Annotated in this window: 59 protein-coding genes and 1 pseudogene (1 of these 60 cut by a window edge); 30 read left to right on the forward strand and 30 right to left on the reverse strand. The window is 62.8% G+C overall.

Annotated features, from left to right (window positions below):
• Window positions 1-1,061, reverse strand: the 5' portion of a protein-coding gene (locus QMA15_RS11810) for an adenylosuccinate synthase (protein WP_003944351.1). 229 nt of this gene lie to the left of the window's left edge; the window shows 1,061 of its 1,290 coding nt (coding positions 1-1,061); its start codon is at window positions 1,059-1,061; the stop codon falls past the left edge of the window.
• 283 nt (window positions 1,062-1,344) lie between these two features.
• On the opposite strand from QMA15_RS11810, the gene QMA15_RS11815 reads away from it, so the two are divergent.
• From QMA15_RS11815 to QMA15_RS11825, 3 genes are all read left to right on the forward strand, one after another.
• The gene (locus QMA15_RS11815; RefSeq protein ID WP_019749469.1) at window positions 1,345-2,019 is read left to right on the forward strand and encodes a hypothetical protein; all 675 of its coding nucleotides are present in this window, start codon (window positions 1,345-1,347) and stop codon (window positions 2,017-2,019) included.
• Window positions 2,016-2,786 (forward strand): site-2 protease family protein, encoded by a 771-nt coding sequence (locus tag QMA15_RS11820; protein ID WP_019749468.1) that lies wholly within the window; start codon window positions 2,016-2,018, stop codon window positions 2,784-2,786. The genes QMA15_RS11815 and QMA15_RS11820 overlap by 4 nt, the downstream gene beginning before the upstream one ends.
• Window positions 2,787-2,856: 70 nt before the next feature.
• A complete protein-coding gene (locus tag QMA15_RS11825; protein ID WP_021333947.1) occupies window positions 2,857-3,345 on the forward strand; it encodes a GNAT family N-acetyltransferase in 489 nt (162 codons plus the stop codon).
• A 97-nt stretch (window positions 3,346-3,442) separates the two neighbouring features.
• Here QMA15_RS11825 and QMA15_RS11830 read toward each other — a convergent pair whose 3' ends face one another.
• Window positions 3,443-4,681, reverse strand: a complete 1,239-nt coding sequence (locus tag QMA15_RS11830) for an HNH endonuclease signature motif containing protein (protein WP_290284591.1) — start codon at window positions 4,679-4,681, stop codon at window positions 3,443-3,445.
• A 92-nt stretch (window positions 4,682-4,773) separates the two neighbouring features.
• Window positions 4,774-5,271, reverse strand: a complete 498-nt coding sequence (locus tag QMA15_RS11835; RefSeq protein WP_031332331.1) for a helix-turn-helix domain-containing protein — start codon at window positions 5,269-5,271, stop codon at window positions 4,774-4,776.
• Between the two features lie 58 nt (window positions 5,272-5,329).
• Here QMA15_RS11835 and QMA15_RS11840 point away from each other — a divergent pair, with 58 nt between their 5' ends.
• A complete protein-coding gene (locus QMA15_RS11840; RefSeq protein WP_031332330.1) occupies window positions 5,330-6,745 on the forward strand; it encodes an MFS transporter in 1,416 nt (471 codons plus the stop codon).
• Window positions 6,742-7,910: pseudogene (locus QMA15_RS11845) on the forward strand (thiolase family protein). The gene QMA15_RS11840 and the pseudogene QMA15_RS11845 overlap by 4 nt, the downstream one beginning before the upstream one ends.
• A gap of 28 nt (window positions 7,911-7,938) precedes the next feature.
• Here QMA15_RS11845 and QMA15_RS11850 read toward each other — a convergent pair.
• Complete coding sequence (locus QMA15_RS11850; protein ID WP_003944335.1) at window positions 7,939-8,595, reverse strand: methyltransferase domain-containing protein; 657 nt, start codon at window positions 8,593-8,595, stop codon at window positions 7,939-7,941.
• 240 nt (window positions 8,596-8,835) lie between these two features.
• On the opposite strand from QMA15_RS11850, the gene QMA15_RS11855 reads away from it, so the two are divergent.
• Window positions 8,836-9,777: a DUF808 domain-containing protein gene (locus tag QMA15_RS11855; RefSeq protein WP_020968812.1), complete on the forward strand. Its 942-nt coding sequence runs from the start codon at window positions 8,836-8,838 to the stop codon at window positions 9,775-9,777.
• Here the strand turns inward: QMA15_RS11855 and QMA15_RS11860 are convergent, their stop codons facing one another.
• On the reverse strand, window positions 9,778-10,728 hold the full coding sequence (locus QMA15_RS11860; protein WP_021334683.1) for a WYL domain-containing protein: 951 nt from the start codon (window positions 10,726-10,728) through the stop codon (window positions 9,778-9,780).
• 64 nt (window positions 10,729-10,792) lie between these two features.
• Between QMA15_RS11860 and QMA15_RS11865 the strand changes: the two genes are divergently transcribed.
• Window positions 10,793-11,257, forward strand: coding sequence for a pyridoxamine 5'-phosphate oxidase family protein (locus QMA15_RS11865; protein ID WP_031332328.1), 465 nt, complete (start codon window positions 10,793-10,795; stop codon window positions 11,255-11,257).
• Here the strand turns inward: QMA15_RS11865 and QMA15_RS11870 are convergent.
• The 3 genes from QMA15_RS11870 to QMA15_RS11880 all read right to left on the reverse strand — a co-directional run bounded on the left by QMA15_RS11870 (window position 11,247) and on the right by QMA15_RS11880 (window position 13,816).
• A complete protein-coding gene (locus QMA15_RS11870; protein ID WP_019749454.1) occupies window positions 11,247-12,176 on the reverse strand; it encodes a cation diffusion facilitator family transporter in 930 nt (309 codons plus the stop codon). The genes QMA15_RS11865 and QMA15_RS11870 overlap by 11 nt on opposite strands.
• A 91-nt stretch (window positions 12,177-12,267) precedes the next feature.
• Window positions 12,268-13,413, reverse strand: a complete 1,146-nt coding sequence (locus QMA15_RS11875; RefSeq protein ID WP_019749453.1) for an FUSC family protein — start codon at window positions 13,411-13,413, stop codon at window positions 12,268-12,270.
• The gene (locus QMA15_RS11880; RefSeq protein ID WP_003944361.1) at window positions 13,400-13,816 is read right to left on the reverse strand and encodes a DUF3151 domain-containing protein; all 417 of its coding nucleotides are present in this window, start codon (window positions 13,814-13,816) and stop codon (window positions 13,400-13,402) included. Before QMA15_RS11880 ends, QMA15_RS11875 begins: the two co-directional genes overlap by 14 nt.
• A gap of 125 nt (window positions 13,817-13,941) precedes the next feature.
• Between QMA15_RS11880 and QMA15_RS11885 the strand changes: the two genes are divergently transcribed.
• On the forward strand, window positions 13,942-14,844 hold the full coding sequence (locus QMA15_RS11885; protein ID WP_197940712.1) for a nuclear transport factor 2 family protein: 903 nt from the start codon (window positions 13,942-13,944) through the stop codon (window positions 14,842-14,844).
• Window positions 14,845-14,923: 79 nt separating this feature from the next.
• On the opposite strand, the gene fbaA is transcribed toward QMA15_RS11885, so the two are convergent.
• Window positions 14,924-15,961, reverse strand: coding sequence for a class II fructose-bisphosphate aldolase (fbaA, locus tag QMA15_RS11890; RefSeq protein WP_021343256.1), 1,038 nt, complete (start codon window positions 15,959-15,961; stop codon window positions 14,924-14,926).
• A gap of 180 nt (window positions 15,962-16,141) precedes the next feature.
• Here fbaA and QMA15_RS11895 point away from each other — a divergent pair, with 180 nt between their 5' ends.
• A complete protein-coding gene (locus QMA15_RS11895) occupies window positions 16,142-16,879 on the forward strand; it encodes a VTT domain-containing protein (protein WP_029254751.1) in 738 nt (245 codons plus the stop codon).
• A 29-nt stretch (window positions 16,880-16,908) separates the two neighbouring features.
• The gene (locus tag QMA15_RS11900; protein WP_019749448.1) at window positions 16,909-17,571 is read left to right on the forward strand and encodes a DedA family protein; all 663 of its coding nucleotides are present in this window, start codon (window positions 16,909-16,911) and stop codon (window positions 17,569-17,571) included.
• Window positions 17,572-17,582: 11 nt separating this feature from the next.
• Here QMA15_RS11900 and QMA15_RS11905 read toward each other — a convergent pair whose 3' ends face one another.
• On the reverse strand, window positions 17,583-18,710 hold the full coding sequence (locus QMA15_RS11905) for a GTP-binding protein (protein WP_029254750.1): 1,128 nt from the start codon (window positions 18,708-18,710) through the stop codon (window positions 17,583-17,585).
• 44 nt (window positions 18,711-18,754) lie between these two features.
• Window positions 18,755-20,107: an LLM class flavin-dependent oxidoreductase gene (locus tag QMA15_RS11910; protein WP_007726771.1), complete on the reverse strand. Its 1,353-nt coding sequence runs from the start codon at window positions 20,105-20,107 to the stop codon at window positions 18,755-18,757.
• Between the two features lie 91 nt (window positions 20,108-20,198).
• Here QMA15_RS11910 and QMA15_RS11915 point away from each other — a divergent pair, with 91 nt between their 5' ends.
• Window positions 20,199-21,197 carry a GNAT family N-acetyltransferase gene (locus tag QMA15_RS11915; RefSeq protein WP_279163268.1) on the forward strand — a complete coding sequence of 333 codons (999 nt, stop codon included), beginning with the start codon at window positions 20,199-20,201 and terminating at the stop codon, window positions 21,195-21,197.
• On the opposite strand, the gene QMA15_RS11920 is transcribed toward QMA15_RS11915, so the two are convergent.
• From QMA15_RS11920 to QMA15_RS11940, 5 genes are all read right to left on the reverse strand, one after another.
• On the reverse strand, window positions 21,160-21,867 hold the full coding sequence (locus tag QMA15_RS11920) for an alpha/beta hydrolase (protein WP_020968806.1): 708 nt from the start codon (window positions 21,865-21,867) through the stop codon (window positions 21,160-21,162). The genes QMA15_RS11915 and QMA15_RS11920 overlap by 38 nt on opposite strands.
• 11 nt (window positions 21,868-21,878) lie before the next feature.
• The gene (locus tag QMA15_RS11925) at window positions 21,879-23,000 is read right to left on the reverse strand and encodes a glycoside hydrolase family 76 protein (RefSeq protein WP_019749443.1); all 1,122 of its coding nucleotides are present in this window, start codon (window positions 22,998-23,000) and stop codon (window positions 21,879-21,881) included.
• A gap of 57 nt (window positions 23,001-23,057) precedes the next feature.
• A complete protein-coding gene (locus QMA15_RS11930; protein ID WP_279163269.1) occupies window positions 23,058-23,750 on the reverse strand; it encodes a TrmH family RNA methyltransferase in 693 nt (230 codons plus the stop codon).
• The gene (locus QMA15_RS11935; RefSeq protein WP_279163270.1) at window positions 23,750-24,349 is read right to left on the reverse strand and encodes a DUF6636 domain-containing protein; all 600 of its coding nucleotides are present in this window, start codon (window positions 24,347-24,349) and stop codon (window positions 23,750-23,752) included. The genes QMA15_RS11930 and QMA15_RS11935 overlap by 1 nt, the downstream gene beginning before the upstream one ends.
• Window positions 24,350-24,416: 67 nt before the next feature.
• Entirely contained in the window at window positions 24,417-25,199 is a 783-nt protein-coding gene (locus QMA15_RS11940; protein WP_020906638.1) for an SDR family oxidoreductase, read from the reverse strand.
• A 34-nt stretch (window positions 25,200-25,233) separates the two neighbouring features.
• On the opposite strand from QMA15_RS11940, the gene QMA15_RS11945 reads away from it, so the two are divergent.
• Window positions 25,234-25,677, forward strand: a complete 444-nt coding sequence (locus tag QMA15_RS11945; protein ID WP_060939132.1) for a hypothetical protein — start codon at window positions 25,234-25,236, stop codon at window positions 25,675-25,677.
• A gap of 4 nt (window positions 25,678-25,681) precedes the next feature.
• On the opposite strand, the gene QMA15_RS11950 is transcribed toward QMA15_RS11945, so the two are convergent.
• Both QMA15_RS11950 and QMA15_RS11955 read right to left on the reverse strand, forming a co-directional pair.
• On the reverse strand, window positions 25,682-26,395 hold the full coding sequence (locus QMA15_RS11950) for a lysoplasmalogenase (protein WP_021343244.1): 714 nt from the start codon (window positions 26,393-26,395) through the stop codon (window positions 25,682-25,684).
• 49 nt (window positions 26,396-26,444) lie between these two features.
• Window positions 26,445-27,125 carry a lysophospholipid acyltransferase family protein gene (locus tag QMA15_RS11955; RefSeq protein WP_142006049.1) on the reverse strand — a complete coding sequence of 227 codons (681 nt, stop codon included), beginning with the start codon at window positions 27,123-27,125 and terminating at the stop codon, window positions 26,445-26,447.
• A gap of 63 nt (window positions 27,126-27,188) precedes the next feature.
• Between QMA15_RS11955 and QMA15_RS11960 the strand changes: the two genes are divergently transcribed.
• Genes QMA15_RS11960 through QMA15_RS11970 form a run of 3 tightly spaced genes read left to right on the forward strand, consistent with a single transcriptional unit; the run spans window position 27,189 to window position 29,509 of the window.
• Window positions 27,189-27,752, forward strand: a complete 564-nt coding sequence (locus tag QMA15_RS11960; protein WP_142006047.1) for a TetR/AcrR family transcriptional regulator — start codon at window positions 27,189-27,191, stop codon at window positions 27,750-27,752.
• A 33-nt stretch (window positions 27,753-27,785) separates the two neighbouring features.
• The gene (locus QMA15_RS11965) at window positions 27,786-28,229 is read left to right on the forward strand and encodes a MarR family transcriptional regulator (protein WP_020906635.1); all 444 of its coding nucleotides are present in this window, start codon (window positions 27,786-27,788) and stop codon (window positions 28,227-28,229) included.
• Between the two features lie 23 nt (window positions 28,230-28,252).
• Entirely contained in the window at window positions 28,253-29,509 is a 1,257-nt protein-coding gene (locus QMA15_RS11970) for an MFS transporter (protein ID WP_020906634.1), read from the forward strand.
• Window positions 29,510-29,559: 50 nt separating this feature from the next.
• Here QMA15_RS11970 and pyrE read toward each other — a convergent pair whose 3' ends face one another.
• From pyrE to clpB, 5 genes are all read right to left on the reverse strand, one after another.
• A complete protein-coding gene (gene pyrE / locus QMA15_RS11975) occupies window positions 29,560-30,093 on the reverse strand; it encodes an orotate phosphoribosyltransferase (protein ID WP_019749433.1) in 534 nt (177 codons plus the stop codon).
• Between the two features lie 74 nt (window positions 30,094-30,167).
• Window positions 30,168-30,968 (reverse strand): SDR family oxidoreductase, encoded by an 801-nt coding sequence (locus QMA15_RS11980; RefSeq protein WP_029254745.1) that lies wholly within the window; start codon window positions 30,966-30,968, stop codon window positions 30,168-30,170.
• Window positions 30,969-31,014: 46 nt separating this feature from the next.
• On the reverse strand, window positions 31,015-31,902 hold the full coding sequence (locus QMA15_RS11985) for a hypothetical protein (RefSeq protein ID WP_020968800.1): 888 nt from the start codon (window positions 31,900-31,902) through the stop codon (window positions 31,015-31,017).
• Window positions 31,903-31,988: 86 nt separating this feature from the next.
• Entirely contained in the window at window positions 31,989-32,960 is a 972-nt protein-coding gene (locus QMA15_RS11990; RefSeq protein WP_029254744.1) for a hypothetical protein, read from the reverse strand.
• Between the two features lie 158 nt (window positions 32,961-33,118).
• On the reverse strand, window positions 33,119-35,671 hold the full coding sequence (gene clpB, locus QMA15_RS11995; protein ID WP_020906630.1) for an ATP-dependent chaperone ClpB: 2,553 nt from the start codon (window positions 35,669-35,671) through the stop codon (window positions 33,119-33,121).
• Between the two features lie 182 nt (window positions 35,672-35,853).
• On the opposite strand from clpB, the gene QMA15_RS12000 reads away from it, so the two are divergent.
• Window positions 35,854-37,050, forward strand: a complete 1,197-nt coding sequence (locus QMA15_RS12000) for an FAD-binding oxidoreductase (protein WP_046379818.1) — start codon at window positions 35,854-35,856, stop codon at window positions 37,048-37,050.
• A gap of 16 nt (window positions 37,051-37,066) precedes the next feature.
• Window positions 37,067-37,813: an FAD-binding oxidoreductase gene (locus tag QMA15_RS12005; protein WP_003944435.1), complete on the forward strand. Its 747-nt coding sequence runs from the start codon at window positions 37,067-37,069 to the stop codon at window positions 37,811-37,813.
• A gap of 3 nt (window positions 37,814-37,816) precedes the next feature.
• Here the strand turns inward: QMA15_RS12005 and QMA15_RS12010 are convergent, their stop codons facing one another.
• Entirely contained in the window at window positions 37,817-38,977 is a 1,161-nt protein-coding gene (locus QMA15_RS12010) for a globin domain-containing protein (protein WP_290284606.1), read from the reverse strand.
• Window positions 38,978-39,212: 235 nt separating this feature from the next.
• On the opposite strand from QMA15_RS12010, the gene QMA15_RS12015 reads away from it, so the two are divergent.
• Window positions 39,213-40,400, forward strand: coding sequence for a nitric oxide synthase oxygenase (locus tag QMA15_RS12015; protein WP_020906627.1), 1,188 nt, complete (start codon window positions 39,213-39,215; stop codon window positions 40,398-40,400).
• A gap of 6 nt (window positions 40,401-40,406) precedes the next feature.
• Here the strand turns inward: QMA15_RS12015 and QMA15_RS12020 are convergent, their stop codons facing one another.
• Window positions 40,407-41,792, reverse strand: coding sequence for a citrate:proton symporter (locus tag QMA15_RS12020; protein WP_003944372.1), 1,386 nt, complete (start codon window positions 41,790-41,792; stop codon window positions 40,407-40,409).
• Between the two features lie 93 nt (window positions 41,793-41,885).
• Window positions 41,886-42,893, reverse strand: a complete 1,008-nt coding sequence (locus QMA15_RS12025) for a tripartite tricarboxylate transporter substrate-binding protein (protein WP_279163272.1) — start codon at window positions 42,891-42,893, stop codon at window positions 41,886-41,888.
• Window positions 42,894-43,072: 179 nt separating this feature from the next.
• Here QMA15_RS12025 and QMA15_RS12030 point away from each other — a divergent pair, with 179 nt between their 5' ends.
• Together QMA15_RS12030 and QMA15_RS12035 are read left to right on the forward strand one after the other, a co-directional pair.
• Window positions 43,073-44,725, forward strand: coding sequence for a sensor histidine kinase (locus QMA15_RS12030; protein ID WP_257237360.1), 1,653 nt, complete (start codon window positions 43,073-43,075; stop codon window positions 44,723-44,725).
• A complete protein-coding gene (locus QMA15_RS12035; protein WP_279163273.1) occupies window positions 44,722-45,405 on the forward strand; it encodes a response regulator in 684 nt (227 codons plus the stop codon). Before QMA15_RS12030 ends, QMA15_RS12035 begins: the two co-directional genes overlap by 4 nt.
• Window positions 45,406-45,429: 24 nt before the next feature.
• Here the strand turns inward: QMA15_RS12035 and QMA15_RS12040 are convergent, their stop codons facing one another.
• Window positions 45,430-47,004 (reverse strand): AMP-binding protein, encoded by a 1,575-nt coding sequence (locus QMA15_RS12040; protein ID WP_024487413.1) that lies wholly within the window; start codon window positions 47,002-47,004, stop codon window positions 45,430-45,432.
• 222 nt (window positions 47,005-47,226) lie between these two features.
• On the opposite strand from QMA15_RS12040, the gene QMA15_RS12045 reads away from it, so the two are divergent.
• The 5 genes from QMA15_RS12045 to QMA15_RS12065 all read left to right on the forward strand — a co-directional run bounded on the left by QMA15_RS12045 (window position 47,227) and on the right by QMA15_RS12065 (window position 52,272).
• On the forward strand, window positions 47,227-47,772 hold the full coding sequence (locus QMA15_RS12045) for a hypothetical protein (protein ID WP_020968793.1): 546 nt from the start codon (window positions 47,227-47,229) through the stop codon (window positions 47,770-47,772).
• Between the two features lie 126 nt (window positions 47,773-47,898).
• Window positions 47,899-49,095 carry a Rieske 2Fe-2S domain-containing protein gene (locus QMA15_RS12050; protein ID WP_020906621.1) on the forward strand — a complete coding sequence of 399 codons (1,197 nt, stop codon included), beginning with the start codon at window positions 47,899-47,901 and terminating at the stop codon, window positions 49,093-49,095.
• Window positions 49,096-49,146: 51 nt separating this feature from the next.
• Complete coding sequence (locus QMA15_RS12055) at window positions 49,147-50,328, forward strand: acyl-CoA dehydrogenase family protein (RefSeq protein ID WP_019749417.1); 1,182 nt, start codon at window positions 49,147-49,149, stop codon at window positions 50,326-50,328.
• Window positions 50,329-50,367: 39 nt separating this feature from the next.
• Window positions 50,368-51,279, forward strand: coding sequence for a biphenyl-2,3-diol 1,2-dioxygenase (gene bphC, locus QMA15_RS12060; protein WP_279163275.1), 912 nt, complete (start codon window positions 50,368-50,370; stop codon window positions 51,277-51,279).
• A 210-nt stretch (window positions 51,280-51,489) separates the two neighbouring features.
• Entirely contained in the window at window positions 51,490-52,272 is a 783-nt protein-coding gene (locus QMA15_RS12065; protein WP_020968790.1) for an IclR family transcriptional regulator, read from the forward strand.
• Between the two features lies 1 nt (window position 52,273).
• Here QMA15_RS12065 and QMA15_RS12070 read toward each other — a convergent pair whose 3' ends face one another.
• Window positions 52,274-52,975 carry a PadR family transcriptional regulator gene (locus QMA15_RS12070; RefSeq protein ID WP_019749414.1) on the reverse strand — a complete coding sequence of 234 codons (702 nt, stop codon included), beginning with the start codon at window positions 52,973-52,975 and terminating at the stop codon, window positions 52,274-52,276.
• A 239-nt stretch (window positions 52,976-53,214) separates the two neighbouring features.
• Between QMA15_RS12070 and QMA15_RS12075 the strand changes: the two genes are divergently transcribed.
• From QMA15_RS12075 to QMA15_RS12085, 3 genes are all read left to right on the forward strand, one after another.
• Window positions 53,215-53,715 (forward strand): flavin reductase family protein, encoded by a 501-nt coding sequence (locus QMA15_RS12075; RefSeq protein ID WP_020906617.1) that lies wholly within the window; start codon window positions 53,215-53,217, stop codon window positions 53,713-53,715.
• 115 nt (window positions 53,716-53,830) lie between these two features.
• On the forward strand, window positions 53,831-54,217 hold the full coding sequence (locus QMA15_RS12080) for a nuclear transport factor 2 family protein (RefSeq protein ID WP_020906616.1): 387 nt from the start codon (window positions 53,831-53,833) through the stop codon (window positions 54,215-54,217).
• Window positions 54,217-54,462 carry a hypothetical protein gene (locus tag QMA15_RS12085; RefSeq protein WP_020906615.1) on the forward strand — a complete coding sequence of 82 codons (246 nt, stop codon included), beginning with the start codon at window positions 54,217-54,219 and terminating at the stop codon, window positions 54,460-54,462. Before QMA15_RS12080 ends, QMA15_RS12085 begins: the two co-directional genes overlap by 1 nt.
• Here QMA15_RS12085 and QMA15_RS12090 read toward each other — a convergent pair.
• Both QMA15_RS12090 and QMA15_RS12095 read right to left on the reverse strand, forming a co-directional pair.
• Window positions 54,435-54,920: a flavodoxin family protein gene (locus tag QMA15_RS12090; protein WP_020906614.1), complete on the reverse strand. Its 486-nt coding sequence runs from the start codon at window positions 54,918-54,920 to the stop codon at window positions 54,435-54,437. The genes QMA15_RS12085 and QMA15_RS12090 overlap by 28 nt on opposite strands.
• Complete coding sequence (locus tag QMA15_RS12095; RefSeq protein WP_020968788.1) at window positions 54,917-55,117, reverse strand: hypothetical protein; 201 nt, start codon at window positions 55,115-55,117, stop codon at window positions 54,917-54,919. The genes QMA15_RS12090 and QMA15_RS12095 overlap by 4 nt, the downstream gene beginning before the upstream one ends.
• 92 nt (window positions 55,118-55,209) lie before the next feature.
• Between QMA15_RS12095 and QMA15_RS12100 the strand changes: the two genes are divergently transcribed.
• Together QMA15_RS12100 and QMA15_RS12105 are read left to right on the forward strand one after the other, a co-directional pair.
• Window positions 55,210-55,644 carry a nucleotidyltransferase domain-containing protein gene (locus QMA15_RS12100; protein ID WP_046379814.1) on the forward strand — a complete coding sequence of 145 codons (435 nt, stop codon included), beginning with the start codon at window positions 55,210-55,212 and terminating at the stop codon, window positions 55,642-55,644.
• A complete protein-coding gene (locus tag QMA15_RS12105; protein ID WP_205907581.1) occupies window positions 55,641-56,252 on the forward strand; it encodes an AAA family ATPase in 612 nt (203 codons plus the stop codon). The genes QMA15_RS12100 and QMA15_RS12105 overlap by 4 nt, the downstream gene beginning before the upstream one ends.
• Window positions 56,253-56,277 lie beyond the last annotated feature (25 nt).

The following is a 56,277-nucleotide window of genomic DNA, read 5'->3' on the forward strand; positions in this document are numbered from 1 at the left end:
TGGCGGACACCGTCCACCTCGTACGCGACACAGATCGGCACGGTGTCGAGGCTGCTCAACACGTCCAGCTTGGTGAGGAAGTAGTCGGTGATGCCGTTGACGCGCGTCGCGTAACGCGCGATGACAGCGTCGAACCATCCCGTACGACGAGCGCGTCCTGTGGTGACACCGACCTCGCCGCCCTGCTTCGCCAGGTATGCGCCGTGATCGTCGAACAGCTCCGTCGGGAACGGACCGGAACCGACACGCGTCGTGTACGCCTTAAGGATTCCGAGCACCGTGGTGATCTTGGTGGGACCGATGCCCGAACCGACCGCCGCACCACCTGAGGTGGGGTTGGACGAGGTCACGTACGGGTACGTGCCGTGGTCGACGTCCAGCAGAGTGCCCTGCGAACCTTCGAGCAAGACGGTCTCGCCGCGCTCGAGGGCGAGGTTGAGCTCCAGGCGCGTGTCCGAGATGCGGTGCTTGAAACCCTCGGCCTGCGTCAGTACCTCTTCGACGACCTGCTGCGGGTCGAGTGCCTTGCGGTTGTAGATCTTGACCAGCACCTGGTTCTTGAATTCGAGTGCTGCTTCGACCTTCTGGGTCAGGATCTTCTCGTCCAGGACGTCCGCAGCACGGACACCGACACGGGCGATCTTGTCCTGGTAGCACGGGCCGATACCGCGGCCGGTCGTGCCGATCTTCTTCGCTCCCAGGAAGCGTTCGGTGACCTTGTCGATGGCCACGTGGTACGGCATGATCAGGTGCGCATCAGCAGAAAGCAGCAGGCGGGACGTGTCCACACCGCGCTCTTCCAAGCCTGCCAATTCAGTCAGCAACACACCCGGGTCGACGACGACACCGTTACCGATGACGTTGTTGACGGCGGGGGTGAGGATTCCGGACGGGATGAGGTGCAGTGCGAACTTGTCACCGTTCGGCAGAACCACGGTGTGTCCGGCGTTGTTACCGCCCTGGTATCGCACGACCCACTGAAGCTGCTCGCCCAGTAGATCTGTAGCTTTGCCCTTACCTTCGTCGCCCCACTGGGCGCCGATCAGGACGATTGCCGGCATGACGTTGTCTCCTACGGTCGACGTGCAGCAGTTGTCCCGCCGCATTGGTACTGCCTGGCTTCCGCGCACATGATGCAGCGCCGAACTGTTGCAGTGACCGAAGGAGCAGTCTAGCCCAGAGCACCAGACCAGACCTGACGGTCCAGAATTTGGCCGGTGACCATCACGATTGCGAGTCGACACAGAGACTCGCACTAAGATCGTCGGCAGTGATTCGGACGGCCATTTCGGGGAAGGGTGGCGAGGTCCCACTACCCGAGAAGAAGTCTTGATCGAGCTAGGAGTGGCTTTGACCCCTGTGGTGCTCAAATGTGGCGATTCGCCGGTTCCACTCCCCCTGGGTGAACTCACGTCGTTCACTGTCCCTGAACTTCCGGAGAAGCAGGACTTCGACGAGGCCCTGTCCCAACTGCAGGTCGTCACGGAGCCTCGCTTGATCGTCGTGGGTAACGACGGCGCGTTTGCCGCGGCATTGACACGGTTGATGCGACTGGAGCGACTCAACGTCGAACTCGCCTACGTCACCGAGAACAGGTCCGACGCAACCGACGCGTACAAACTCGCAACCGGTGCCCGGGCTGCGCGCACGGCGTTGAAAGGCACAGTCCACACCGTGCCGCTCATTCGCGACGACGCCGGAATCGCGCTGGTCGGTGCGGCAACTGTCACGGGTCCGGCCGATGCCGCCGAATTGATCGGCGAGGCGTACGTCGACGACAACAAGCTGTTCTCCGGCACAGTCCCCGGTATCCGGATTGTGCCGAGCCCCAAGCTCCCCGGGATCAAGGCATCGGTCGACCGCAAGAGCCGCTGGAGCGGGCGACGCTGGCTGGAAGGCCGAGCCATTCAGCTGGGCTCGCCGGCAGCGCGTCTGGTTCGCGACGGCGTGGCCAACCCACGCGATCTCAAGCGTTCGACCTTCTACCGGCACGACAAGACTTGGTTGTTGGTCAGGTGAGAACCGGAGCAGCACGGTCGGCGGTTCGTCCGAGCCCTGTCTTCCTGGGCGTAGTTGCGATCACCGTCATCGCCGGAGTTGTCGCCTGGAACTCGACGTGGGGTTCCATCGCGGGCCGTGCGGGTGTTTTTGTCCTCGTGGTCGCAGGCTGGGTGGTCACGCTGTGCTTGCACGAGTTCGCCCATGCATATCTGGCGTGGCGTCACGGAGACACCGACGTCGAGGCTCGTGGTTATCTGACGCTCAACCCGCTCAAGTACAGCCATCCGATGCTCTCGATCGGTCTGCCGGTGCTGTTCATCGCATTGGGCGGCATCGGGCTTCCCGGCGGCGCCGTGTACCTGCGCACCGGGATGTTCCCGCCCAAGGTGCAGGCGCGAATATCGCTCGCCGGTCCGTTCACGAACGCCGTCGCCGCGGTGATCCTCCTCGTCGTCATACGTACGTACGGCTCATCGGCCGAGCATCTGACGTTCTGGGCCGGCCTCAGTTTCCTGGCCTTCTTGCAGGTCATGGCAACAGTTTTGAACCTACTTCCAGTCCCCGGTCTGGACGGTTACAACGCGCTGGAGCCCTACCTCGCGCCCAACACACGACACCAGCTCGACCAGTTCAAGCCGTACGGACTGCTCTTGCTGGTTGCGCTCCTGTTTGTCCCGCAGATCAATGTCGTCTTCTTCGATGCGATCTACTGGATCTTCGAACTGAGCGGTGTGTCCGACTACTACGCCATGCTCGGTAACGCCCTCATGCGTTTTTGGACGTGATCGAGTGCACTGGAGGAGACTCGTGAGAGTCTGACATTTCAGACATTCATTCTTCTTCAGGAGAGCATCGATGATTGCGACGTCATTTCAGTCCGGCGGAGTGGAGTACACCCTCACGCGGGCCGAGATTCGACACGTGGAAGCACTGATCGACTTGCTCGCCGACGACCCGATCGGGAGCACCCGGGAGACGACCAACCCCGAGGCCCGAACGATCTACGAGGACGCATTCAAGCGAATCGACGAGGATCCGGCGCAACTCCTCGTCACCGTTCTGGTCGGTGACGCGGTAGTCGGCACCATGCAATTGACCTTCATTCCGGGTATGAGCCGAATGGGGGCGACACGACTGCAGATCGAAGCTGTTCGCGTCCACGAGGATTACCGGAGCAAGGGCATCGGCAGTTCGATGATCCGTTGGGCCTGCGAAGAAGGTGCCCGGCGCGGCGCGTTCCTGGCGCAGCTCACCTCGGATCAAACTCGCAAGGAAGCCCACGACTTCTACGAGCGACTCGGATTTGTCGCCTCCCACGTCGGGTTCAAGAAGTCGCTGAGCTGACACACAGCCACCCAGCCAACCACCCAGACTCCCAAACGCGGGCTCGAGCACCGGGGCATGGTTGTGCCCCGGTGCTCGCGTCTCGAGTTGTTTCACTTCAGGCTGCTGTCGGTGGACTGTTCCCGCCGATCGGCTGCTGATACGGATCGATCGACATCGGCGGATAAAACACCGACTTCCGATCCGGGCCGATCTCCACCCGCCACTCCGTATGATGCAGCGTCCGATGGTGGTGACCGCACAACAAGATCAGATTGTCGAGATCTGTTGGGCCACCATCATTCCAATGAACAATATGGTGAGCATCGCACCACCCCGACGGTGTCCCGCACCCCGGAAACGCGCACCCACCATCACGAACTGCCAACGCCCGCCGCTGCGGCACCGTCGCTGTTCTGGCTTCCTTGCCGCAGTCGAGCGGAACACCATTCTCGTCCAACAAGATCCGCGTCACGGTGCAGTCGCACGCCAACATCCGGGCAGTGTCGATACTGATCGGGCCCACCCAATCCGCCCACGCAAATCCCAGCTCCTCGGTGGACGGCAACAGGTCTTTCAGAACTTTAAGGTCCGTCATGTCTTTCGCGGACGCGGTGACCGTGATGTGTGGTTTCACGCCGCCCCCGATCGGACCTAACCCCGCTCGCTCGTACCGGCGCAACAGTTCGCAAAACCCGCCCGCCCGCCGTAATGCCGGAGTACGCGTGTCCTTCACGCCATCCTTCTCCGGCGTCGGCGCCGACAAACTCGACAACAACGTGATCAGACGCGCCCCGTTCACAGCATCCAAGTCACCCTTCACAGACACACGCCCGTACAAGCCTTTCGAGGCGTAGAACTCGTTACGCTCCGAATCCTCGCCGACCGGAACACCGTCCTCACGCTTGCCGTACTGCTTCTCGATCCGCCGGATCGCCGCCCGCACCGCATCACAATCCGCGATGTTCTTCGACGCCAACCCCAACAGAATCCCGCGAGCCTTCTCCACATCCGCCGGCGTCATGTTCTTCGGCGGATGCTGACAAAACGACGCCACCTGACGCGCTTTCAACGCATCCACATCACCACGATGAAACGCATCGCCCACAACAGGTTCGAGCATCAACAACCGCGCCAACCCGACCAGCAGACTGCACTCACCGATCTCCAAATTCGTCGAACCATGCAACCACTGCGCGATCGCCCGAAAACCCTTCCCACCGAGAACCTCCCGGGAAAACATCTCCACGATCAGCAACACCATCCGCGACTGCAACTCGTGCCGGACACGCACCAGATCCAGAACCTCACTCTGGAGGTCCTCACCATCCAGCTGCCATGCTTCCCGACTGTCCATGCTCAAAGTTTAATCGAACATACTTTCGATAACCAGGGACATAACGGACAACTTCAAGAAGACCTACACTCGAGAGCTGTTGAGATGCATTGCTATTCGCGCAACCGCCGACGCGATTCGTTGACAGAGACTCGCAACTCCCCCAAAGGCACTTCACGACCCGACTCACTGCGCACCTCGACGCGAACACGCTCGCCAGTGGCGTCCTCCGCCACCTCCAACGGTCCGCCTTTTCCGCCGTGCAGATACTTGTCTCCCCACTGCATCAGCGCAAGAACCGCCGGCAGCAGGTCACGGCCCTTCTCGGTGAGCACGTACTCGTGCCGCGTCCGCTTTCCAGGCTCCTTGTACGGCACACGCTCGAACAGTCCCGCCTCAGTGAGTTCTTTCAGCCTTGCCGACGCAACCGCCTCGGTGATGCCGACTCGCGACGCGAAGTCGTCGAAACGCGTTGTGCCGTAATAGGCCTCTCGCAGAATGAGCATCGCGGACCGGGTGCCGACCACTTCCATCGCCCGCCCGATCGAACAGTGCGTGGCCCGCCAGGCGTCGCGATCTTCGAGCACTCCGGTCAGTCGTACAGCGTCCATGCAATTCACCATACCCCCTGGCTTGCCATAACCATAGCCAGAGTCTAGATTGCTGACTATGGAACTTCATAGCCAGCCAGTGCGGACTGGGCCGCTCCTCGCAATTCTGTCGGGAGCGCCGTTTGTCGCCAGCCTCGATCTTTTTGTGGTCAACGTGGCCTTCGGCGACATCGCCAAGAGCTACCCGGGCCACTCACTAGGCGAGTTCAGTTGGATCCTCAACAGCTACGCGATCGTCTACGCCGCGCTTTTGATCCCCCTCGGACGCTGGGCGGACCGGATCGGGCACAAGCGCGCCTTCATCGCCGGCCTCGCACTGTTCACCGTCGCCAGCGCCGCCTGCGCTTTCAGTCCGTCATTGTGGGCACTGGTGGCATTCCGCATCGTTCAGGCAGTCGGCGCCGCAGCGCTCACCCCGGCCAGCCTCGGCCTCCTGATCAGTGCACTCCCGGCTGCGAAACGTCAATCCGGCGTACGCATCTGGGCGGCAGCCGGCGCGGCCGCTGCGGCATTCGGCCCCGTCGTAGGCGGCATTCTCGTCGAGGCGTCGTGGCGCTGGGTCTTCCTGATCAATGTGCCAGTCGGGATCGTATTGCTCTACTTCGCAATCCGACTCGTCCCGGATACAACACACAAGGACTCCGATGCCGGGATCGACTTCGTCGGCGCCGCCCTCCTCACCGTCGGAATCGGCTCTCTCGCGCTGGCACTCGTCCAGGGACCTGATTGGGGATGGACCGACAACCGCGTTCTGATCGCCTTCGCCGTCGCCGTCGCGACGCTACTTTCGTTCTGGTGGAGCAACTCTCGCCATCGCACTCCGTTGATTGCTCCCGACCTTCTGAAGATCCGCTCCTTTGCCTGGTCCAACGTCACCGCCATCCTGTTCAGCGCGGCATTTGCTGCCGGACTGCTCTCGAACATCCTCTGGCTGCAAGAAGTTTGGGGATACTCGGCATTGCGCACCGGCTTCGCCGTCTCGCCGGGTCCGCTTCTGGTTCCGCTGTTCGCGATCGCCGGTGGATCGCTTTCGCGCAAGTACTCGGCGGGACGCGTCGCCGCACTCGGCAGCCTTCTGTGGGCCGTCGGAACGGTATTGGTCCTCGTCTCGGTTGATTCGACGCCCAACTACGCGACCGGACTCCTGCCGGGCTGGATCATCGCCGGGATCGGTGTCGGCCTTGCCCTGCCGACCATTCTGTCGCAGGCCACGGCGGATCTTGCACCTGCCAGATCGGCCACCGGTAGCGCAATCGTCAGCATGAGCCGACAGATCGGAACCGTTCTCGGCGTGAGTGTTCTGATCGCGGTTCTCGGCTCCTCCGTCGACCCCGACACCTTCCGCCAGGCCTGGTGGGTGATCTTTGCCGTCGCGCTTGTGTCTGCCCTGGCATCGCTGGGAATGACGCCTTCGACCACACCCACCCCAGTTGTCCCTGCTGAATCCGCCATCCCTGAAAGGAATTTGTCATGAGAGACGCAGTTATCGTCGAAGCCGTTCGCACTCCGATCGGCAAGGGAAAGGCGAACGGCGCCCTGCACGGCATCAACGCCGTCGACCTCCTCGCCCACAGCCTCAAAGCGGTAGTCGAGCGCACCGGGATCGATGCCGCGCTGATCGACGACGTCATCGGCGGCGCGGTCAGTCAAGTCGGTGAACAGAGCCAAAATGTCACTCGCACCGCCCTTCTCGCCGCCGGCTACCCCGAGTCGGTACCGGGAACCACCGTCGACCGACAATGTGGAAGTAGCCAACAAGCAGTTCATTTTGCTGCTCAGGGCGTTATTGCCGGTGCGTACGACATCGTTGTCGCTGCCGGAGTCGAGTCGATGAGCCGAGTCCCGATGGGCTCGAGCAGCGTCGGGCGCGAGTCACTCGGTGTAGGTTTCGAAGAGCGTTACCCGGACGGACTGGTACCGCAGGGCATCAGCGCCGAATTGATCGCTGCCAAGTGGGGACTGAGCCGCACCCAACTCGACGAATTCTCGGCGTCGAGTCATCGGAAAGCCGCGCTGGCAACCGAGAGTGGTTACTTCACCAAGGAACTCGCCACGCTCCCGCAACTGTCGGTCGACGAGGCCGTCCGCCCCGGCACCACGGTCGGGACCCTTGCCGGCCTACGGACCGCCTTCGAATCCGACTACTACGCCCAGCGATTCCCACAGATCGACTGGTCCATCACCGCGGGCAACAGCAGCCCGCTTTCGGACGGCAGTTCGGCGGTGATGATCACGACCAGTGAGATCGCCGCGAAACTCGGCCTCACCCCGAAGGCACGACTGCACAGCTTCGCTGTCGCCGGCGACGATCCGCTGTACATGCTCACGGGGGTCATCCCGGCCACCGAGAAGGTCTTGGCCCGTGCGGGGTTGACGGTCTCGGACATCGATCTGTTCGAGGTCAACGAGGCGTTTGCCCCCGTCGTCCTCTCGTGGGCAGCGGACACCGGCGTCGACCTGTCCAAGGTGAACGTCCACGGCGGCGCCATCGCGCTCGGCCACCACTAGGTGGCAGCGGAACGCGGATCATGACCACCCTGGTCAACGCGATGGAGCAGCGCGGCGCGCGCTACGGACTCCAAACCATGTGTGAGGCAGGTGGGCTGGCCAACGCAACCATCCTGGAGCGCTTGGGCTGAGCGGTCACCGCTGGACGGCACTCGGACACTAGTGACCGAGTGCCGTCCATTCGGGATCCGGCTTGCGCGCAACGACCCGGAACACGATTCCACCCCGTCCACTGCGCTGCACCTCGTCGATCAGGAAGCCTGCGTTTTCGAGGTATCCGACCGGTTCGCGGGTGAGGTGATCGGCACCGAACCGTACAGAAAGCGGTTCGACGGCCTTCATCAGCGCCCGTACAACCGTGTTGGTGCTCGGCCCGTGCTCAGCGAGCACGAATCGACCACCAGGCACCAGCACTCGAAATGCTTCGCTGGCAACTCGGTCCGGATCGGGGATCGTGCAGAACGCGTAGGTGGAGACCAATGTGTCCACGCATTCGTCAGGAACATCGAGTGCTTGCACGTCTCCGAGTCGTAGGTCGACTTCGGTCTTCACTCCCTCGGAGACCTTGACCCTGGCCTGATCGAGCATCGCAGTCGAGATGTCCACGCCGATGACGTAGTCGACGTCGTCCCCGTAGAGCGGCAGGTTCAGCCCGGTGCCCACGGCAATTTCGACCACGCGCCCATGCGCCTGATCTACAGCCCATTTCCGGGCGTCACCGAGCACAAAGCGCTCGAAGCGCCCGATCTGTCGGTCGTAGTGCGCCGCCATTGCGTCGAAAGTCTTGGCGACCTGTGCAGTGTCTGGTTCACGCATAGTGCCCCGTTTCGATCGATCTTCTGTGCAGTCTTACACGCGAGCACCGGGTCGGGAAGACCTTTCGTGACGAAGAGCGACCGGCCGCGCGACGCAGTCCCTGACGGATGACCCCGGTATCGTTCCAGGTGACCTGACCTCACCAACGACCATCATGGATAGAGACCTCGTGCGATCAAGTAACTGCGTCACCGGATCGGTCCGGCCACCTTTTTCCACTGATTCCACTGGAGGTCTGTGATGGCCGGAGGACTCTTCGCCCTGCTCGACGACGTCGCAGCCCTGGCTCGTATGGCTGCCGCCTCGATCGACGACGTTGCCGCCGCAACCGGTAAGGCGACCGCCAAAGCTGCAGGCGTCGTCATCGACGACGCAGCCGTCACGCCGCAGTACGTCCGTGGGCTCGCGGCCGAACGCGAGTTGCCCATCATCAAGCGCATCGCCATCGGGTCGCTGCGCAACAAGCTGCTGATCATTCTTCCGATCGCTCTGCTGCTGAGTCAGTTCCTCCCCTGGCTGCTGACGCCACTGTTGATGGTCGGCGGCTGTTACCTCAGCTACGAAGCGGTTCACAAGATCTGGGGTGCAATTTTCGGCCACGGTGACCACCACGAGGCCGCTGACGAGCATCCTCGCGACGAAGAAGCAGTGGTTTCCGGCGCCGTCCGCACCGACCTGATCCTGTCGGCCGAGATCATGGTGATCGCACTCAACACCATCGCGGGCGAAGGTTTCTGGAGCCGGTTGGTGATCCTTGCCGTCGTGGCGGTCGTCATCACCGTGGTCGTCTACGGCGTCGTCGGACTGATCGTGAAGATGGACGACATCGGATTGAAGATCGCCGAGACGTCGTCTGGCTTCACCCACAAGGTCGGCCGAGGCCTCGTTCGCGGCATGCCTCACGTGATGTCAGTGCTCTCGGTGGTGGGTACCGCCGCGATGCTGTGGGTCGGTGGCCACATCCTGTTGGTCGGCATCGACGAACTGGGCTTCCACCCGCTCTACGACGCCGTTCATCACGGCGAAGAAGCAGTCAGTGACATCGCCGGAGTCGGCGGGGTACTGGCGTGGATCGTCAACACCCTTGCGTCGGCGGCACTGGGTCTGGTGGTCGGCGCCATCATCGTCGCAGCTCAACTGGGTATCACCCGCCTGCTCGCAAAGCGTTCTGCAACGGCCTAGTCACTGCGAGTTGTGGCGGAGCACCATCTGCTCCGCCACAACTCGCAGTCCTTCACGCAACGACCGTGGCTCGAGCGCTTCGACGTCCGCTCCCAAACCGATCAACTGCGAGAGCGCGACAGCTTCGCTCTCGAGTTTCAGCTCGGCACTCACCCATCCGTCGTTGTCCTCTGGCCCCACTTCGACGGCAGCGGCAAGCTCACCCACCACATCGGGGAGCCGGCGCCTGCCCTCTGGTGACAACCGCACGCGACACTCGAAGCGAAGCAGCGAACGGTCGAACTCGGCCATCGACGCCGCCCACCACGACGGCAGATCGAAATCCACCGGCCGAGTGAACGAATCATCTTCTACCACGGCATTTTTGATGCGGCCGACTCGAAACGACAGCGTTCGACCGTTCATCCCCGCCACCAGATACCAAACACCGGCTTTGATGACCAGACCCAGCGGATCGACCGTCCGCTCGCGATCACGATAGGCGAAGCGCAGTCGGCGCGAGTCCAGCACAGCGGATGTGACGATCGGAAGCGCAGAGATGTCGTCGACGCCGCCGAACCAACCCGGAACGTCTACCAGGATTCGGTCCTGCCACAGTCGTGCACTCTCGCGCAGGGGACCGGGCAGGGAGCGGAGCAGTTTGGCCCCCGCCGAACCGACGGCGTCGGATCGCCCGAGATCTGCAGCGATGGACGGCACGCCCAACAGCATGAGTGCGGACGTCTCGTCGTCGGTCATACCGGACAGCTTGGACTGCCAACCGTCGAGCAGACGGATGCCACCACCGGGGCCGCTCTCGGTCCAGATCGGCACGCCGGCAGCCGACAACGAGGCCACGTCGCGGTAGATCGTCCGCACCGAAACGCCGAACTCTTCGGCCAACTGATCGGCGATAACGCCGCGACTCCCCTGCAAACGCAGCATGAGTTGGAGCAACCGCGCGGATCTCATGGACCGAACATTACCGAGAATTACTGACAGAAGTTGTCAGGAATAGGGGTGCACAATGACCGTCATGATCACTTGGAAGCAGTTCTCCGAAGAAGTACCCGCTCTTGCCGACGCGGTCCAAGCACGATTCAAAGCCCACAAGCATCACGTCCTCGCAACGCTGCGCAAGGACGGTTCACCGCGGGTCAGCGGCACCGAAGTCGAAATCCTCGACGGGCGTCTGGTCCTCGGTTCGATGTTCGGCGCACTCAAGGCGAAGGATCTCATCCGTGACGGGCGCTACGCCCTACACAGCAATCCCGGTGAGCACACCATGGAGGGCGGCGATGCGAAGATCGCCGGAATCGCACGCGAGGTGACCGGCGACGAGTTCGAAGCCGTGCTCGCAAGCTACACCTACGAGGTTCCGAAACCCCTGCACCTCTTTGTGCTCGACATCGATGAGGTGGTGCACACGACGGTCGACGACGAGCACATGTACGTCGATCTCTGGAAGCCGGGCAAGGAGATCACCCGCTTCACCAAGTGACGTTCTTCTCGCAATGCTCGCCGTTGGCGCACGATTCCACCTGAACGGTGGCGTGGGAAAGACCGTGACTCTCGAGGACGGTGCGCGCGGATTCCAGAACGTTCGACGAATTCGCGTCACTGGTCAGGTGGACCGTCGCGACATCCATGCCGGTGGTGAGCGTCCAGACGTGTAGGTCGTGAACACCCATCACGCTCGGCAGCGCCGCCAGGTCGGCCTCGACCGCTTCGACGTCGACGTCGGCCGGCGACGCCTGCGTCAGAATGCGCAGCGATGCTGCGGCCAGTTTGATCGCACGCGGCACCACCCAGAGCGAGATGAGAACACCGACGACGACGTCCGCCCACGTCCAGTTGAACAGCAGGACAAGGCCACCGGCGATCAGAACACCCACGCTACCGACGGCGTCTGCAAGCACTTCGAGGTAGGCGCCCCGCACCGCGAGGCTGTCCTTGGAATCGCCGCGCAGCATCAGCATCACGACAATGTTCGCGGCCAGACCGGCGGCCGCAGTGATGATCAGGGCGCCGCCCGGGATCTCGGGTTCGTTACCGATGCGGCCGATTGCCTCGTAGAAGACCCAGGCGGCGACGGCCAGCAGCATCACGGCGTTGGCCATGGCGGTCAGCACTTCGGCGCGGTGCCAACCGAAGGTCCTGGCCGCGGTGGTGCTGCCCTTCTTCGCGAGCAGCAAAGCCGTCAATCCCATGGCCATGCCCACCACGTCGGTGAGCATGTGGCCGGCGTCGGCAAGCAGCGCCAGCGAGTTGATCAGAATGCCGACCGTGGCTTCGAGTACGAGAAATGCAACGAGGATCGCAAGCGCGATCGCCATTTTCTTGATGCGTTGCGGTGACGGCCCTACTCCGACCGAATCTGCTGCCGAGTGGCCGTGTGAATGGCCGTGCCCTGCTCCCATTTGTCCTGTTCCCTCCCAAGTCCTTCTCAGAGCATATGCATACATTCGCATACATACAATGAGTTGCTCAGTGAGCGGGAAAAGGCAGAGGTCAGTGATCCGGCTCGTACGCCGGGTGCGGCACAGTGGGCGGCAGAGTGGCGATCGACGAGATGCGCTTCATGCCTGCTACCTGCAATAGGTCGACGACCAGCGATCGAATCTGGGCAAACACCACCGTCGAGGACAGGCCTGCGTTCTCGACTATCGCCGGTTTCAGTTCCTTCGCCACCGAGCGCAGGACGCGCGCTGCCTCGGCCTGATCAGGCTGCTCCCCCGGCTCCGCCAGGATCATGTCCTTGAGAACTTCGACGGCTTTCGACAAGCGCTCGACCTGAGCCACCAGACGCGGATCGAGGATCTCGTCGTCCCTGACCAACGTCAACGAACGACGCGCGAGCACTCGAATGTTGCGCATCGCGTTGTCGATGGGATCGGCTGTCGCCATGAGCCTTTCGAGGCGCGGTCGACTGTTCCAGTACAGCGGGGAGATTCGGCTGATCTCGCGCCCGCCGAGGAGGTTGCTGCGCAATCCGTCGATGGCACCCTGAGTTGCGCGCGCCTTCTGCAGCGCCTTCACGATCGGGTCCGGGTCGTTCGCGACGAGGCCGTCTGCCACCAATTGCAGTACCTCTGACGCTGTTCCGAGGATCGATGCAGCGTCCTTGCGTGCGCGTCGTACCGGGTGCGTGGGGATGATCGCGACCACCGCGATGCCCACCAAACCACCGACAAGGGCGTCGATCATGCGATCGGGCCCGCCGCTGCCGCCCGGTGGGATCAGCGTCGCCACCAGCACGGCCGAGTTTCCGGCCTGCATGGAGAAGATCGGCCCGCTGTTCAGTAGCACCGCGACGGACATCGCCAGCACGACAACCAAACTGATCTGCCAGGGTCCGCTCCCGATGCCGGAGATGATCAGGTCACCGATTCCGATACCGACCGTGACACCCGCAACCAACTCGAACGAACGTCGTAGTCGGGCGCCCAACGACAGACCGAGCGAGACCACGGCGGCAATCGGCGCGAAGAACGGCGCATGGTGCCCGATCACCGTGGTGGCAACCCACCACGCCAATCCGGCCGCCAAGGCACATTGAATGATCGGTAGTGCCGACGTCTGAAGCCGACGCACCGATTTGCGAGCACGGTCCTTGATACCGGCCCGGCTCGGACGGAAACTGCTAACCGAGGCCAAGCGCTTCGGCGGCGTTGGGATCGCAGTCTTCGAGCAGATCTAGGCAACGCGCGTACTCGTCGGCCTCACCGATCGTCTTCGCGGCCTTGGCCAAGACAGCGACGCAACGGAGGAATCCGCGGTTCGGTTCATGGCTGTAGGGCACAGGACCGAAACCCTTCCAACCGTTACGACGCAGTTGGTCGAGTCCGCGGTGGTAGCCGGTACGCGCGTAGGCGTAGGCAGTGATGGTTTCGCCCTTGTCCAGGGCAGCCTCGGCGAGGTAGGCCCACGCGATGGAGGCAGTGGGATGGTCGGCCGCGACCTGGGCCGGGTCAGCGTGGTTGAGCAGTGCCGATTCCGCCTCGTCGTCGCCGGGAAGCAGAGTGGGCTTGGGTCCGAGCAGGTCACCGAATTGGGTCATGCGCTCATTGTGCCCGCTACGCCTTTCTGCCACAGGACCGCCTCGCCGACGGTCGGAGTTATGCCCGGTACATACCGGTCGTTACCCTGACATGGTCATTGCCGCATAAGACCGAAGGGTTACCCGTGCCGGACTCGAAAGACGACAACTCGAAAAAGAGCGCAGCCCCGAACGGTGCGCCCGAGAAGTCGGCCCCGACCGAACCTGCGACTGTGGCGATCCAGAAGGCAGACAAGAACTCGAAGGCGGACAAGAACTCGAATGCGGGCGGCGACGCCAAAGCCGCCAGCGCGCCAACCGTCGCGATCCCCAAGGCAACGCAGGCACCCACAGCAACACCACCCACAGCAACACCAGCAGCAGCACCGACACCCCAGCCCAAGCCGGAGCCCGCCACCGTCGCGATTCCGAAAGCCGCGCAGCCGACACCGCCACCCCGGCAAGCTCCAACCCCGCCGCCACCGCCACAGCGCTCCGCGCCTCAACCGCAGCAGCGCGCCGCACCTCAACGTGTGGGTGTCGCAGCGACCCCACCGCCGGCCCAGCCGATGCCGACTCGCATCGAGCCTGCCGCGCCGGAAAAAGCCAAGCGCAGCGGCAAGGGCTGGTACATCGCGGCAGCAGCGGCCGGCGTCGCCGTCCTCGCGGCAATCGGCATCGCAGTCTTCGTCTCGTCCAACAGCGGTAGCGGCGAAAGCTCACCTGAAGCCCAGGTTCAGACCGCCATCTCGACGTACGTCGATGCTCTTCAGACCGGCGATCTGGCGACTCTGCGAACGTCGACATGTGGCGCGCTGGGCGAGTACTACCGCACCATTCCGGACGCGGCGTTCGCTCAGGTCCACGACAATGCCGTCGCTCAGAAGACGATCCCGCAGGTCGGAGCCGTCGATGCGGTGCGCATCACCGACGACACCGCGATCGCTCAGGTCCAGGCAAGTTTGCCGAGCACCGGCGAACAGTCGTGGCGCACGTTCGACCTCGAGCGCCAGGACGGCACGTGGAAAGTCTGCGATCCCAGCAAGTAAGCACCTGAACAGAAAATGCGCGCCGACGAGAAATTCGTCGGCGCGCATTTTGTTCTGTGAAGCTGAGTTGTGAAGCCGATCAGCCTGCGGACACCGAGCGTCCGGCCGACTTCAGGTCGTTGCACGCCTCGACGACGCGAGCCGTCATGCCTGCTTCGGCCTTCTTGAGGTAGCTGCGCGGGTCGTATGCCTTCTTGTTTCCGACCTCGCCGTCGATCTTGAGGACGCCGTCGTAGTTGGAGAAGAAGTGTCCGGCGATCGGACGGGAGAACGCGTACTGGGTGTCGGTGTCGACGTTCATCTTGACGACGCCGAAGTTCAGCGAATCCTCGATCTCGGACTTCAGCGATCCCGATCCACCGTGGAAGACGAAATCGAAGGGCTGCGAGCCTGCGGCCAGGCCGAGCTTGGCAGCGGCGACCTTCTGGCCCTCTTCGAGAACCTCGGGCTTGAGCTTGACGTTGCCCGGCTTGTAGACGCCGTGGACGTTGCCGAAGGTGGCTGCGAGCAGGTACTTGCCCTGTTCGCCGATGCCCAGAGCATCGACCGTCTTCTCGAAGTCTTCACTCGAGGTGTAGAGCTTGTCGTTGATCTCGGCCTCGACGCCGTCTTCTTCGCCGCCGACGACACCGATCTCGACCTCGAGGATGATGCGTGCAGCCTTGGAGAGGGCGAGCAGTTCCTTGGCGATTGCCAGGTTCTCGTCGATCGGGATAGCCGAGCCGTCCCACATGTGCGACTGGAACAGCGGGTTACGACCGGCGTCGACGCGCTCCTGCGAGATCGCGAGCAGCGGACGCACGTAGGTGTCCAGCTTGTCCTTCGGGCAGTGGTCGGTGTGCAGCGCGATGGTGACGTCGTACTTTGCCGCGATCACGTGTGCGAACTCGGCGAGCGCAACAGCGCCGGTGACCATGTCCTTGACGCCCAAACCGGAACCGAACTCGGCGCCGCCCGTCGAGAACTGGATGATGCCGTCACTGCCGGCGTCCGCGAAGCCCTTGATGGCTGCGTTGATGGATTCGGAGCCGACACAGTTGATGGCGGGGAAGGCAAAGGAATGCTCCTTGGCCCGACCAAGCATCTCGGCATAGACCTCGGGAGTTGCGATAGGCACGGCGGGAGTCCTCCATATACGTGTCGTTCGGAGCGCTCGGCGATGTGAAAGCGCTTCGTGTGGTCCTAGCAGTATGGCAAGTCCGACTCGTCACGTCTCTTTGCGGTCTCGGCCGCCGCCACCGACGCGATGACCTGCGGTGGTGGGAAACACTCAGATTCGGCCGGTACTCTGGCCCCCGTGAATGTGCAGGCAGCAACTGAATCCGTGACGAACCTGGCCTTGCTGCCTGGCTTCCTCGATCCCGTGAACCTCTTGAATTCCTTCGGAACGTGGGTTCTGGTGGGACTGCTTCTGGTGGTCTTCATCGAATCAGGGCTGCTGTTTCCGCTCTTGCCCGGCGATTCTCTGCTCTTCACCGCAGGGCTGATCGCGGCTTCCAAGTCCACCGAGATCGAACCGTTCGCGCCGCTGTGGGTGCTCCTGGTGACGATTCCGATCGCCGCGATTCTGGGTGACCAAGTCGGGTTCTACATCGGCGCCAAGGGCGGAACTGCCCTGTTCAAGACGGACGACGCGCGGTTCTTCAAGAAGAAGTACATCGACGAGTCGCATGCCTTCTTCGAAAAGCACGGCCCGATCACCATTATCCTGGCGAGGTTCGTGCCGATCGTGCGTACTTTTGCACCGGTTGTCGCGGGCGCCTCGAAGATGAAGTACTCACTGTTCCTGACCTACAACATCGTCGGCGGCATCCTGTGGGGTGCCGGTGTGACTTTGCTCGGCTACCTCCTGGGGCAGATCGAATTCATCCGCGACAATGTCGACTACATCTTCATCTTGATCGTCCTGGTGTCGGTTCTGCCGATCGTCTTCGAAATCGGAAAGCGAATTCTGGCGTCGAGACGTGGTGAATCGGCGAATACTTCCACTACGGACAATTCGACGGTGACAGTCCCCGAAGACCCCACCCCCTGATTGCAGAACGAGGCGAAGAACTGACCACGATGACGCTCGCATCCGGCAGTTTCTCCCCACTCGAGACTGCCGGGCCCCTGTTGGTCTGGATTATCGTCGTCACGTTCGTCTTCATCGAGTGCGCGATCATCCTCGGGTTGTTTCTCCCTGGTGACTCGCTGCTGATCACAGCCGGAATCGTGCTTGCCGGTCACGAATCCGGTGCAGGCCACGTGTGGGCGCTGTCGGTGGGCGCGATGATCGCTGCCATTGCCGGCAACCAGGTCGGGTACGTCATCGGCCACCGGACGGGCAACCACATCAAAGCCCGTAAGGGCGGCAAGTACTTCACCGAGAAGAATCTGCACCGCGTCAACATCCTGTTGGAGAGACACGGGTTCTGGGCCGTCCTGATCGCCCGCTGGGTTCCGTGGGTTCGCACCCTGTGCCCGATGGTCGCAGGCGCAGCCAAGATGAACCACACGCGCTACACCATCGCGAGCACCATCGGCGCGATCATCTGGGCACCGGTACTCCTGCTGCTCGGTTTCTACGGTGGCTCGTTCCTCGATCGCGTTCCGTGGTTGCTGCCCGCCGTGCTGATCGTGATGATGGTCAGCTTGGTCATCGGCACCGCTTTGGGAATCTGGCAGTACCGCAAGGAAATGGCCCGACCGGCCGAAGACGTCGAGGTAGAAGAAGTCCTCGACTAGAAGCTGTCTGCTCAGTGCAGGTGGCTCTGGTCCCACGCCGGAAGCGGGTCGTCGTAGCGAATCCAGACCCGCGGTCCTTCGCGTAGTTCGTCATCGGTCAGCAGAGCCGGATCGAGGATTCGCGACGGCGTCGCCGGGTCGAGTTTCACTCCGATGAACACGATCTCCTGCCCTGGCACCTCCGCTGCCGACGCCCACAGTTGCGCCGGTTCGATGACGAGGTTGGGGCCTGCCTGCGACCAGATAGCGGCGAACTCGGGCCTACTGGCGATCCAGCAGAAGCCTTTGCTTCGCAAGAGTCCCGCGAACTGACCGAGCGCAGCCTCGAGTCGCGCCGGATGAAAGGGTCGCGAGGCTCGATACGTGACGCTGCGTATTCCGTACTCCTCGGTTTCCGGGGTGTGCCCGCCGGCCAGCTCCTCGTCCCAACCGGGTACTTGCGCAGCCAGTTCCGGGTTGTAGAGACCGGTTTCGAGGACGCGATCGAGGGTGACTTTTCCGTGGTCGGTCCGAATCAGCTGAGCAGTGGGGTTGAGCCTTCGAAGCGTCGCCTCGACGGTTCCCGCCGCCCGCGGACTCACCAAGTCGGTTTTGTTCAGCAAGATGACGTCGGCGAACTCCACCTGATCAACCAGGAGATCGGAGATGCTGCGTCCGTCCCCCTCCCCGGCTTCGAGGTTGCGCTCGTCCAGTCGCTCGCCTTTTGCCAGCTCGCCGAGGAAGGTCGACGCGTCCACCACGGTCACCATCGTGTCGAGCTTCGCGAGCGAGCCGAGGCTGAAGCCGTCCTCGAATTCCCAGTCGAAGGTGGCCGCCACCGGCATCGGTTCGGAGATGCCGGTGGATTCGATCACCAACTGATCGAATCGCCCCTCTCGGGCCAGCGCGCCGACGGCGTCGATCAGATCCTCACGCAGCGTGCAGCAGATGCATCCGTTGGTGAGCTCGACCAACTTCTCCTCCGTGCGATCGAGGTGGCCCTGGCCCGCGACGAGCGCCGCGTCGATGTTGATCTCGCTCATGTCGTTGACGATGACGGCGACCCGACGGCCGTCTCGATTGGCGAGGATGTGGTTGAGGAGTGTGGTCTTGCCTGCGCCCAGAAATCCGGACAGCACGGTTACCGGTAGCTGCTTCATTCCTTAATGGTAACCATTGTCATTATCGACAACGGGAGGCGGGCCTACTGCACTGCAGACGCACTACCCGAGAACTGGCTCTCGGGCCTCGGCAACCCGAAATGATCACGAAGCGTCGTACCCGTGTATTCGGTGCGGAACAGACCGCGATCCTGCAGGATCGGGACCACACGCTCGGTGAAGATTTCGAGTCCACCCGGGTAGTACGGCGGCATGACGTTGAATCCGTCAGCAGCACCGCTGGTGAACCATTCCTCGATCGTGTCAGCCACCTGCTCGGCGGTTCCGGCGAACACCCGGTGTCCGCGCGCACCCGCCAAACGATGAAGCAGGCCCCGAACCGTCGGACGCTCACGCTCGACTATGCCGGCGATCACCTGCAATCTGCTTTGCTTGTTGTCGGTGACATCACCTGCCGCCGCGAACAATTCGACAGGAACCGGTGCATCCAGTTCCAGATTCCGAACATCGGTCCCGGTGAGTGCACCGAGCTGCGCGAGCCCGTACTCCGGCGAGGTCAACTCGTTAAATTCTCGCTCGAGCGCCTTGGCTTGTTCCTCGGTGTCACCGATGAACGGGCTGATTCCGGGCAGAATCTTGACATGATCGGGGTTGCGCCCGAACTGAGCAGCCCTCGACTTGATGTCGGTGTAGAACGCCTGCGCATCGGAAAGTCTCTGGTGCGCTGTGAAAATCGCCTCCGCATACTGACCGGCAAACGCGCGACCGTCGTTGGACGCCCCGGCCTGCACCAGCACCGGGTATCCCTGCGGCGTTCGCGGTGCGTTGAACGGTCCCCGCACCCGAAGATGCCGGCCGACGTAGTTGATCTCGTGAATCTTGTTTCTGTCCGCGTAGATTCCGTTCTCCCGGTCCAGACTGATCGCGTCGTCCTCCCAGCTGTCCCACAACCGCACCACCGCGTCGACGAATTCCCTTGCACGCGAATACCGGTCGCCGTGGTCCGGATGCTTGGCCAGCCCGAAGTTGGCGGCAGCCAGATCCGTACCCGTGGTGACGATGTTCCACCCAGCACGTCCGTTCGAGATGTGGTCGAGCGAGGCGAACAGCCGAGCCAGGTTGTACGGCTCGTAGTACGTGGTCGACGCCGTCGCGATCAATCCGATCCGCTCGGTTGCCACTGCAATGGCCGTCAACAAGGTGATCGGCTCCAACGTTCCTGCGGGACCGTGCTCGACGTCGCTGCGCAACGCGGGACCGTCGGCGAAGAAGATTCCGTCGAACTTCGCCGCCTCAGCAGTGCGAGCGATCTCCTGGAAATACGTGACGTCGAACAGACGTTCCGGTGTTGTCCACGGATGACGCCACGCCGCTTCGTGATGACCGGCGGGGTGGATGAACGCGTTGAGGCTCAGTTGGCGCGGAGAATCAGACATGCCTGAATGCTGGCAACTGCCGCCGCAGTCCGACAGGGTTAGGGTTCGCGTGATTCCAACTCGGGGTTGGCAGCTCGGTATCGTCACATGGGTGAGCCGCGTAGTTGTAGCCGAGTTCGTACCGTCCGGATCGACAGCATCGGTTCTTCACCAGTGGTGTGAGGTCTTCGCCGAAGGCCAGCGTCACCTGTCCGGAACTGCGCCGACAGCGACGGCCCTGATGGAAATGATCGAGGCCGAGGACGGTTCAGTCGATGTGTGGCGTTGGATCGCACGCGACGGCGGAACGGACGAAGTCCTCGGCATCGCCCAGGCGCGACGCAACTCGGCGGAACCTGATCTCGCAGAGTTTCGGATGTACGTGACACCCCACGCGCAGCGACGAGGGGTAGGACGAGCGCTTGCCGAACTCGCCGAAGTCGACATCGCCGGGTTCGGCGTGCGAAGAATCAGAGTGACGGCGCTCGTCGGAAGCGCAGCCGAGCATTTCCTGGGATCGTTCGACGGCCACCGTGTGTTGCTTCGGTTGGCCAACCAGGTTCAGCACCTCAGCCCTCCCACCGCACACAGTGCCCGCCCCGGCTATCGAATCGTCAGTTGGCGCAACCGAACCCCGGACGAGCTGGTCCACTCCTTCTCGGAGGCATTGAACCGACTCCTCGACGCGCCGGGCGCCGAACTGCAGATACCCGAACGTAATTGGGGAGCCGACGAGGTCAGATCGTGGGAACAGAAGATGACGGGTGGCTCTCAAGTACTCCTGGTGTGCTGCGCGGTCGACGACAGCGTCGGCGAAGTAGCCGCAGCGACAGTGGTGACGGTGGACGAACATGACAGCACCCACGCATCGCAGCACGACACCGTGGTACTTCCCCAGCACCGCGGACACGGTCTCGCTCGGTGGGTCAAGGAGCAACAAGCGTCTGTGTTGGCAGCTGAATTTCCCTCGCTGCGAAGAATTTACACAACGGTGAACGCGGAAAATCACCCGATGCTGACCGTCAATCGGAGCCTGGGATACCAGACCGTTGCGGAGCGGATCCTGGTGGAGATCAGGAGAGTCGAGAGTGCGTTGCACAAGCCTCGGTGACGATCTTCCTCCACAGGAGCGGGTGAGACTGCCAGAAGTTGTGCGCGACACCGTCGACGACCTCGAAACTACCGTTAGGCACGAGCTCGGCCAGTTGCTGCAACGGCCACGACGGGCGAATATCGTCGGCCGCCGCGAGAAATGTCATGGGCACGGGTGAGTCGGCCAACTGCCGAAACAGCTGTGGTTCATGGATCCATTCGATGAACGATTCTTGAAGCGATTGCCAGACAACAGGTTCCCAAGGTATCTGCGGGTCCGGCTCGATTCCCGCTTCGTACTGCTTCGACCAGGTCCGGTCTTTGTGGAGGCCGTGCCCCGCGATGCCGACGACGCCGGACACCGATTCCGGACAGTCGAGTGCGTACCGCACCGCCAAGTCGGATCCCCACGAGTGCCCCAACACGACCCAGCTGTCGATCTCGAACGTGCGTCGGACGAGTTCGAGGTCCGCAACCGCCTGCGCCATCGTATGAGCGCCGCCACCGGACCGGCCGACTCCGCGTGGCTCAGGGCACCACGCGCGCATTCCTTCCGGAACCAGCTCGTCGTGAGCAAGATAGTGAACGCATCCCGGGCCGCCGGAGAGAACCAGAACGTCCGCCCCTGCCCCACCGACATCGATGTGAAGACGTACGCCGTCCGTGTCGACCACGTGCCGGGATTCCATGAGGGAAAAGCCTAACGCTTACGCGGGTATCCAGCCGCCGAGACGACAAATGCCGCCTCCATGAGCATCCACCCACCTACCTGCACCGAGAGGTCTCGCTCGGGCACGCTCGACGAGCGCACGGTTCCGGCGGCGAAGGTGGCAATGTCGCCGGACAGACTCGGCAACTGAGCATCCTTGGTCCAGTCGTGCCCGAACAGCGGCAGACCTTCGATCTGCAGTCTGTTGTTCCAGGCCGCTTCCGCGGAGGACAGAACGATCTGCGCTGCGAGTTCGCGCGCTCGCAGGTCCTCGTGAGTCTCCCAGGACAGGTTCACCACCACGAACGCCAGGTAGCGAGCCAGGATTGCGTTGAACAGCCCGCCGTCGCCTCCGCCACCGCCCGTGATGACTCCGTACTCGGTCATTCCGTCGTACACCGCGTCGACGAGTTTGTGGACTCGCTCGCGGTGGCGCGGCTCGCCCAATCGCGTCGACAACTCGGTTTCCAACCCCAGCGTGACGCCCTGACAGTACGAATAGATCGCGCGCTCGAGGGTGCCATCGCGGCGGATGCCGTCGAAGATCAGTCCGGAGTCCGGATCCCGCAGCGTCTCGTCGATCCAGTCGGCCGTTGCCTGCGCGCGCCAGAGTTTTCCGGTGCGCGCCAGCATGATTCCGGCGGGTCCGTTTGCCGGGGTGTTGTAGAAATCGGAACCTTTGCACCACGGAATACCGCCGCCGTCGGCCGGGGACCACGAATCGAAGAGTTGCGATTCGAGCGCCTGGACCGCGGTCCGGTGATCGACCGAGAACATACGTTGAGCACGTTCGAGCGAGAGGCCCAGCCACGCCATGTCGTCGTAATAGTTGTTGGTCCACGCCGAGACGTTGCGGACCCGCACACTGCGGGCGACCTTCGCCACCCGGCGACGACGCTTGGGCGTCGGGTCACGTTCGAGCGCGTCGATTGCAGTGTCGAGCAGGTGCGCTTGCCACCAGTAGTGCCACGGCTTGAACATCCGCTCGCGCCGAACAGCAGGCCAGGCAACCACGCCGAGTGCTGTCCGGGGCAGTCCCCACAGGCGCCGAAGGTGACGACTGACTATCGCGCCCTCAGCCGCATCGGCTCGCTCTGCCCACACTTCCTGCATAACTACCTATCCTGTCTGGTCGAGGCGCTACGCGCTAGCCGGAATTCGCGAGCGAGATCAGCGGGAATCGGCGAGATCGGCATGCTCACGTACCCACGCGTGCATGGCAATGCCGGCCGCGACACCGGCGTTGATGCTGCGAGTCGACCCGAATTGCGCGATCGAGACCGTCATGGACGCAACCTCTTTCGCATGTTCGGTCACTCCGGGCCCTTCTTGACCGAACAGCAGGATGCACTCTCGCGGCAGGCTTGCCGTTTCCAGCGGCACCGACCCCGGGGTGTTGTCGACGGCAACGATCGTGAGTGAATTCTCACGGGCGTACTCGACGAGCTCGCTGATATCGGCGTGGTGAACGATGTGTTGGTATCGATCGGTCACCATGGCGCCCCGCCGATTCCAGCGCCGACGCCCCACGATGTGGACCGCGGCCGCAGCAAACGCGTTTGCCGTGCGAACCACCGTGCCGATATTGGCGTCGTGCGCGAAGTTCTCAATGGCGACATGCATCGTGTGACGGCGCGAGTCGATGTCCTCGACTATCGCTTCCCGCGTCCAGTACCGGTACTCGTCCAAGACGTTTCGACGATCACCCTCGGCGAGGAGTACGGAGTCGTAGCGCTCGTCTGTCGGCGGTTCCGTGTCGTGCTCCTCGGCCCACGGCCCGACGCCGTTGGGGTTCTCGCCCCACTCGGTGGGTCCCGGTTCACCGGCCCCACCGGAAACGTCGTCGGCTGCGACTTCGGTCATCAGAACACCTCGTTGGAATCTGCAGCCACGGTGAAGCCGTGCGTGGTCTGATCGTTGACACACGAGACGTCTGTCGCGGTGGTCGTACAGGTGAAACCCAGTTTGCTCAGCGGTTGACCGGCCGCCAACACCGGATCGGCGTCGGGGCCGCCCGAGGTGTACACCTCTCCGCCCGAACACATGAAAGCACCGTCACCCTCGTCGGTTACGCGAATGCCGTTGCCCCAGTTGACCATGCAGCTCTCCGGCCGCGGCGGAACCGGGGTGGTCGTTCCCTCGCACCCGGCTTCGATTCTGGTGGGCAACTTGATGATGCCGCACTGGAAGTTCCCGTCGGGAGTGGTGAAGTAGTACGACTCGTTGCGCTCGAACTGCACGTCCGTGAGCGTCGTCGTCGGTGGCAGCGTCGTGGTCGGTGGTTCGGTGGTCGTGGGGACGACGGGCGCGACGGTGGTGGTTGTCGTCGGCACTGCGGTAGTGGTGGTCGAACTTGGCTGCGCCGCTACGGTCGGCGCTGAATCCGCCTCCCCGCCGCACCCTGCGAGCACGAGCGCCGACCCGACGCCCAACAAGACGAACCCCACCCGAACACGAACCACCCGACTACCTCCACACACGTCATCTTGGCCCAGCAACAGCCGACAGTGCACTCTATCGTGTGGTCGACTAAGTGCTGGTGACGCGCTTGTTCATCAGCCGTGAGAGCCACGCGGGCGAGAACCGCGACGCACTGAGAAAGAGCTTTGCCTGAGTTCCGACCGGGTAGTGAACCTTGTGTACGCGTCCGGCGCCGCGTGTGGCCGCCCACAGCTCCTTCGCGACGTCGGTGGCAGTCAGCTTGATACCCAACGATCTGGTGGCTCCGGTGTCCATTCCAGTGACCATCGCGGTCTGGACGAACAACGGCCAGAGCGCGAGAACACGGATGTCGTGCTGTGCCCATTCCAGATCGAGCGCCTCGGTCAGGCCGCGGATCGCGAACTTGGTTGCACCGTACGTCGCCAGTTCGGGCTGGCCGTAGATCGCCGAAGCGGAGCACAGATTGACCACCTGAGCGCCGACGGTATCGCGGAGGTACGGGAAAGCCGTGTGCGTGCCGTTGAGGGTGCCGGTGATGTTGATGTCGACCATTCGGCGATGCGCCGCAAGAGAAATATCCTCGAACCGTCCCGAGGAGAGCACGCCCGCATTGTTGATCAGGATGTCCAGACGCCCGGACTCCCCGGCAAAATCGGCCAGACACTGCGCCCATCCCACCGGATCGGTGACGTCCAGGACACCCGTCACGACGCTCCCACCGAAACCGTCGATCTCGGCCTTCAACGAGGCAAGGCCGGCGTCGTCGATGTCGAACGCGCCGACGCGGTATCCGTTGCGCGCGAACAACAGCGACGTCTCCCGCCCGATTCCAGCCGCAGCACCGGTGATGAAGACGTTCGGTTCGCTCATCCGGTCAGGCTATCCTGGATGTGGAGGAAATCTGATGAATCACCGTCGCGTCGTACATACCGTGTGTTTCATCGCGGTGGGATATCTGATCGTGCTCGCGGTGTGGCTCGGATGGCTGGTCGAGCACACCCCACCTGGCACTCTGCCCTATCAGATCGGCGGGCTACTCGCCGCTTTCGGCTCGGCACTCGGATTCGGAATGGCCTGGGCCAATCGACCGACCCGCGCCGAGCGCAAGCTCGAAAAGCACGGCCTCGAAGGGTGGGCACGAATCGACAAGGTCACACCCCTGCGTCGAACCGTCGACGGCGAGTTGGCCAAGCTCGCACTCCGCCTCACGGTTCCAGGTTCCGATTCGTACTCGGGCCGGATCGAGTACGAGATCCGACCCGAGTTCAAAGACAAGATCACTCCCGGATCCACGGTCACCGTCATGGTGGACCCGAAGAACCGAGACCGAATCATGCTGTGCCCGTGAAAAACTAGACGCTCTTCTTGCGTCCCAGCGCCAACATGCCCTCCACCAGCATCAGTTGCGCTCCCGCGTACGACGCCAGGATCACACCCTCGGCAGCGGCACGGCCGGCGGTCCCGCGGATGAACAGTCGACGCACCACGATCAGCCCGTCGGACGCGGTGAAGAGCACTCCGCCCAATCCGAGCCAGGAGCGTCGATCCTTGTTCGGGACGACAACGTCGAGCACGGCCTTGGACTGCGGTGCCAGAGCGGGGTCCGCCGACAACGTCGAGGTGGTTCCCAACATCAATCCGTATCCGGTGAGCGGCGTCGACACGCTCGGTGCCTTGGCACGGAGCAGACCGGACGCCGTCGACCAACCGCTGATGCGGGGTTTGAGGGCAGCACGGGTCGGCCGTGCCCCGCGGCGCAGGAGAAGAGCCGAGTAACTGGCCTGCATCACCGCGAACGACGACGCGCCCTTGATCAGACGAGCATCGTTGTCCGGGTCGATCATGAACACGTCGCCGACGGTCGCGGCGGCGAGGCCGGCCAGAAGCAGTGCGGTATCGGCAGTTTCCGTCTCCGAACGCTTGCGCAGCACTCGGGCGGCCAAGGCAGGTGCAATCAGCGGCTTGGCGATCTGCTGAACCCGCTCGTTACCGACCACTGCCCCAACCACCGTCGCTGCCGTCGCCGCCGCAAAAACTGCGTGCTCGATGCCCCACTTGCCCGCCATCACAATCCTCCTGTTGGTTACACGTCCAACAGCGACCGTACTGGGTCACTCAGGCAGCATCGCCGGATTTGGCGTCCGCGCCGTAGACATCGACGTATTCCTGCCCCGACTGGTCACAGAGCACTGCCATCAATTCATCCGTCGCCGCGCGCACGACGGCCTGGTAGCCACGAAGTTCGCGGTACCGAGAGAAGTCGATCGGCTCCCCTACCGTGATCCGGACCTTGCTGAAGCGCCACATCCGCGTACCCGGCGGGTTGACTGCGTCGCCGCCGTGCACGACGACGGGAATGACCGGCGCCCCGGTTTCCAAGGCGACACGAATCGCTCCGGTCTTTCCCTTGTACAGGCATCCGTCGGGCGATCGAGTTCCCTCGGGATAGATCCCCCAGACGCCGCCTTTGTCGAGAATTCCGATGGCCGTGTCCAATGCCGCACGGGAGGCATCGGCGCCGCTACGGTCGATCGGCACCTGACCCGCCCCACCGAAGAACCAGCGCTGCATCGCGCCCTTCACACCGGTCCCGGTGAAATATTCACTCTTCGCGACGAAGGTGATGCGTCGGCGCACCATGAGGACCAGGAAGAACGAGTCGACGACTGCCCGATGGTTTCCGGCGAGAATCACCGGCCCTTTCTTGGGGATGTGGTGCTGCCCCTCGATCGTCGGCCGCCCGAACAGCCAGAGGACCGGGCCGATCAGAACGTATTTGAACAGCCAATAGAGCACAGGGCATCACCTTTTCCGTCTAGTAGACAGTGTCTACGACGAGAATAGTAGACACTGTCTTCCATGACTGTCAGCAGCCTTCGCGAAACACTCGTCGCCACCGGCGTCGAGATTCTCGATGCCGACGGCGCCACAGAACTGACGCTACGGGAGATCGCGCGTCGGGCGGGCGTGTCGCACGGCGCCCCGCGGAGATACTTTCCGACCCACAACAGCCTGCTTGCCGCAATTGCCTCACACGGCCTGCGCGATCTCACCGAAAGACTCCAACCGGCACTTGTCGGCAAACAACCCGCTCGTAGCCGATTGATCTCGGCAGCAATCGAATACGTGTCATTCGCCCAGGAGCGGCCGGCGATGTTCGAGTTGATGTTTCGCCACGACCTCCTCGAAGCCACCGGCAGCAACCTCCGAGAGTCTTCACTCCCGCTCTTCGCCGCCCTGCAAGCCTTGACCGAAGAGGCCGACGCGTCCGATCCCACCACTTCTGCAGTGACCATCTGGACCGGAACCCACGGCATCGCAGTGCTGGCGGCAAATCGAAGCCTCGCGCTCGTTGCACCCGGCCTCGACATCGCGGCACTGATCACCACGAGTGTCACGGACCACCTTTTACGGACTCGTTGATTTACATAGTTACCCTATGCAATAATATTTTTCGTGACAGATGAAGAGCAGCAACTGCACGAACTACTCGTCGACCTCGTGAGCAACACGCACCGCTTCGCGAAGCTGGCAGGTTCTTTCGCGTCCGATCAGTACCCACGCGCCTGGCTGCGCGCGCTCTCGCTCCTCGAGGAATACGGCGAAATGCGGATCAGCGATTTCGCTCGACTCGACAGAAGCTCGCAGCCCTCTGCCACTGCCCTACTGCGCAAACTCGGCGAGAACGGTTACGTCGAACGCCGCGCCGACCCGGAGGACGCCCGCGCAGTGCGCGTGGCCATGACCGAGAAGGGTCGAAAGATCCTGAACGACGGCCGAAACGAGATCGCCGACGCTCTAGTCCCCCACTTCGTCGAACTCGGGCCCGAGCAGATCAAGAAACTGGCCGACGGATTGGCCGAATTGCGGTCCATCATCAAGACTTCCGACCCCAGCTGAAATACCCACCACTGAAAAAGGAGGTGGCCGTGAGCAACACGACCGCGACATCAACGCACCAGAACGAGGCTCCGCCGAGCCTCCTGAAACAACCGAAAGCGGTGTGGGCGGTAGCCTTTGCCAGCGTCATCGCCTTCATGGGCATCGGATTGGTCGATCCGATCCTCAAGCCGATCGGCGAACAACTCGACGCCACACCGTCGCAGGTTTCGCTCCTGTTCACCAGCTACATGCTCGTCACCGGCGTGGCCATGCTCATCACCGGTGTGGTGTCCAGCCGCATCGGCGCCAAGAAAACACTTCTTGTAGGCCTTGCCATCATCATCGTGTTCGCCTCTCTGGCAGGCGCTTCCAGCACCATCGGCCAGATCGTCGGATTCCGTGCCGGCTGGGGACTGGGCAATGCACTCTTCATCGCAACGGCACTGGCGGCCATCGTCGGCGCGGCCAGCGGCGGCGTCGCACGGGCAATCATCCTCTACGAGGCTGCACTGGGCATCGGTATCGCGGTCGGACCGCTGGTCGGCGGCGTTCTCGGTGACATCAGCTGGCGCGCACCGTTCTTCGGCGTCGCAGCCCTGATGGCGGTTGCTTTCATTCTCATCGTCGTGATGCTTCCGAGCGCACCCAAGCCCGAACACCACACGTCCATCGCTGCACCGTTCCAGGCGCTGCGACACCGCGGGCTACTCACCGTTGCCATCACCGCGCTGCTCTACAACTACGGATTCTTCACGCTGCTCGCGTACACACCGTTCCCCCTCGACATGGGGGCGTACCCGATCGGATTCATCTTCTTCGGATGGGGCCTGATGCTGGCGATCTCCTCGGTCTTCCTCGCCCCTCGCCTGCAACGACGCTTCGGCACACTACCGATGATGATGCTGGCGCTGACACTGTTCGCACTCGACCTCGGCATGATGGCGCTCTTCACCGAGAACAAGATCGTCTTGATCGTGGGTGTCGTCCTCGCCGGGTTGTTCCTCGGTGTGAACAACACACTCATCACCGAAACCGTCATGATCTCGGCGCCCGTGGAACGGTCGACCGCCTCGGCTGCTTACAGCTTCGTTCGATTCGTCGGCGGCGCCGCAGCTCCGTGGGTAGCCGGCAAGCTCGGCGAGTCCAACGTCCACATGCCGTTCTGGGTCGGCGCGGTGCTCACCCTCGCTGCCGTGTTCGTCCTGTCGAGCGGACGCAAGGTCCTCGCACACGTCGACGACCACGATCCCGCGCCGCACAGCGTCGACGAAGCACTCGCCGTCACCGTAGGCGACTGACCCTGTGAGTGGTTGAGGAGTGCAGGGACTCCTTAACCACTCACGGGGCATCAGCTCAGGTTCAGATCTTCCAGGCCCAGCAGCGATCGGTACTCGACGCCCTCGGCGCCGATAATCGCGTCCGCACCCGTCGCGCGATCGACGACGGTAGCGACTCCGACCACTGTTGCCCCTGCCTCGCGCAGAGCCTTCACTGCTGTCAACGGAGAATTGCCCGTCGTGGTCGTGTCCTCGACAACCAGGACACGCTTGCCCACGATGTCCGGGCCCTCTATCTGACGCTGCATCCCATGAGCCTTCGCAGCCTTGCGAACGACAAACGCGTCGATCGGGCGTCCGGGAGCGTGCATCACCGCCATCGCAACCGGATCGGCGCCCATCGTCAAACCTCCGACGGCGTCGAAATCCCAGTCCGCGACCAGTTCACGCAGCAGCGAGCCGATCAGCGGCGCCGCCTTGTGGTGAAGTGTCGCGCGGCGAAGGTCGACGTAGTAGTCGGCTTCCTTGCCCGAGGACAACGTCACCTTTCCGTGTACAACAGCCAATTCGCGCACCAGCGCAGCCAAATCCTCACGATCGCTCATGAGTGCTCAGCCTACCGACCACTGGCTTATGTTCGGCTTCTGCCTCTGGGCTACGTTCGGCTGCTGCCTCTGGGCTACGTGCGCCCGCGGCCTCGTCCAACGATGTTGGTCAACCGGCGAACCAGCCCCTTGGGAACCAGACGCCCAGCCGTCGTGAGGACCTTGTACTGAATCCCCGGAATGCTGATGACCTTGTCGTCACCGAGATCCTTCATCGACGCCGCAACCACCTGGTCGACGCTCAACCACATCGGCTTGGGGATCGTGGACATCTCGATGCCCGCACGCTCGTGGAACTCGGTGCGGATGAAGCCCGGGCACAGCGCCTGAACGCGCACTCCCGTCCCGGCCAACCCGCCGGAAAGCCCTTCGGTGAACGAGATGACATAGGCCTTGCTTGCCGAATACGTCGAACCCCGCCCGGACAGCAGGCCCGCGACGCTCGCCACATTGACAATCGTTCCGTGCGCCGACGCGATCATGCTGGGCAGCGCCGCACGGGTCAGCCGCATCACGGCGGTGACGTTGACGTCGAGTTGAGACTGAAGAAGCGCCGGATCTGCAGTCCAGAACTCGCCGGAGGTACCGAATCCGGCGTTGTTCACCAACACCTCGACGCCCTTCTCCAGACGAAGCGCGACGGTGTCGCGTCCAGCCTCCGATGCGAGATCGGCAACCAGAATCTCCGACTCGGTGCCGAACATCGTCTTCAACTCGGACGCGAGGTCGTGCAATCTGACCTCGTCACGTGCGACGAGAACCAGGTCGTATCCGAGGGAGGCGTATTTCTTGGCGAAACCGGCGCCGAGACCAGAGGTAGGTCCGGTCACCAGGGCAACGGGACGCACAGGGCGATCCGAGTGGGAAGTCGACATACCGGCCACGCTAGTGGTTATCGCGGCTGGACGGGAACCTTAAAGGTCAGTCGACCGGGCGAATTGTGCCCGAGCGCTGCGACGCCGGACGCTGAGCCGGCTTGTCAGCCGCCTCGGGCTTGCGCAGCGATTGATCCGGACGTGGCGCAGATTCCCGCGGTGCAGGCTCACGCGGTGCGGACTCACGCGGGGCAAATTCACGCGGCGGAGCTTCACGGGGCGGCTGCTCTTGACGCGAACGGGGCTGTTCTACCGGATCCGGAGTTGGGCGAGACTTCTCGGCGCCCGGCCGCGGGCGGCTCGGATCGTGATCGACCTCGAGTTCGTTGGGATCGGTGACGGGAGGCAGGACATGCAGAATGCCGGACAGGCGCGCAACCGACTCGATTGCAGCGTCCCAATCCCGGCCGTTACTGGTCACCGGAAGCGAACCGAGCGTCCACTGCCCTTCGCTCCACAGCATGCTGATCGACGGCGGAACCGATTCGGTGAACGCCACCATGCGCTGATCACAGACACGACGTGCGATCTCGAGATCGGTCGCGAAGACGACTCGTGAACCGATCGCACCCAGCAGGTTCAGGTCACCGTCCTTGGGCGGAGCCGTCGATTTCAACCGAAGATCGATGTCGACGTCCGACCCGATCTCGCGGCGAACGGCGACGATGGTTGCGGTCTCTTCCAGGTCGAACAGCACGAACTGCTCTCCGCGACGACGGCCTCGGACGACGTCCGTGGCAGTCAGGTAGTCCTGCTTCGCCATGACCGCGCGGTGCCATTCGCCCGCCAGCTGATCGTCAGTGGCCGTGTACGTGTATCCCTGCGCCTTGGCCCAGATCTGACGCACTCGCCCGGATTGATCTCGCCTCGTCCTGTCGACGTACAGGAGCGCACCCGCGCCTGCGAGTGCAATTGCTGCCAGTCCGAACCACATTCCAGTCATCACCCTCCAGGGTAGCGACTCGCGGCCTCAACCTCCCGCGACACCCTGGTGGACTCGCCTGATGTGTCGTGAACGACTCAGTTGCCGAACTTCGGCAACGACGTACTCAGAATCGTGTTGGCGGTCATTGTGCCGTTCTCCACCGGAGTTCCGTCGACGACGATGTTGTCTCCCGGTTGCAGATCGGCGATCGTGGCGCGGTTGAGCGCGATGAGGGTGGTGTCAGCTGTGGTCAGAACCGTCACCTGTGATCCACCGATCGAATCGATGACCAACGTGCCGCCGTCGTTCGACTTGACGGTGCCGACGGCTCCCCCGGCGTCGCCGATGACTTCGCCGAGCCCGCCCGGGAGCTGGCTGAGCGGGGAATCCGTCGTCGGAGTCGGCGCCGTGGTGCTCGCCTTCGGCGGTGTGGTGGTCGGCGCCTGCGTCGTAGTGGTCGGCGGAACGAAAGCGGTCTGGGTTCCCTTGTCGTTCGAACCGAACGCCGAGAACGCGACGATCGCGATCACGGCGACCAGGATCCCGACCACGCCGGCAGCCACCCACGTCGCGAGCTTGCGCTTCTTGCCGCCGCCCGACGACCCGTCTTCGATGAACGGCTGTTCCGGCGGAACTCCCCCGCCACCACCGGCAACCGGATACTGCTGTGTATTTCCGTACTGCTGTGTATTCCCGTACTGATCCGGGTTCCCGTACTGCTGGGCCGTGTACGGCGGATATGCCTGCGTCGCACCCGGCGGCGGGGCCTGCGGATCGAACTGCGGGTTGTAGGCGGGGAAGGCCTGAGTGGGATTCGGCTGCTGTCCCTGCTGCCCCAAGTACTCCGTGTTCTGATCCGGGCCACCGTAGGGATACTGCTGTGCCCCCGGAAACTGCCCCGCCCCCGGCTGCTGACCGAAGTACTCCGTCGGCTGGTTCGGATTCTGGCCGGATACCGTCCCGTACTGCTCTGTCGGCTGGTCGGGTGTACGCCCCCAGACCTCGGTGGCCTCGGGATCCTCACGGCGCGGCCCACCCGAGTTACGCGGATCGTTCTGATCGGTCATGCCTGGCTCACCTTCGGTTGGGACGAAAGAGCGTCGAAGTCGTTCGGAGAGGCGCGGGTGCAGACATCCCCAGTTCGAGCATCCAGCCATCCAGGGTAGAACAAAATGCGAATGCCCCGCCGATCCACTTGGATCGACGGGGCATTCCACTTACCGAATCAGGACAGAACCAACTGATCCGCGTCCTCGCTGACACCGACGTGCACGGTGTCGCCGTCCTGGACCTTGCCGGCCAGGAGCAGCTTGGCGAGCTGGTCGCCGATCGACTGCTGAACGAGTCGACGCAATGGCCGAGCGCCGTACAGCGGGTCGTAGCCGCGCACCGCGAGCCACATCCGGGCCGCACCGTTCACCTCGAGGGTGAGACGACGCGCAGCCAGACGCTTCTGCAGCTGCTCGAGCTGGATGTCCACGATGTGCTCCAACTGCTCTTCGGAGAGCGAGTCGAAGACGACCACGTCGTCGAGACGGTTGATGAACTCCGGTTTGAACGCGTGGCGTACCGCGTCCATGACCTGCTCCCGCGTGCCACCGGATCCCAGGTTGGAGGTCAGGATCAGGATGGTGTTGCGGAAGTCCACCGTGCGGCCTTGACCGTCGGTGAGTCGGCCTTCGTCGAGCACGGCGAGCAGGACGTCGAACACGTCCGGGTGTGCCTTCTCGACCTCGTCGAAGAGGACCACCGAGTACGGGCGTCTCCGAACTGCTTCGGTGAGCTGGCCGCCGGCTTCGTAGCCGACGTAGCCCGGAGGGGCACCGACGAGTCGGGCCACCGAGTGCTTCTCACCGTATTCGCTCATGTCGATACGGATCATCGCGCGCTCGTCGTCGAAGAGGAAGTCCGCCAAGGCTTTGGCGAGCTCCGTCTTACCGACGCCGGTCGGGCCGAGGAACAGGAAGGAACCGGTGGGCCGATTGGGGTCGGCGACACCTGCTCGGGCGCGGCGAACCGCATCCGAGACGGCGACGACGGCGTCGGTCTGGCCGACGACGCGCTTGCCGAGTTCGGACTCCATGCGGAGCAGCTTCTCGGTCTCGCCTTCCATCATCCGGCCGGCCGGAATGCCGGTCCAGGCTGCGACCACGTCTGCGACGTCGTCCGGCCCGACCTCTTCCTTGAGCATCACGTCACCGTCGGAGGCGGCTCCGGAAGCGACTGCTGCCTCTTCCAGTTCCTTCTCCAGCGCCGGGATGCGGCCGTAGCGCAACTCGGCTGCCTTGCCCAGATCGCCGTCACGCTCAGCGCGTTCGGACTCTCCTCGCAGGGTTTCGAGCTGTTCCTTCAGCACGCGCACCGAGTCGATGGCCTGCTTTTCGTTCTGCCAGCGGGTGCTGAGCTGATTGAGCTTTTCGCGATCGTCGGCGAGTTCCTGACGCAGCTTCTCGAGCCGAGCCTTGGACGCGTCGTCGGTTTCCTTCTCGAGTGCCACTTCTTCGATTTCGAGTCGGCGAACAGTGCGTTCCACCTCGTCGATCTCGACGGGTCGCGAGTCGATCTCCATACGAAGTCGCGATGCGGCTTCGTCCACGAGGTCGATGGCCTTGTCCGGCAGGAACCGCGAGGTGATGTACCGGTCCGACAGCGCGGCAGCAGCCACCAACGCGGAGTCGGTGATGCGTACGCCGTGGTGCACCTCGTAGCGCTCCTTGAGACCGCGCAGGATGCCGATGGTGTCCTCGACCGAGGGCTCACCGACGAGCACCTGCTGGAAACGACGCTCGAGTGCTGCGTCCTTCTCGATGTACTTGCGGTACTCCTCGAGCGTGGTGGCACCGACCAGCCGCAGCTCACCGCGGGCGAGCATCGGCTTGATCATGTTGCCTGCGTCCATCGCGGATTCACCGGTGGCGCCGGCGCCGACGATGGTGTGCAACTCGTCGATGAAGGTGATGACCTGTCCGGCACTGTTCTTGATGTCGTCGAGAACTGCCTTGAGGCGTTCTTCGAATTCACCGCGGAACTTGGCACCGGCGACCATGGACCCGAGGTCCAGGGACACGACGGTCTTGCCTCGAAGCGATTCCGGGACGTCACCCGCGACGATGCGTTGGGCAAGGCCCTCCACGATCGCGGTCTTGCCGACGCCGGGCTCACCGATGAGTACCGGGTTGTTCTTGGTACGACGCGAGAGCACCTGCACGACACGGCGAATCTCGGTGTCGCGACCGATCACCGGGTCGAGCTTGCCGCTACGTGCAGCTTCGGTGAGGTCGGTGGAGTACTTTTCCAGCGCTTGGTAGGTGCCTTCGGGCTCCGGGCTGGTGACGCGAGCGCTGCCGCGGACGGTGGTGAAGGCTTCACGCAATGCGTCCTGGGTAGCGCCATGACGTACGAGCAACTGCGCGACGTCGGAGTCGCCGCCGGCCAGTCCGTAGAGGACGTGCTCGGTGGAGACGTACTCGTCGTCCATCTCGGTGGCGAGGTGCTGAGCAGCAGTGAGTGCCGCGAGTGCCTCACGCCCGAGTTGCGGGGTGGAGCTTGCGCCGGTTGTCTTGGGCAGGCGATCGACGATTGCCTGTGCTTCACGGTGTACGACCGTGGGGTCGACGCCTACAGCTTTGAGTAGTGGGGCAGCGATGCCGTCGGTCTGGTCGAGCAATGCGACCAGCAGATGGGCAGGCCGGATATCGGGATTACCCGCCGACGACGCCGACTGCAGTGCAGCCGTCATCGCAGCCTGGGTCTTGGTTGTTGGTGTGAACGAGTCCACTTGTCACCTTTCTGGCGAAGTCGAACGGGAAGAGCCGCGACCGGTTGGTATTGCGACTGTGTCAATATGCTCAACGCGGACAAACTTGAGTCTATTCCGCTCAAGTTTGTTTTCGCCAGGCCGAGTTGGTTTCGTAGGTCACATTTTCAGCCGTACTAGAATTGTGGCGAGAGTTGCAGCTGGTGCGAAAGGGGGATGGATTGGATCCGACAGTGATCGCCCGTCTGCAATCCAGCCTCGATTCTCTGACCGACGACGAAGAGAGCCGTGCGCACTTCTCGGCAGTGTTCTACACCGGCCTCTTTGCGGAACATCCTCTGTACCGCTCATTGTTCCCGGCCGGGATGGAATCGCAGGGGCACCGTTTCTTCAGAGCGATCGAGTTCGTCGTCAAGAACCTTCCCCAGCATCGTCGGATCCGGAAGTTCCTCACCCAACTCGGCCGCGATCATCGCCGCTACGGCGTCGAGCGTGAGCACTACGAGGCTGCCGGTGTTGCACTCGAGCGCGCAGTTCGGTCGATGTACGGGACCAGCGCGCACAGTCGCTACAAGTGGACGCCGGAACTGGAGGACGCCTGGTCTCAGTTCACCGACCTCGTCGTGAGCACGATGGCCGACGGCGCCGAATCCGATACGACCCCGGCGCTCTGGGGCGCAACCGTGGTCAGCCACGAACGAGTCCTCGACGATCTGGCGATAGTGCGCCTCGAAGCCGACCCACCCATTCCGTACGGGGCGGGACAGTACGTCGGCGTTCAGATTCCGCAGCGTCCGAAAATGTGGCGGTACTACTCACCGGCGATTCCGACCAACCCTTTCGGTCAGCTCGAGTTCCACATCCGCAAGGTGTCGGGAGGATGGGTCAGCCCCGCGATCGTCAGCGAGACCAACGTCGGTGACCGCTGGGTCATGTCCACTCCCCTCGGCGGTCTCGAGGTCGACTTCACCAGCGACCGTGACGTTCTCATGATCGGATCCGGCACCGGCATCGCCCCACTGCGGGCACAGGTGATGGAAATGTCCCAACGCGCGCACAATCCGCGCGTGCACCTGTTCGTCGGCGGCCGGTATCCGTGCGACCTCTACGACCTCGAAACGCTCTGGCACATCTCACTCAGTAATCCGTGGTTGACCGTCGTACCGGTTTCCGAAGAACCCGAAAACCCTTGGTGGCACAACGGACCGGTGCTGGAGCCACCCTTCGGAATGCACAGCCGACTGATCGGACCGATCGGAAAAGTGGTCTCGCAGTTCGGCTCGTGGGCCGACCGTCAGGTGCAGATCTCGGGGTCACCGTCGATGATCAAGACCACCGTCTACGCCTTGCGTGCCGGCGGAACTCCGCTCGACCAGATCCGGCACGACCCGCTCTACTGACTACAGGAGAACTTTCATGGCCCAGCGAACCTGGTCGAGCACAGTCGTCGAACATCACCGTCTCCGTGAGGATCTGGCGGTTGTCCGCTTGGTCGGCGATGTCGTCCCCTTCCGCCCCGGCCAGTACGTCGACGTCAGCGTCCCGCAGAATTCGCGGTTGCTCCGTCGACTCTCCCCCGCCCTGCCTCCCTCACACGACGGGAAGTTGGAGTTTCACGTCAAGACGGTTCCCGGCGGTTGGGTCAGCGGTTCGATAGTCAAGGACACCCAACCCGGTGACGTCTGGCAGATCCTCGACCCGCGCGGCAACCTGTCCGTCGACGAGAACGGCCCCACCGTCATCATGGTCGCGGGCGGAACCGGCTTGGCCCCACTCCGGTCGATCATTCTCGATCTGGCTCAGACCCCGAACCCGCCGCAGGTGTACCTCTTCTTCGGCGGCCGAACGCTTCGCGATCTCTATGCGGCGGACATGTTGTGGCTACTCGCCGATCAGTTTCCGTGGTTGCAGCCCATTCCTGTCGTCGAAGATCTCTCCGACGGCGGCCCGCCCGACGGGTGGTTCGACCGTTTGAACGTCGACATCGGATTCGGCGACGATCATCTCATCGAAGGCACGCTCGCCGACGTCGTCGCGTCGTACGGTGCGTTCACCGAACATCAGGTCTTGGTGTGCGGATCAGCGGCCATGGTTCGATCGACGCGTGATCGATTGATCGAGGCCGGAACGCCGGCCGAGGTCATTCAGTTCGATCCGTACTGACGGTCAGTACGTCGGATCATTGCGAACGGTGTCGACGTCGATGCCCACCGCGCGAAGCCTGAATTTGGTGCTGTTGACCATGGATTCGCTGCCGACGACCTGGATGTCGTAGCCCGCCCAGTCCCCGAACGAGGTCACGACCTTACCGACCTTGCCGACGATGCGCCTGGCCATGCCGATCGGCGGCAGCGGCTCCGGCTCGGTGTGCCACCACGGATTCTCGTCTTCTTCCGAGACCGGGATGATCGTGAGCCACGGGTGCTTCTCGGCCAGCTTCCACAGATGCGGAAGGTCGTAGAGATCGCACGGATGCTGTCCGGAGTAGAACAGTTGGACCTTGCGAGTGTTGCCGCGTCGGATCAGTTCGAGGATCTGAGCGCGAAGAGGCGCGACACCTGTTCCCGACGCGATCATCAAAAGGTCCTTGGAGTTCTCCGGAATCCCCAGGGCGCCGATGGGCGAACCGGCCACCCAGGTGTCACCGACAGCGGTCTGGTTCACCATGACCGGGCTGACCCACCCGCCGGTGACCTGACGAACGTGGAACTCGAGGACTCCAGTCCCGTCGTACGGCGTGGCCGGTGAGAGGTAGCGCCACATCCGCGGCCTCGCGGCGACCTGCACGCTGACGTACTGACCGGCGCGGTATTGCATAGTCTGGTCGAGTTGCAGCTTGACGACGGCGACGCCCTTGATGACCGGGCGGCATTCGATGACGGTGGCACTCCAGGCGGGCGGGCCGTCCTCCGCGTTGGCGGCGTCCATCATCGCTGCCGAGATGATCGCGAGCGCGTTGCGCCATGCGCTGTCGACCTCGTCTGTCCACATTTCGGCGCCACCGAACGTCTCGAGTGCTTCGATCAGGGCATTGCCGACTGCCGTGTAATGCTCGTCGGTGACGCCGTACTTGCGGTGATCGCGGCCGAGCTGCGCGAGGTACTCGAGTATCGCGTCGGACTCGTCGAGGCGTTCGACGACGTGAGCGATAGCGCCGACAAGCCGGTCCCGCTGCACATCCATCGCTGCCGGAAAGAACTCCCGGGTTTCGGGCGATCGAGCGAACAGGATCGAATAGAAGGTACGGGCGAGCCGTTCCGGACCATCTTCTACCGCAGCGACGGATTTGAAGCTCGACCGGACCAGAGAGATTGCTTGCGAATCCACGCTCATCCTCGTCCCGACTAGACGCGGCAAGACCCGCCGCGGAATTTCGTCTGCAGCTTATGTCACAAATGTCTGACTCGTAAATCATTCTGGACAAGTGTCACAATGCGACCCCATTTCGCGGTGTGACCGTCCCTTTCTTATTCTTGCGTGCAAGATAAACAAGAGCTTCGACACTCTCAATCGCCGAGCTAACGTTCAGCGAAATCTCAACCAGCCAAACAGGAGTCGTGCCGTGGATTTTGTTCGACAGGACGAATTGCCCACCGATAGCGGGCTTACGTCCCAGATCGCCTCCACCACCCCGACGCTGACCGAGCTTCAACGTCGGGAACTCGAGTGCGTCGAATTTTTCGACTCTCCGGAACTGGGCCACCTCCCGACGTCTCGGCGGCGCGAGGCCTTGCGTGAGCTCCACCGGACCGGTACCTACACGCACACAGCGGAGGAATTGCTCGTCGGCGCCAAACTCGCCTGGCGAAACCACGCCAGGTGCGTCGGTCGCGCGCATTGGCGGACCCTCAAACTCATCGACGCGCGCGACGCCGTCACGGCTTCCGCTCTCGCAGAAGCGTGCTGGGAGCACCTGCGACTGTCGACCAACGGCGGCGCTCTGCAGTCCGTCGTGACGGTCGGGCCGCTTCCCCGCGAGGACGGCCAGGAGTACCGCATCCTCAGCCCGCAACTGATCCGCTACGCCGGCTACCGTCAACCGGACGGCACCATCCTGGGCGACCCGTGGCACGTCGATCTCACCGCTCAGGTCACCGCGATGGGATGGAAGGGCGCCGGCACGGCGTTCGACGTTCTCCCCGTGCTGATTTCGGTTCCCGACGAACCCCTGCAGTACTTCGACGTCCCGACCGACCTCGTTCTCGAGGTCGAGATCGAGCATCCCGAATACAGCTGGTTCGCTGATCTGGGGCTTAAATGGCATGCCGTTCCCGCGGTCTCGGACATGAACCTCGACATCGGCGGAATCGTTTATCCCTGCACACCGTTCAGCGGTTGGTACGTCAGCACCGAGGTCGGTGCACGCAACTTCAGCGACACCGATCGCTACAACATGTTGCCGACCATCGGGGCGATGATGGAGCTCGACATGAGCCACGACCGCACGCTCTGGAAGGACCGTGCACTGGTCGAACTGAACCGTGCAGTTATCCACAGCTACCGCAAGGCCGGCGTCATCATGGTCGACCATCACACTGTCGCAAAGCAATTCATCGATCACATCGCGCGTGAGGACAAGGCCGGGCGCAAGTGCCCGACCGACTGGTCATGGGTGAACCCGCCCATGTCCAGCTCGCTCACGCCGACGTTCCACCGCCTGTACGACGAGCCCGATCTCGACATCCGGCCCAACTTCGTGACAAAAAAGAAGAAGGGCACCGACCAAGGCCGGTGCCCCTTCCACAACTGATCGCACTCAGAAGGGGATCTGCCCCAATCCGACACCGACCACGAGCATCGTGATCGAGATCAGGCCTGCTCGCCACAGGACCTTCTTGTGGTGATCCGCCAGAGAAACACCGGCGAGCGTGACCAGCAGCAGGATCGCCGGGACCAGCGGGCTCTGCATGTGCACGGCCTGCCCGGTGATCGAAGCGCGCGCCATCTCCACCGGTTCGATGCCGTACTGGGCTGCCGTCTCGGACAGCACCGGCAGCACACCGAAGTAGAACGCGTCGTTGGTCATGAAGAACGTGAGCGGAATGCTCAGGACGCCCGTGATGACGGCCAGATGCGGGCCCATCGCGTCGGGAATGACCTGGAGCAGCCACTCTGCCATCGCCTCGACCATGCCGGTTCCCTGGAAAACGCCGGTCAGCACCGCTGCTGCCAGGACCATCGCGACAACGGAGACGATGCTCGACGAATGGCGTGCGATTGCTTCGCCCTGATCCTTGACCGCCGGGAAGTTGACCGCGAGAGCGATCGACGACGCAATCATGAACAGCACCGGGATGGGCAGGATGTCCATCACGAGCACGACGAGAAGGATCGTCGTCAGCGCGGCGTTGAACCAGAGCAGCTTCGGTCGCAAGGTGTCCCGCTTGGGGTCGAGGCCGTCGATGAATCGTCCGGTGTCGCCGCCGTCGTCTTCGGAGTCGTTCGAGCCGCCGGTGCCGGCGCTACCGGTGCTGGAACTTCCACCGTTTCCGACCTTTTCGAGGATGCGCTCAGAAGTCAGGACCAAAGTCCCGATCCTGCGACGCTCCATGATCCCGAGGTGAATCGCGAATCCGAGCACCATGATCAGGCCGACGATCAACGACGGCACCATCGGGACGAACACGTCGGAGGGCGAGAGTCCCAGCGCGCTAGCCGCCCGCACGGTCGGGCCACCCCACGGAATGATGTTCATCGTCGCGTTGGACAAGCCGGCGATCACCGTCAGTACAACGGGACTGACACCGAGTTTGAGGTAGAGCGGCAGCAGTGCGGAGGTCACGATGATGAAGGTCGTCGAACCGTCTCCGTCCAGCGAAACCACCATCGCGAGCACCGCGGTGCCGACCACGAGCCGCATCGGATCGTCTCGCACCATCCGCAAGATGAGTTTGACCAGCGGATCGAAGAGGCCGACGTCGATCATGATTCCGAAGAAGATGATCGCGAAGAACAACAGCGCCGCGGTGGGTGCGAGCGACTTGATGCCGTCGGTGATCATGTCGCCGATGCCGAGGCCCGCTCCGGCGAGTAGTCCGAAGGCCACCGGCACCAGGGTCAGTCCCACCACCGGGGTCGCGCGTTTGGTGAGGATCAGGAACATGAACACCGCAACCATGAGGAAGCCGAGTGTGACGAGCATGATGAACTCCTTTTGTGCTGAGTTGCCGAGAAAAACGGCACGGCAAATCGAGCCGGTGACCTTCGTGGAGGTGAAACGAAACTTCGGTTGTGCTCAGTTGGTGCCGGGCGGATCGAGTGTCGCGTCGACGAACCGGGATTGTTCGGCGAGGAAGGCAGAGAACTCGGGTTCGGTGAGAACTGCGCTGTTCCAACCATTTCGGTCGGACAGCTCGTTCCACCGTGGACTTGCCGCCAGATCCCGCACTAAATTCTGTAAATGCTGACGCTGGTCGTCCGTCAATCCGGGGGGCGCCATGAGACCCCGCCAGTTGGTGAACGTGACGTCGACGCCCGACTCCGCCATGGTCGGTGCATCCACCGCCGGAGTGCGCTCCGGCGAACTGACCGCAAGGACCCGAACCGTGCCTGCCGCAATCTGATCCAGGTACTCCCCGATACCGGTGGCGGCGACGTCGACCTGCCTGGTCAGCAGCGCCGGAAGTAGTTCTCCGCCGCCGTCGTAGATTCGGTAAGGGGACAGCGACGGATCGACGCCGACCGCCCGTGCGAACAGAAGGCGGAACAGCCCGTCCGGTCCGCCTTCACTCGAACCACCACCGATCGAGATCGACGACGGATCCGCCACCCAGGCCTGCGTCAGATCTGCCAGAGTTTTGTACGGCGAATCTGCTGGGACCAGTACAGCTTCCGGCTCTTCGACCAGTCTCGCGATCGGTGTCACGTCGGAAAGGGTGTGCTCGGACGGCAGTATCTCGAGCGAACCGAGAACGCCGAGTCCCATGACCATGAGTAGATCGGGATTTCCGCGTTCGAGAGCCAACCGGTTGAGTCCGACGATGCCACCCGATCCGGGCAGAACAACGACGTCGGCGTCGACGGTCCCTTCGTCGGCCAGTGCCTGCACCATGGTCCGGGCGGTCAGGTCGTAACCACCACCGGCCACCGAGGGCACCAGTACACGCAGTTCTTCGGAAGTCTCACCCGCTCGACCACCGGCGAAGAAGGACTCGACCGGAGTGCATCCGGTCGAGAGCACGAGAGCCATCGCGCAAGCACCGAGCAGGGCGATATGCCTGCTCAGTCGCTTCGATGTCCTCATGGCCTTGTCCTTGTCTGCTGGCTGTCTACTGGCTGTCTGCTGGTACCGCTGTGTGAACAGGTTTCATACTGACGCACTTTGTGACTGGGGTCACCATTGGGAAAGCAAATTGATTTGTGCTCATTGTGCTCACGAACAACTGCTTTCCCGGCATCGAACCGAAGGCTAGGGTCTGGCTGGTGTCCTCAGGAAACGAGCAGGCCGAGCGAGAGCGCAAGTCGCCTCTGCGTGAGCGCCTGTTTCGGCGCCGGCACACTCTGGCGACCCAACTTCTCGAACTGCAACTTCTGATCGTCGTCGCAGTTCTCGTGTGTGTCACCGCCCTCTCTCTCGCTCAGTCGTCTGCGAGTTTCCAACGCGAGGAGGGACGTCGCGCACTCTCGGCAGCGGAATCACTAGCAGCCAATCCAGCGGTACGTGAACTACTCCCCCAGGCTCAGACTCGTCTCCGCTCCGGACTACAAGGTTCGGTCGACTCGGTGCGCGCCATCTCGGGCGTCACCTACGTCTCGCTTGCCGACGCCGACGGCAGTGTCGTCATTTCGACGCGTCCCGGCGATGTCGGCGTCGACGCACGTCAGACACAGGATCGGTCATGGACGGGTTTGGTCGACACGTCCTCAGGCAAGGCAGTGGAAGCGCACGTTCCGATTCTCGGCAGTGAAGGAGGGATCACCGGAACCGCGATCGTCGGCATCGAGTACCCCTCGATCTGGACGCGACTGCTGCAGTCTGCACCGAACCTCCTGGTATACCTCGCGGTGGCCTCGCTTCTCGGGGGCGTCGGTTCGATCCTGTTGGCCCGCAGGGTCAAACGGCAGACCCTCGGCATGGAGGCCCGCGAGATCCTGGACCTGGTTCGCCAACGTGAGGCGATGCTGCGTGGCCTCAAGGAAGGTGTCATCGCATTCGACGCGCAGGGAAAGGTGGTGCTGATGAGCGACAGCGCCCACCAACTCCTCGACATCCCACGCGGGAGTGCCGGTAGATCTGTGCGAGACCTCGGTCTCGACGACCGACTCCAGAGTGTACTGACCTCCGGCACAACCGAATCCGATCAGTTGGTTCTTGTCGGAGATCGACTACTCGTCCTCAACACCGTCTTGATCGAATCGAAAGGCCGCACCATCGGGTCGGTCACCACCTTCCGCGACCGCACCGAATTGCGCTCAGTGGAAGAAGAACTCGACGTGACCAAAACCAGCACGGACGCGCTACGCGCCCACATCCACGAGTTCGACAATCAGTTGCACACCATTTCCGGCCTCATCCAGCTCGGCGAGTACGACGAGGTGGTCGGCTACGTCGAGGGCCTGACCATGGAGCGCGCACAGGTCAGTGCGGCCGTGACCGACAAGATCGCCGACGTCGGCACCGCCGCACTCGTGATCGCCAAGATAGGTGCCGCTGCACAGGGATTGGTCACCGTGGAACTGACCTCGGACACGCACCTTGACTCGGTTCATCGCCGACTCGGCCGAGACCTCGTGACGGTGGTCGGAAACCTCGTCGACAATGCCGTCGACGCTGTCGGCGAGATGCCGGAAGCGTCGCGCCGCAAGGTTCGATTGTCGATTCGGGGCCGTGGCACCGCCGTCGAAGTGCGGGTCGAGGACGCCGGCCCCGGTATCGCGCCGGAGAATCGCGACAGGGTTTTCGGCCAGGGCTGGAGCACCAAGGGACAATCGAGCGACGGACACGGTTTCGGCTTGGCACTGGTACGCCTGACGTGTCGTCGACGCGGTGGCGACGTCACCGTGAGCAGTCGTTCGACAGAGGGCATCGAATGGACTGTCTTCACCGCAGTCCTACACGACGGAGAGGGCGCATGATCCGGGTACTGGTGGTCGACGACGACTTCATGGTGGCGAAGGTGCACAGCGGATTCGTCTCGCGGATAGACGGTTTCGAAGTGTGTGGCGTCGCCCATTCGGCCGAGGCCGCGCTGGCCGCAGTCGGTGAGTTCCAACCCGACCTGGTGCTTCTCGACGTCCACCTGCCGGGCACCACCGGACTCGATCTGATCGCCCCGTTTCGCGAGCTGGCACCGGAGCTGGATGTTCTTGTCATCACGAGTGAGCGCGAGGCCGGCTCGGTCAAGAAGGCGCTGCGCAGCGGCGTCGTGCATTACCTGATGAAGCCATTCACGTTCGAGGTTCTCCGTGAGCGTCTCGAGCGTTACCGATCGACATACGCGAATCTCGACAGCTCCGGCGAAGCAGAACAGACAGCAGTGGACGAGGCCTTCGGTGTTGCAGGTGGCGCACCAGGGGCGTCGTCCCACAAAGGTTTGCCCAAGGGACTCAGTCCCGAGACTCTTCGGTTGGTCGAGACAGCTCTGCGAGACGACACCGAACCCGCCTCGGCAACAGACATTTCCGTGAGAGTCGGTATCTCACGCGCGAGCGCGAGGCGCTACCTCGAGTACCTCTACGAGTCCGGGCGGTCCACCACCTCGCTGAAATACGGAGTGGTGGGCCGCCCGGAGCGTCGTTACGTCTGGAAACGCTGACCCTTCGCTACACGACGCTGGTTCCTAGACTGCGCGGGCGCTGGTCTCCCAGTACCGCGCGCGCAGTGCCTTCTTGTCCAGCTTGCCCAGCGGTGTCAACGGGAGTGAATCCACGAAGTCGATGCTCTTGGGAGCGTGAACCGAACCCTTGGCTGCCTTCACCTTGTCGACCAGTTCCTCGGTGTCCACGGTCAGTCCGGCACGAAGCACCACGCAGGCCTTGACGGCTTCGCCCCACTTGTCGTCCGGTACACCGACTACCGCCACCGATGCGACGGACGGGTGCGCCGAGATCACGTCTTCGATCTCGCGCGGGAACACGTTGAAACCACCGGTCACGATCATGTCCTTCTTGCGATCGACGATGGACATGAACCCGTCCTTGTCCTTACGTGCGATGTCTCCGGTGTGCAGCCAACCCCCACGGAACGCCTCGGCGGTTTCGGCCGGCTTCTTCCAGTAGCCCTTCATGATCAGCGGGCCGCGCACGCAGATCTCACCGAGCTCTCCCTGCGGCACCTCGTTGAGGTCGTCGTCGAGCAACCGGACGTCGAGCCATGGCACCGGCCGCCCACAGGTCGCGAGGCGGGCCGGATCGTCGGCGAGGTGCTCTTCCTTGCGCAGCACCGAGATTGTCATGCCGCACTCGGTCTGACCGTAGAACTGGAAGAAGATCTGCCCGAACTTCTTGATGCCCTCTTGCAATCTGGCCGGGGACATCGCGGACGCTCCGTAGAACAGCGTCTGCAAACTCGATACGTCACGCTTGGGCAGATCGGGGTGGTCCATGAGCATGTAGATCATGGTGGGCACCAACATGGTTGCCGTGATCTTGTGCTTCTCGATCGCCTCGAGCACGGCCCCCGGTTCGAAGGCGGGCAGGACGATCAGAGCGCCGCCGCGCAGCAAAGTCGGGATGAAGAACGCCGCGCCTGCATGTGAGAGTGGCGTGCAGATGAGAAAGCGGTTGTCCTCGGGCCACTGCCACTCCGACATCTGGATCTGATTGAGCGCTGCACCCGAACGGAACGATCCCACAACACCTTTGGGCTTGCCGGTCGTTCCACCGGTGTAGACCATGCTGCTGGCGTCTTCGGCATCGACGTGCGCTGCCTTCAGCGGCGCAGGCTCGAATGTCGCGGCCAGAGCAAGGATGTCGATCCCCACTTCGGACGGGCCCATCGAGAGCACGTTGGTCAGCGAAGGCGACGACGCCTTCAACTCGGCGGCACGATCTTCGAAGGCATTGGGATCGAAGATGAGGGTCTCGATCTCGGCGTCGTCGACGATGTACTTGTGGTCGTCGAGCGATCCCATCGGGTTCAGGGCACTCGCCCGGCAGCCGGTGATCATGGTCGCGCCCATGCTGATCAGCACCTCGGGGCGGTTCTTCGACAGCATCGCGGTGCTGGTGCCCTGAGTGATTCCCAGCGACGCGAGAGCCTGGGCGAAGCAGCTGATCTGATCGCGCATCTGCCCTCCGGTGAGGATCACGTCTCCGAGGTACAGCGCAGGCTTGTCGTGATTGCGTTCCAGAGCGGTGATGAGCAGGTCCGGACCGTATACCGGTCGGTGCAGGTCAGCGAACTCGTCTGTCATCTGGTCTTCCTTCTGCTCGGCGCGTGCAGTCATCGAGATGTGCTCCCGGTCACGGATACGATATCCAGAATTGCACAAAACTGGAACAGGTTCCACCTCTTCGATCGAATCCGAGAATGCTCCCGATCAGCGGGAAGCCTGTCGTCACCCACGAGAGCGGTGGTTAGCGTCGATGTACCCACCGAGACGACAGCGTCTCGGTCGCGTCCAACGGAGAGTGTCATGACTACCAACCTCGGTACCGCCCACTTCACGGCATCTGCTCCCCGTACGTCCACCACGCTCCTCTCGGATTTCGACTCGCTGTACGGCACCGTGCGCTCGGCACCCGACGGGTCCGTCGTCGAACAGGACGTCGTGTTCTTCGGGCGCCCTGATCCGGGCGCGCTGCTCACCGGGTCCGTGAGGCCGCTGGGCTCGACTCTCGAGCGAATCACCGAATACCACGACCAGACCGGGCATCTGGTTGCCGAGGTCTTCGTCCGGGAAGCCCCGACAGCGGGCACCGGAACCGATTCCGTTGCCGCCCTTGCCGATTTCGCCGCTCGTCGTTACGGCTCGGCGTCGCTACGACGGTTCCGCGGACGTTGCACCGCAACTTCCGCGGGAGCAGATCTGAACTGCTCCGTGACGGTGCTCGCTACGTACGAGAAGGACCACGAGAGCGTCGCCGACGTAGCTCTGGTCGCCACCGATCCCACCGGGGTCGTCACCGCTCGGGCCTGGGCGACTTACGCGATCGACGATGTGGCGACACTCGCGAGCTGAATCTCTGCAGGTCACCGAGCGGGTGTTCCATCCAGCGGGAGCTGCCGTATCTCCAGAGGACGCTTCGTCGTTGTATGAGACGGATCACATCACTGGAGCGTCGCAAGACGCGGCTCGGAGGAAGACATGGCACTCGGAACCGGCCCACTCACCACTACGGACGCCTCGACGCAGTCGGGCGCCGGCGAGGAAATTCGAGAAATCGAAGCGGCAGCGCCCCCGGCGCGGTTCGCGCGTGGATGGCACTGCCTCGGACTGAGCAATACCTATCGCGACGGTCAGCCCCACCAGATCGAGGCATTCGGCACCAGCCTTGTCGTCTTCGCCGACAGCAAGGGCGACATCAAGATTCTCGACGCCTACTGCCGCCACATGGGTGGCAACCTCGCTCACGGAACCGTCAAGGGCGATTCGATCGCCTGCCCGTTCCACGACTGGCGTTGGGGCGGTAACGGAAAATGTACGGCGATCCCCTACGCACGACGCGTTCCGCCGCTGGCCAAGACGCGGGCGTGGACCACACTCGAGAAGAACGGTCAGCTGTTCGTCTGGCACGATCCCCAGGGAAATCCCCCGCCCGCCGAGGTCACGATTCCCGACATCGAGGGCTTCGGAAGCGATGAGTGGAGCGACTGGAGCTGGAACACGCTCACCATCGAAGGCTCTCATTGCCGCGAGATCGTGGACAACGTCGTGGACATGGCCCACTTCTTCTACGTTCACTACTCGTTCCCCAAGTACTTCAAGAACATCTTCGAAGGTCACGTAGCGAGCCAGTACATGGAATCGGTGGGACGCGAGGACATCATCAGCGGCACCAACTACGGCGATCCCAACGCTGTTCTTCGTTCGGATGCTTCGTATTTCGGTCCGTCGTACATGATCGACTGGATCAAGAGCGAAGCCAACGGGCAGATCATCGAAACTGTATTGATCAACTGCCACTACCCCATCTCGAACAATGCCTTCGTGTTGCAGTACGGCGCGATGGTCAAGAAGCTTCCCGGTATGGACGACGAGTCCACTGCCGCGATGGCCGCGCAGTTCACCGAGGGCGTCGAGATGGGATTCCTTCAGGACGTGGAGATCTGGAAGAACAAGGCCCCGATCGACAACCCGCTGCTCTCGGAGGAGGACGGCCCGGTTTACCAGTTGCGGCGCTGGTACAACCAGTTCTACACCGATGTCGAGAACGTCACGGAAGACATGACGAAGCGCTTCGAATTCGAGATCGACACTACCCGCGCAGTGGAGAGCTGGAAGCGGGAAGTCGCCGAAAACGTTGCCGCACGTGACGCCCAGGCGCTCGAGACAACCTCCTGATTCGCAGTCGAAAACACTGCTGAGACAACCTGACTGAACGCAAGGAACAACATGACGTACGAAGTGCTCGAACAGATCAACGCGATGGCCGACGACATCTTCGCCGAAGGCATCGAGGCCGAGCGGATCGGCCGGGTGGCCGACGACACCGCCAAGAAGATGAAGGCAATCGGTTCCATCCGCATGCTCCAACCCAAGGAACACGGCGGAATGGAGGCGCATCCTCGCGAGTTCGCCGAGACCGTGATGCGCATGGCTTCGCTCAATCCCTCGGCCGGCTGGGTACACGGGATCGTCGGAGTTCACCCGTGGCAGCTCGCGTTCGCGGATCCCAAGGTGCAGCAGGAGATCTGGGGATCGGATCCCGACACCTGGATGGCATCGCCGTACATGCCCGGCGGAATGTGTATCCCCACCGACGGCGGCTACAAGTTCTCCGGCCGCTGGCAGTTCTCTTCCGGCACCGACCATTGCGACTGGGCTTTCCTCGGTGCGATGGCGTGCGACAAGGACGGCAACATGGAGATGCCGCCGCGCATGCTCCATGTGATCATTCCGCGCACCGACTACGAAATCATCGAAGACTCGTGGGATGTCATGGGACTTCGCGGCACCGGCTCCAAGGACCTCGTGGTCAAGGATGCGTACGTCCCCGATTACCGCGTCATGGACTGCGACGAGGTCATCGACGGAACGGCGGTGCGCAAGTACGGGCGCACCGAGACGCTGTACCTGATGCCGTGGTCGAACATGTTCCCCCTCGGTATCACCGCCGCCACCATCGGCATCTGCGAGGGAATGCTCTTCCACGCCAACGAGTACCAGGCCGATCGCATCAACGCACAGGGCACGGCAGTCAAGGACGACCCGTACACCTTGTTCGCCATCGGTCAGGCAACTGCCGACATCCGGGCAGCCCGCGACACCCTGCTGGCCAACGTCGACCGCATGTGGGATCGAGTGGATGCCGGCAAGGAAGTGACCTTCGAGCAGCGGGCCGAGGGACGTCAGACTCAGGTGCAGGCCGCCTGGCGCGCAATCAATGCAATCGATCAGGTCTACCCGCGCTGCGGCGGCAACGCACTGCGGATGGACAAGCCGCTTCAGCGATTCTGGCGCGACGCTCACGCGGGACAGCACCACGCAATTCACGTGCCGGGCACCGTATTCCACGCCGCCTCGCTGAGCCGTCTCGGCGCAGATCCGCAGGGTCCGCTGCGGGCGATGATCTGATCAGACTTCGACACAAGAAATCGACAGGAACAGAACACGATGACACACACTGACATCAAGGGACTTGGCTACGTCAAGATCTCGACCAACGACATGGCACGTTGGCGCACTTTCGCTTTCGATGTTCTCGGATTCGCCAAGGGCAGTGGGCCGGACGAGAACGCTCTCTACCTACGGCTCGACGAGCGTGCTGCTCGCATCGTCGTCGTCGAGGGTGAGCGCGACGAGATCGTCAACATCGGTTGGGAGGTCGCCGATCACGCCGCACTGCACCGCGTTCAGGAGGCCCTCGAAAAGAACGGCACCGAGGTGGAGCAGCTTTCGCTCGCCGAAGCGGATGCTCGACGGGTCGAAGAGGTCATCGCCTTCACCGATCCCGGTGGAGCAGCCATCGAGGTCTTCCACGGCGCGATCCTCGACCACAGCCCCGTGGTGACGCCCTTCGGCGCTCGATTCGTCACCGGCGCACAGGGTCTCGGCCACGTCGTGCTCCCGGTGATGGACAGTGCTGCGAGCTTCGACTTCTACACCGAGGTGCTCGGCTTCTACCCGCGCGGCGCCTTCCGCCTGCCGGCCCCGCCCGAATTCGGGCCGCTGCGAATCCGTTTCATGGGCGTCAACGAGCGTCACCACAGCTTGGCCCTGTGCCCGGCACCGCACGGCGGCGCACCCGGCCTGATTCACATCATGGTCGAGGTCGACACCCTCGACGCTGTCGGCCAGGCTCTCGACCGAGTGATGAAGGACGGATTCTCCGTGTCGTCGACCTTGGGTCGCCACACCAACGACAAGATGATCTCCTTCTACGTCCGCGCACCCGGCGGCTGGGACATCGAGTTCGGCACCGAGGGCGCGAAGGTGGATCAGGACTCGTACTCCTCCGAGGAGATCACCGCTGACAGCTACTGGGGCCACGACTGGTCCGGAAGCGAACCGCTGGCAGCTATGTAATACCTGCCGGCGACGATGTAGTACCCGCCGGTAGTAAACCGACGAAGGGGCTTGCGCGAGCATTCGCGCAAGCCCCTTCGTCGTTTCCACCGTGACGCGCCCGAAAACAGACCGGTGATCCACTTCACAAATCCGGAACTCTATGACACTATTTCTAATTGAAATAGCCAGTTCACTGGTTGTGGAGCTCTAAGAGAAGTGAGGTACACGATGACACTGCAGGCTGTGGATGCTTTAGGCGCCGATTCGGCCCCGACAGCAATTCTCGATCGCGTCTCGCTGGTTCTCGACGCCTTCGACGGTCCCGGCAGGTTGACGCTCGCTCAGGTCGTTCGGAGCACGGGCCTGCCACGCTCGTCTGCCCACCGCATGCTCGAACGTCTCGTCTCGATGCGTTGGCTGCGCCGCGACGGCCGCGACTACGAACTCGGTATGCGCCTCGTCGAACTGGGATCCCTCGCGGTTCATCAAGACCGCCTCCACGCTGCAGCCATGCCGCTCCTCCACGAGCTCTACCGCGTCACCGGCTTCGTGGTTCACCTCGGCATCCTCGACGGGCCCGATGTGGTCTACATGGAGAAGATCGGCGGACGCCTCGCTGCCGCGGTGCCGACGCGTGTCGGTGGTCGACGCCGGGCCGAGACCACTGCGATCGGTCAGGCACTGCTTGCATTCGGTTCGCCGAAGTCCTCGGGCTACGCACTGCCCCACCTCGCCAGGATTCGCGAATCAGGGGTGGCATTCGAAACCGGAAACGGCCTACCGGGATTCAGCTGTCTTGCGGCACCGATCGGCCCCATCGGCCGCGCTGTTGCCGCGGTATCCATCTGCGCGCCGTCGAAGGCTCTCCGACTCGACCACGTCAGCGCAGCGCCGGTTCGGATGGCGGCCGCTGCCATTTGGCGTGGCATCGACGGCGGATCGCTGAGCGTCACTCCGACGTTGCAGCGTCGTCACCTGCTGCGCAACATGCCCACCGCAGCCGGGGCCTGACTCAGATATTCGAGCCGTTGCCGGTGAGACCGGCTTGCTCGAGCGCCAACACGTACTCCTCGACGTTCTTCCATCTGCCAGGCGTCGAGGGCAACGGCGATCCCAGTCGGTCGTGCTCGGCGACGTTCGCGAACTCGGCGGACGCACGATCGATGTCTTCGAGTAGTTCGCGAGCAAGTTCGATCTCGGCTCGGAAGTACCGTTCCGACCATCGCAACGTCATGACCGGGAACGACCAGGCCGGCTCGTTCTCGGCATGATCTGCGTGGAGTTTCGCGCGTCGAATCTGCTCTTCGACGTTGGCGATATGGGCTTCGACCAGTGCCTTGAGTCGCTCGGGTTCGTTGAGGTGTCCCATCCACAGACGCAACATCACGCCGTGCTTGAGCACCGGGACTTCCACCGGCGCCTCCCGTGACCACGTCCGGACGGCGTCGGTTCCTGATTGGGTGATCGAGTAGAGGCGCTTGCCCCGCACCCCGGGCTCGGAGACGACCCGGGACTCCACGAATCCGATGCTTTCGAGCTTCTTCAGCTCTGCGTAGACCTGGCTGATGGACGGGCTCCAGTAGAAGAAGCCGACACTCCAGTCGGCCCACTTCTTCAAATCGTTTCCGGTCAGTTCCTCCCCGAACGTCAGCATCCCGAGCACTGCCCAGCTGGTAGCGGGAAGTCCTCGGGACACGTCATCAGGTTCGGACATGCCCGAAGTCTAACAATCACTGGTGATTTGCTGGTTTCGTAGAATCCGAACGGACCGCTGAGCGGGATCAAATTTGCCCGAGACCCCTCCACCTGACACTCGCTCGGTCCGAACCCGTGGCGAGAAGCCATTGCTGCCATTGAGTGGGACTGCCGCTGGATTACGACCGCGGCGCCACACATCGTTGCTTCTGAAGCTGTTTGCAGAGTTTTGAACAGAGATTTGAACAAGGAGACGACATGACCGTGGAAAACGCCGAACCGCCAGTTCTGGACGGACGCACACTTCGCAACGTGATGAGCAATTTCTGCACTGGCGTCACCGTCATCACCGCTCACGATGGAGACTCACCCCTCGGCTTCACCTGCCAGTCTCTGGTCTCGGTATCGCTCGATCCCCCCTTGCTTTCGTTCTGCCCGGCGAAGACGTCGACAAGTTGGCCGAAGCTTCGCGAATCCGGAACTCTCTGCATCAATGTTCTCGCCCACGATCAGCAGGACATGTGTTCGGCGTTCGCTCGCGGCGGGACCGACAAGTTCCTCGGCGTCGAGTGGGACGCGGCCGGCAACGGTGCTCCGGCGCTCAGCGGCGCACTCGCTCGCATCGAGGCCACCGTCGAGCAGGAGCACGACGCCGGTGATCACACCATCGTCGTCGCACGAATCACCGATCTGAACGTGCTGCGCCACGATGGTCCGCTTCTGTTCTACCGCGGCGGCTTCGGACGCTTCGACGCCTGAATTTCTTGCGGGCCGTCCCGCTGCGTGGGAGATTGCGACGCCGAATCGAGACGGCACCGATAGCGTCCGAAGTAGTTGTCAGACCCTGAACTTCTCGACTGATCGGACTAACTCGATGACCACTCTCGAACCAGACACCACGGCCGCGATCACGGCGACGGTTACCACCTACCTCGACGCCGTGGCTCGCGGATCGTCAGCGGACATCGCCGCCCTCTACGCCGAGAACGCGACACTCGAAGACCCGGTCGGCAGCGAACCCCGTGTCGGCAAAGCGGCGATCACCGAGTTCTACGGCGCTCTCGAGGGCGGTTCGCAAGAGACGGAGCTTCTCACCTTGCGGGTGAGCGGATCCAGCGCGGCCTTTCACTTCCGCGTCGTCACACCGGTGGGCGATCAGGTCTACGAGGTCGAACCGATCGACGTCATGACTTTCGACGCGGACGCCAAGATCACGAGCATGCGCGCGTTCTGGTCACCGGCCGATCTGATTGCACGCTGATGCGTCAGGTCAGCTGTCGGAACTGCGGAAACCGCGTTCTGGTCGAGAAATACAGCGAAGCGCACACCAGCGTTCAATGGCTCGAAGAGTCGCAAGTGGTGTGCCCGGAGCTGGGGCGTGAGAACGGTCGAGCCAACGCTCAGCGGACGTGTGGCGCTCTGCGTCAGACGATCAACGACCTTGCCGACGCCGGTGAGCTGGAGATGAGCCTGCGCAGCTACCCGGTGCCGGGCAAGCTGTCCTGAACGCTACCGCGTAGGACTTCGGCGAACGTGCGCGCCGATTCCAAGTCGTCGGCGTTCGGCCGCCCCTTCCGGATACCTCCGAACGGCTTGAACGGAAAATACGTATCCCACGCGCGGGACGAGAAGGCTGCGACCACATCGAAGCCCTTCTGCTCGAGCAGCTGAACCAGTGGACGCGAGAAGCGATGAATCCCCTTGTCGGGAAAACCACTGGTGGCGAAGACAAAAGCCTTGGATCGCCGTTCTTCGGGGAGTGCCTCGATGAACGAGCGTAGGTCTTCGTGGTACGAGCGTAGGTAGATGCCGGAGCCGAAGCCCACGAGGTCGTAGTCGGCGAGCTGCGCGGCGTCGATGTCACCGGGCTCGACCACGCGAGCATCGAGAACTTCTCCGATGACGTCGGCGATACGCTTCGTATTGCCATGGGAGACAGAGGTACACACGATGATTGCCTTCATCGACTGCCTTCTTTCGTCGCTGTGTGTGGGACGCCATCTACGTTCTCGCGCAGGTAGATCCAGGTGATGAATCCCCCGCAGATTGCAAAAATCACGGCGACAACCGAATATGCGTCGAGCGGAAGCCCAGTCCAGATCAAGCCTGCAACAAGGACCATCGCACCAACAGCCAGACCTGCCGATACTTCCTTGGACATACGCATCCCTCCCCTGGTTCATCACTGACAGTTCCAGGATAGAGGTACCAGCGAAGCTACGGACAGCCGTGACGGTGGGGAATGATGCCGGTATGTCAGCACGATTGAAAGGACGCAGGCGCGCGGTCAACGCTTTGCTCGTCGACGTCGAACGATGGGCCGCTGAGCACGATGACGTCAAAGCTGTAGCGCTGGTCGGGTCCTACGCGCGCGGCGCGGAGCGTATGGCGAGTGATCTTGATCTGATGATCCTGGCCGACGACGCGAACGCGCTCGCAAATGAAGACTGGTTCGTGCGGCTCCGCCCCGACGCGCGATTCATCAGAGCCGCAAACTGGGGGCCAGTTCGAGAACGACGCTTCCGCCTACGGTCCGGCCTCCTCGTCGAGCTGAATTTCGCGAGCGAGAGCTGGGCGGACGTTCCGCTCGACGCGGGCACTCGACGTGTTCTCGAAGACGGACACCGAATCCTGTACGACACGGGGCCTCTTCGTGTCGCTGCGAGTGCAGTAGGAATTGATCGATGAGCACTGCGTCGGTCTTCGAAACCTTAGCCGCCGAAATATCCGCGTTGCGCGGCTCGCCTCTCGTCGCGATCGACGGTGTCGATGGGAGCGGCAAGACGACATTCGCGAAAAGCCTTACAGCGCAGCTGAATGCACGCACAGCCATCGTGATTCACGTCGACGACTTTCTGAATCCGCCGGAGATTCGTCATCGTAGAGGTCGGCAATCACCGGAAGGCTTCTGGCTCGACAGCTACGACTACGACGCCCTCGAACGACATGTTCTCGATCCGTTGGGGCGGGGCGGGAGCAGAAGGTACCGACAACGGCGGGACAGCGACGCGTACCTGCATGCAGCCGATGGAGCGATAGTCCTTGTCGAAGGACTCTTCCTGCATCGAGACGAACTCGCCGAACGATGGGACTATTCGATCTTCCTCGATGCGCCCTTCGAGGAGACCGCGCGGCGCATGAACCTTCGCGACGGAACGAACGCGGATCCGGATCATCCTTCGATGAACAGATATGTGGGCGGGCAACGGCTTTACTTCGCCGCTGCAAAACCCTGGACCCGAGCCGACTGCGTCATCGACAACTCCGACCCGGGCATGCCGCGCATCCACTCCTGATATCGCGTCGAGATCGCGAGCGATA

The organism is Rhodococcus sp. APC 3903 (genome assembly GCF_030407755.1).
GTDB lineage: Bacteria > Actinomycetota > Actinomycetes > Mycobacteriales > Mycobacteriaceae > Rhodococcus_F > Rhodococcus_F erythropolis.

Bases quoted from the DNA above. Each gene is read 5' to 3' on its own strand.
- QMA15_RS11825 (WP_021333947.1), top strand. From the start codon at position 2,857: ATGATTGCGACGTCATTTCAGTCCGGCGGAGTGGAGTACACCCTCACG.
- QMA15_RS11830 (WP_290284591.1), bottom strand. From the start codon at position 4,681: ATGGACAGTCGGGAAGCATGGCAGCTGGATGGTGAGGACCTCCAGAGT.
- QMA15_RS11835 (WP_031332331.1), bottom strand. From the start codon at position 5,271: ATGGACGCTGTACGACTGACCGGAGTGCTCGAAGATCGCGACGCCTGG.
- QMA15_RS11840 (WP_031332330.1), top strand. From the start codon at position 5,330: ATGGAACTTCATAGCCAGCCAGTGCGGACTGGGCCGCTCCTCGCAATT.
- QMA15_RS11850 (WP_003944335.1), bottom strand. From the start codon at position 8,595: ATGCGTGAACCAGACACTGCACAGGTCGCCAAGACTTTCGACGCAATG.
- QMA15_RS11855 (WP_020968812.1), top strand. From the start codon at position 8,836: ATGGCCGGAGGACTCTTCGCCCTGCTCGACGACGTCGCAGCCCTGGCT.
- QMA15_RS11860 (WP_021334683.1), bottom strand. From the start codon at position 10,728: ATGAGATCCGCGCGGTTGCTCCAACTCATGCTGCGTTTGCAGGGGAGT.
- QMA15_RS11865 (WP_031332328.1), top strand. From the start codon at position 10,793: ATGATCACTTGGAAGCAGTTCTCCGAAGAAGTACCCGCTCTTGCCGAC.
- QMA15_RS11870 (WP_019749454.1), bottom strand. From the start codon at position 12,176: ATGGGAGCAGGGCACGGCCATTCACACGGCCACTCGGCAGCAGATTCG.
- QMA15_RS11880 (WP_003944361.1), bottom strand. From the start codon at position 13,816: ATGACCCAATTCGGTGACCTGCTCGGACCCAAGCCCACTCTGCTTCCC.
- QMA15_RS11900 (WP_019749448.1), top strand. From the start codon at position 16,909: ATGACGCTCGCATCCGGCAGTTTCTCCCCACTCGAGACTGCCGGGCCC.
- QMA15_RS11905 (WP_029254750.1), bottom strand. From the start codon at position 18,710: ATGAAGCAGCTACCGGTAACCGTGCTGTCCGGATTTCTGGGCGCAGGC.
- QMA15_RS11910 (WP_007726771.1), bottom strand. From the start codon at position 20,107: ATGTCTGATTCTCCGCGCCAACTGAGCCTCAACGCGTTCATCCACCCC.
- QMA15_RS11920 (WP_020968806.1), bottom strand. From the start codon at position 21,867: ATGGAATCCCGGCACGTGGTCGACACGGACGGCGTACGTCTTCACATC.
- QMA15_RS11925 (WP_019749443.1), bottom strand. From the start codon at position 23,000: ATGCAGGAAGTGTGGGCAGAGCGAGCCGATGCGGCTGAGGGCGCGATA.
- QMA15_RS11930 (WP_279163269.1), bottom strand. From the start codon at position 23,750: ATGACCGAAGTCGCAGCCGACGACGTTTCCGGTGGGGCCGGTGAACCG.
- QMA15_RS11940 (WP_020906638.1), bottom strand. From the start codon at position 25,199: ATGAGCGAACCGAACGTCTTCATCACCGGTGCTGCGGCTGGAATCGGG.
- QMA15_RS11945 (WP_060939132.1), top strand. From the start codon at position 25,234: ATGAATCACCGTCGCGTCGTACATACCGTGTGTTTCATCGCGGTGGGA.
- QMA15_RS11950 (WP_021343244.1), bottom strand. From the start codon at position 26,395: ATGGCGGGCAAGTGGGGCATCGAGCACGCAGTTTTTGCGGCGGCGACG.
- QMA15_RS11960 (WP_142006047.1), top strand. From the start codon at position 27,189: ATGACTGTCAGCAGCCTTCGCGAAACACTCGTCGCCACCGGCGTCGAG.
- pyrE (WP_019749433.1), bottom strand. From the start codon at position 30,093: ATGAGCGATCGTGAGGATTTGGCTGCGCTGGTGCGCGAATTGGCTGTT.
- QMA15_RS11980 (WP_029254745.1), bottom strand. From the start codon at position 30,968: ATGTCGACTTCCCACTCGGATCGCCCTGTGCGTCCCGTTGCCCTGGTG.
- QMA15_RS11985 (WP_020968800.1), bottom strand. From the start codon at position 31,902: ATGTGGTTCGGACTGGCAGCAATTGCACTCGCAGGCGCGGGTGCGCTC.
- QMA15_RS11990 (WP_029254744.1), bottom strand. From the start codon at position 32,960: ATGACCGATCAGAACGATCCGCGTAACTCGGGTGGGCCGCGCCGTGAG.
- QMA15_RS12005 (WP_003944435.1), top strand. From the start codon at position 37,067: ATGGCCCAGCGAACCTGGTCGAGCACAGTCGTCGAACATCACCGTCTC.
- QMA15_RS12020 (WP_003944372.1), bottom strand. From the start codon at position 41,792: ATGCTCGTCACACTCGGCTTCCTCATGGTTGCGGTGTTCATGTTCCTG.
- QMA15_RS12025 (WP_279163272.1), bottom strand. From the start codon at position 42,893: ATGAGGACATCGAAGCGACTGAGCAGGCATATCGCCCTGCTCGGTGCT.
- QMA15_RS12035 (WP_279163273.1), top strand. From the start codon at position 44,722: ATGATCCGGGTACTGGTGGTCGACGACGACTTCATGGTGGCGAAGGTG.
- QMA15_RS12040 (WP_024487413.1), bottom strand. From the start codon at position 47,004: ATGACAGACGAGTTCGCTGACCTGCACCGACCGGTATACGGTCCGGAC.
- QMA15_RS12045 (WP_020968793.1), top strand. From the start codon at position 47,227: ATGACTACCAACCTCGGTACCGCCCACTTCACGGCATCTGCTCCCCGT.
- QMA15_RS12050 (WP_020906621.1), top strand. From the start codon at position 47,899: ATGGCACTCGGAACCGGCCCACTCACCACTACGGACGCCTCGACGCAG.
- QMA15_RS12055 (WP_019749417.1), top strand. From the start codon at position 49,147: ATGACGTACGAAGTGCTCGAACAGATCAACGCGATGGCCGACGACATC.
- bphC (WP_279163275.1), top strand. From the start codon at position 50,368: ATGACACACACTGACATCAAGGGACTTGGCTACGTCAAGATCTCGACC.
- QMA15_RS12065 (WP_020968790.1), top strand. From the start codon at position 51,490: ATGACACTGCAGGCTGTGGATGCTTTAGGCGCCGATTCGGCCCCGACA.
- QMA15_RS12070 (WP_019749414.1), bottom strand. From the start codon at position 52,975: ATGTCCGAACCTGATGACGTGTCCCGAGGACTTCCCGCTACCAGCTGG.
- QMA15_RS12075 (WP_020906617.1), top strand. From the start codon at position 53,215: ATGACCGTGGAAAACGCCGAACCGCCAGTTCTGGACGGACGCACACTT.
- QMA15_RS12080 (WP_020906616.1), top strand. From the start codon at position 53,831: ATGACCACTCTCGAACCAGACACCACGGCCGCGATCACGGCGACGGTT.
- QMA15_RS12085 (WP_020906615.1), top strand. From the start codon at position 54,217: ATGCGTCAGGTCAGCTGTCGGAACTGCGGAAACCGCGTTCTGGTCGAG.
- QMA15_RS12090 (WP_020906614.1), bottom strand. From the start codon at position 54,920: ATGAAGGCAATCATCGTGTGTACCTCTGTCTCCCATGGCAATACGAAG.
- QMA15_RS12095 (WP_020968788.1), bottom strand. From the start codon at position 55,117: ATGTCCAAGGAAGTATCGGCAGGTCTGGCTGTTGGTGCGATGGTCCTT.
- QMA15_RS12100 (WP_046379814.1), top strand. From the start codon at position 55,210: ATGTCAGCACGATTGAAAGGACGCAGGCGCGCGGTCAACGCTTTGCTC.
- QMA15_RS12105 (WP_205907581.1), top strand. From the start codon at position 55,641: ATGAGCACTGCGTCGGTCTTCGAAACCTTAGCCGCCGAAATATCCGCG.